This window comes from Algoriphagus sp. CAU 1675 (assembly GCF_029222925.1).
Taxonomy (GTDB): domain Bacteria; phylum Bacteroidota; class Bacteroidia; order Cytophagales; family Cyclobacteriaceae; genus Algoriphagus.
Window position 1 is genome coordinate 230,687 of the sequence record NZ_JARHUI010000002.1, and the last position, 57,671, is coordinate 288,357.

General features: G+C 43.7%; 47 protein-coding genes, 1 tRNA gene and 1 pseudogene (2 of these 49 running past the window's edge). 28 read left to right on the top strand and 21 right to left on the bottom strand.

All coding sequences use genetic code 11. The features are described from left to right. The 3 genes in view from P2G54_RS05025 to P2G54_RS05035 are tightly spaced (at most 52 nt apart) and all read left to right on the top strand, a layout consistent with a single transcriptional unit that may run on beyond the window. On the top strand, positions 1-777 hold the 3' portion of the coding sequence (locus tag P2G54_RS05025; RefSeq protein WP_275868856.1) for an outer membrane beta-barrel protein. Its footprint begins 261 nt before the window's first position; 777 of the gene's 1,038 nt are visible here — the last part of the coding sequence; its start codon lies beyond the left edge, outside the window; it ends in the stop codon at positions 775-777. 52 nt (positions 778-829) lie between these two features. Continuing rightward, positions 830-1,633, top strand: coding sequence for a hypothetical protein (locus P2G54_RS05030; protein ID WP_275868857.1), 804 nt, complete (start codon positions 830-832; stop codon positions 1,631-1,633). Positions 1,634-1,645: 12 nt separating this feature from the next. Further along, positions 1,646-2,572 (top strand): DUF4097 family beta strand repeat-containing protein, encoded by a 927-nt coding sequence (locus tag P2G54_RS05035; RefSeq protein ID WP_275868859.1) that lies wholly within the window; start codon positions 1,646-1,648, stop codon positions 2,570-2,572. Between the two features lie 51 nt (positions 2,573-2,623). Here the strand turns inward: P2G54_RS05035 and P2G54_RS05040 are convergent, their stop codons facing one another. After that, positions 2,624-3,127 carry a hypothetical protein gene (locus P2G54_RS05040; protein WP_275868860.1) on the bottom strand — a complete coding sequence of 168 codons (504 nt, stop codon included), beginning with the start codon at positions 3,125-3,127 and terminating at the stop codon, positions 2,624-2,626. Between the two features lie 11 nt (positions 3,128-3,138). After that, a complete protein-coding gene (locus P2G54_RS05045; protein WP_275868862.1) occupies positions 3,139-4,236 on the bottom strand; it encodes a ferredoxin--NADP reductase in 1,098 nt (365 codons plus the stop codon). Positions 4,237-4,464: 228 nt separating this feature from the next. On the opposite strand from P2G54_RS05045, the gene purB reads away from it, so the two are divergent. After that, the gene (gene purB / locus P2G54_RS05050) at positions 4,465-5,808 is read left to right on the top strand and encodes an adenylosuccinate lyase (RefSeq protein ID WP_275868863.1); all 1,344 of its coding nucleotides are present in this window, start codon (positions 4,465-4,467) and stop codon (positions 5,806-5,808) included. Positions 5,809-5,871: 63 nt separating this feature from the next. On the opposite strand, the gene P2G54_RS05055 is transcribed toward purB, so the two are convergent. From P2G54_RS05055 to P2G54_RS05065, 3 genes are all read right to left on the bottom strand, one after another. Continuing rightward, complete coding sequence (locus tag P2G54_RS05055) at positions 5,872-6,810, bottom strand: arginine deiminase-related protein (protein WP_275868865.1); 939 nt, start codon at positions 6,808-6,810, stop codon at positions 5,872-5,874. A 171-nt stretch (positions 6,811-6,981) separates the two neighbouring features. Beyond that, entirely contained in the window at positions 6,982-9,264 is a 2,283-nt protein-coding gene (locus P2G54_RS05060; protein ID WP_275868866.1) for a molybdopterin cofactor-binding domain-containing protein, read from the bottom strand. A gap of 21 nt (positions 9,265-9,285) precedes the next feature. Beyond that, positions 9,286-9,744 (bottom strand): (2Fe-2S)-binding protein, encoded by a 459-nt coding sequence (locus tag P2G54_RS05065; RefSeq protein WP_275868867.1) that lies wholly within the window; start codon positions 9,742-9,744, stop codon positions 9,286-9,288. A 380-nt stretch (positions 9,745-10,124) separates the two neighbouring features. Here P2G54_RS05065 and P2G54_RS05070 point away from each other — a divergent pair. Further along, positions 10,125-10,198 (top strand) — tRNA-Asn (locus P2G54_RS05070). 139 nt (positions 10,199-10,337) lie between these two features. Here P2G54_RS05070 and P2G54_RS05075 read toward each other — a convergent pair. The 7 genes from P2G54_RS05075 to P2G54_RS05105 form a co-directional block, all read right to left on the bottom strand. Continuing rightward, the gene (locus tag P2G54_RS05075) at positions 10,338-13,430 is read right to left on the bottom strand and encodes an efflux RND transporter permease subunit (RefSeq protein WP_275868868.1); all 3,093 of its coding nucleotides are present in this window, start codon (positions 13,428-13,430) and stop codon (positions 10,338-10,340) included. Beyond that, a complete protein-coding gene (locus P2G54_RS05080) occupies positions 13,427-14,488 on the bottom strand; it encodes an efflux RND transporter periplasmic adaptor subunit (RefSeq protein ID WP_275868870.1) in 1,062 nt (353 codons plus the stop codon). The genes P2G54_RS05075 and P2G54_RS05080 overlap by 4 nt, the downstream gene beginning before the upstream one ends. Before the next feature lie 7 nt (positions 14,489-14,495). Next, entirely contained in the window at positions 14,496-15,812 is a 1,317-nt protein-coding gene (locus P2G54_RS05085; protein WP_275868871.1) for a TolC family protein, read from the bottom strand. 16 nt (positions 15,813-15,828) lie between these two features. Next, positions 15,829-16,404: a TetR/AcrR family transcriptional regulator gene (locus P2G54_RS05090; RefSeq protein WP_275868872.1), complete on the bottom strand. Its 576-nt coding sequence runs from the start codon at positions 16,402-16,404 to the stop codon at positions 15,829-15,831. A 264-nt stretch (positions 16,405-16,668) separates the two neighbouring features. Continuing rightward, a complete protein-coding gene (locus P2G54_RS05095) occupies positions 16,669-17,691 on the bottom strand; it encodes a hypothetical protein (RefSeq protein ID WP_275868874.1) in 1,023 nt (340 codons plus the stop codon). A 398-nt stretch (positions 17,692-18,089) separates the two neighbouring features. Then, positions 18,090-18,779 carry a hypothetical protein gene (locus P2G54_RS05100; RefSeq protein WP_275868876.1) on the bottom strand — a complete coding sequence of 230 codons (690 nt, stop codon included), beginning with the start codon at positions 18,777-18,779 and terminating at the stop codon, positions 18,090-18,092. 387 nt (positions 18,780-19,166) lie between these two features. Next, on the bottom strand, positions 19,167-21,593 hold the full coding sequence (locus P2G54_RS05105) for a TonB-dependent receptor (RefSeq protein ID WP_275868877.1): 2,427 nt from the start codon (positions 21,591-21,593) through the stop codon (positions 19,167-19,169). A 695-nt stretch (positions 21,594-22,288) separates the two neighbouring features. Here P2G54_RS05105 and P2G54_RS05110 point away from each other — a divergent pair. The 4 genes from P2G54_RS05110 (at position 22,289) to P2G54_RS05125 (ending at position 27,995) form a co-directional block, all read left to right on the top strand. Then, positions 22,289-22,777, top strand: coding sequence for a DoxX family membrane protein (locus tag P2G54_RS05110; RefSeq protein ID WP_275868879.1), 489 nt, complete (start codon positions 22,289-22,291; stop codon positions 22,775-22,777). Positions 22,778-22,789: 12 nt separating this feature from the next. Then, positions 22,790-24,409: a Gfo/Idh/MocA family oxidoreductase gene (locus P2G54_RS05115; RefSeq protein ID WP_275868880.1), complete on the top strand. Its 1,620-nt coding sequence runs from the start codon at positions 22,790-22,792 to the stop codon at positions 24,407-24,409. A gap of 344 nt (positions 24,410-24,753) precedes the next feature. Beyond that, on the top strand, positions 24,754-27,027 hold the full coding sequence (gene katG, locus P2G54_RS05120; RefSeq protein WP_275868882.1) for a catalase/peroxidase HPI: 2,274 nt from the start codon (positions 24,754-24,756) through the stop codon (positions 27,025-27,027). Positions 27,028-27,152: 125 nt separating this feature from the next. Then, complete coding sequence (locus tag P2G54_RS05125) at positions 27,153-27,995, top strand: N-acetylmuramoyl-L-alanine amidase-like domain-containing protein (RefSeq protein WP_275868884.1); 843 nt, start codon at positions 27,153-27,155, stop codon at positions 27,993-27,995. Between the two features lie 22 nt (positions 27,996-28,017). On the opposite strand, the gene P2G54_RS05130 is transcribed toward P2G54_RS05125, so the two are convergent. The 5 genes from P2G54_RS05130 to P2G54_RS05150 form a co-directional block, all read right to left on the bottom strand. Next, on the bottom strand, positions 28,018-28,791 hold the full coding sequence (locus P2G54_RS05130; RefSeq protein ID WP_275868886.1) for a LytTR family DNA-binding domain-containing protein: 774 nt from the start codon (positions 28,789-28,791) through the stop codon (positions 28,018-28,020). Further along, on the bottom strand, positions 28,788-29,825 hold the full coding sequence (locus P2G54_RS05135; protein ID WP_275868888.1) for a sensor histidine kinase: 1,038 nt from the start codon (positions 29,823-29,825) through the stop codon (positions 28,788-28,790). Before P2G54_RS05135 ends, P2G54_RS05130 begins: the two co-directional genes overlap by 4 nt. A 153-nt stretch (positions 29,826-29,978) precedes the next feature. Next, positions 29,979-30,719 (bottom strand): hypothetical protein, encoded by a 741-nt coding sequence (locus P2G54_RS05140; RefSeq protein WP_275868889.1) that lies wholly within the window; start codon positions 30,717-30,719, stop codon positions 29,979-29,981. A 158-nt stretch (positions 30,720-30,877) separates the two neighbouring features. Next, positions 30,878-31,777: a helix-turn-helix transcriptional regulator gene (locus P2G54_RS05145; protein ID WP_275868891.1), complete on the bottom strand. Its 900-nt coding sequence runs from the start codon at positions 31,775-31,777 to the stop codon at positions 30,878-30,880. Positions 31,778-31,792: 15 nt separating this feature from the next. After that, on the bottom strand, positions 31,793-32,614 hold the full coding sequence (locus tag P2G54_RS05150) for a hypothetical protein (protein WP_275868893.1): 822 nt from the start codon (positions 32,612-32,614) through the stop codon (positions 31,793-31,795). 166 nt (positions 32,615-32,780) lie between these two features. Here P2G54_RS05150 and P2G54_RS05155 point away from each other — a divergent pair, with 166 nt between their 5' ends. The 6 genes from P2G54_RS05155 (at position 32,781) to P2G54_RS05180 (ending at position 40,713) form a co-directional block, all read left to right on the top strand. Then, positions 32,781-33,671, top strand: a complete 891-nt coding sequence (locus P2G54_RS05155) for a hypothetical protein (protein ID WP_275868895.1) — start codon at positions 32,781-32,783, stop codon at positions 33,669-33,671. Positions 33,672-33,972: 301 nt separating this feature from the next. Further along, a complete protein-coding gene (locus P2G54_RS05160; protein ID WP_275868897.1) occupies positions 33,973-34,962 on the top strand; it encodes an aldo/keto reductase in 990 nt (329 codons plus the stop codon). A gap of 17 nt (positions 34,963-34,979) precedes the next feature. Continuing rightward, positions 34,980-36,128 (top strand): aldo/keto reductase, encoded by a 1,149-nt coding sequence (locus tag P2G54_RS05165; RefSeq protein ID WP_275868899.1) that lies wholly within the window; start codon positions 34,980-34,982, stop codon positions 36,126-36,128. A 100-nt stretch (positions 36,129-36,228) separates the two neighbouring features. Beyond that, positions 36,229-36,687 (top strand): (2Fe-2S)-binding protein, encoded by a 459-nt coding sequence (locus tag P2G54_RS05170; protein WP_275868901.1) that lies wholly within the window; start codon positions 36,229-36,231, stop codon positions 36,685-36,687. An 11-nt stretch (positions 36,688-36,698) separates the two neighbouring features. Next, positions 36,699-38,960, top strand: coding sequence for a molybdopterin cofactor-binding domain-containing protein (locus P2G54_RS05175; protein WP_275868902.1), 2,262 nt, complete (start codon positions 36,699-36,701; stop codon positions 38,958-38,960). A 148-nt stretch (positions 38,961-39,108) separates the two neighbouring features. Further along, the gene (locus P2G54_RS05180; protein ID WP_275868904.1) at positions 39,109-40,713 is read left to right on the top strand and encodes a nucleoside hydrolase-like domain-containing protein; all 1,605 of its coding nucleotides are present in this window, start codon (positions 39,109-39,111) and stop codon (positions 40,711-40,713) included. Between the two features lie 95 nt (positions 40,714-40,808). On the opposite strand, the gene P2G54_RS05185 is transcribed toward P2G54_RS05180, so the two are convergent. After that, entirely contained in the window at positions 40,809-41,990 is a 1,182-nt protein-coding gene (locus P2G54_RS05185) for an alpha/beta hydrolase-fold protein (protein ID WP_275868906.1), read from the bottom strand. A 165-nt stretch (positions 41,991-42,155) separates the two neighbouring features. On the opposite strand from P2G54_RS05185, the gene P2G54_RS05190 reads away from it, so the two are divergent. The 13 genes and pseudogenes from P2G54_RS05190 (at position 42,156) to P2G54_RS05250 (ending at position 54,781) form a co-directional block, all read left to right on the top strand. After that, complete coding sequence (locus P2G54_RS05190; RefSeq protein WP_275868908.1) at positions 42,156-43,043, top strand: helix-turn-helix transcriptional regulator; 888 nt, start codon at positions 42,156-42,158, stop codon at positions 43,041-43,043. A gap of 39 nt (positions 43,044-43,082) precedes the next feature. Next, a complete protein-coding gene (locus P2G54_RS05195; protein ID WP_275868910.1) occupies positions 43,083-43,952 on the top strand; it encodes a helix-turn-helix domain-containing protein in 870 nt (289 codons plus the stop codon). A gap of 138 nt (positions 43,953-44,090) precedes the next feature. Further along, positions 44,091-44,684 (top strand): DapH/DapD/GlmU-related protein, encoded by a 594-nt coding sequence (locus tag P2G54_RS05200; RefSeq protein ID WP_275868912.1) that lies wholly within the window; start codon positions 44,091-44,093, stop codon positions 44,682-44,684. Positions 44,685-44,742: 58 nt separating this feature from the next. Beyond that, positions 44,743-45,225 (top strand): cupin domain-containing protein, encoded by a 483-nt coding sequence (locus P2G54_RS05205; RefSeq protein ID WP_275868913.1) that lies wholly within the window; start codon positions 44,743-44,745, stop codon positions 45,223-45,225. A gap of 165 nt (positions 45,226-45,390) precedes the next feature. Then, a complete protein-coding gene (locus P2G54_RS05210) occupies positions 45,391-46,455 on the top strand; it encodes an NAD(P)-dependent alcohol dehydrogenase (protein WP_275868916.1) in 1,065 nt (354 codons plus the stop codon). A 105-nt stretch (positions 46,456-46,560) separates the two neighbouring features. Further along, positions 46,561-46,929, top strand: a pseudogene (locus tag P2G54_RS05215) (cyclophilin-like fold protein). Between the two features lie 4 nt (positions 46,930-46,933). Then, entirely contained in the window at positions 46,934-47,332 is a 399-nt protein-coding gene (locus P2G54_RS05220) for a cupin domain-containing protein (RefSeq protein WP_275868917.1), read from the top strand. A gap of 189 nt (positions 47,333-47,521) precedes the next feature. After that, positions 47,522-49,147, top strand: coding sequence for a carboxylesterase family protein (locus P2G54_RS05225; RefSeq protein WP_275868919.1), 1,626 nt, complete (start codon positions 47,522-47,524; stop codon positions 49,145-49,147). A gap of 63 nt (positions 49,148-49,210) precedes the next feature. Further along, complete coding sequence (locus P2G54_RS05230) at positions 49,211-51,586, top strand: alpha-L-rhamnosidase N-terminal domain-containing protein (RefSeq protein ID WP_275868921.1); 2,376 nt, start codon at positions 49,211-49,213, stop codon at positions 51,584-51,586. 472 nt (positions 51,587-52,058) lie between these two features. After that, positions 52,059-52,454, top strand: a complete 396-nt coding sequence (locus tag P2G54_RS05235; protein WP_275868923.1) for a heme-binding domain-containing protein — start codon at positions 52,059-52,061, stop codon at positions 52,452-52,454. Continuing rightward, complete coding sequence (locus P2G54_RS05240) at positions 52,454-52,924, top strand: heme-binding domain-containing protein (protein ID WP_275868925.1); 471 nt, start codon at positions 52,454-52,456, stop codon at positions 52,922-52,924. Before P2G54_RS05235 ends, P2G54_RS05240 begins: the two co-directional genes overlap by 1 nt. Before the next feature lie 170 nt (positions 52,925-53,094). Then, complete coding sequence (locus P2G54_RS05245) at positions 53,095-53,970, top strand: PIG-L family deacetylase (RefSeq protein ID WP_275868927.1); 876 nt, start codon at positions 53,095-53,097, stop codon at positions 53,968-53,970. A 118-nt stretch (positions 53,971-54,088) separates the two neighbouring features. Continuing rightward, on the top strand, positions 54,089-54,781 hold the full coding sequence (locus P2G54_RS05250) for a GNAT family N-acetyltransferase (RefSeq protein ID WP_275868929.1): 693 nt from the start codon (positions 54,089-54,091) through the stop codon (positions 54,779-54,781). Positions 54,782-54,789: 8 nt separating this feature from the next. Here P2G54_RS05250 and P2G54_RS05255 read toward each other — a convergent pair whose 3' ends face one another. The 3 genes from P2G54_RS05255 to P2G54_RS05265 all read right to left on the bottom strand — a co-directional run. Further along, a complete protein-coding gene (locus tag P2G54_RS05255; protein WP_275868931.1) occupies positions 54,790-56,193 on the bottom strand; it encodes a sugar porter family MFS transporter in 1,404 nt (467 codons plus the stop codon). Positions 56,194-56,368: 175 nt separating this feature from the next. Next, positions 56,369-57,007, bottom strand: coding sequence for a carbonate dehydratase (can, locus tag P2G54_RS05260; protein ID WP_275868933.1), 639 nt, complete (start codon positions 57,005-57,007; stop codon positions 56,369-56,371). Between the two features lie 14 nt (positions 57,008-57,021). Next, a protein-coding gene (locus P2G54_RS05265; RefSeq protein WP_275868935.1) for a SulP family inorganic anion transporter crosses the window boundary here: on the bottom strand, positions 57,022-57,671 show its end. Its footprint extends 946 nt past the window's final position; the window shows 650 of its 1,596 coding nt (coding positions 947-1,596); the start codon falls outside the window, past its right edge; it ends in the stop codon at positions 57,022-57,024.

Here is a 57,671-nt window from a genome sequence, read left to right on the forward strand (position 1 = left end):
AAAAAAGACGGAAGTACCAAAGAACTCGTAAAAGTGCGTGAAGACGGAATGGAAACAGAGGTCCAAATTGGCCGAATGAGGGTCTATGTGGACGAAAAAGGAGAAAACACCAAAGTCAAGATTGAATCCGGAAAAGAAAAAGAACCCAATCCTTCCTTCCGAACCCTCTTCAATATCGATTTGGGAATCAACAGCTACCTCAATCCAAGCGGCGAATTTCCGGGTTCGGACAAACCCTACGCGGCAAAAGGCTGGGGAAGCTGGAATCTAGGATTGAACTGGATGGCAAAACAACGTCTTTCAAAAGGATTTTACTGGGACTTCGGCTTAGGACTACAGTTCTACAACTTCAAATTTGAAAACCGGGATTATCAAGCCACAAGGGGAGACAACAGCATTGAGTTCGTCCAAAGAAATGATGTGGATGGATTCAAAAGCAAACTCTCCGCTTCCTACCTGACTGCTATGACTCTCCTGGAACTTGATTTTGGAAAAATGAAGGACAAAGGCCGACACGGATTCAGAATAGCAGCTGGTCCCTATGCAGGCTACAGACTCGGGGGAAGATCTAAGTTTGTTTATCGTGAATTGGATGGATCCGGAAGGAAGAAAGACAAAGAGACCACAGGGTTATATCTAAATAATTTCCGCTATGGAATAAGAGGTGAAATCGGAGTAGGAAGAGTGACCTTTTTCTCAACCTATGACCTAAATCCCCTCTTTCAGGATCTCAAAGGCCCTGAGCTTAACCCTATCACTTTCGGAATAGTATTTTAATCTAAGGGGAGCTCAATACTCCCCTGCCCTTTTTGAAAACAAACCACTACAAATGAAAACGCTCTATTTATTATTGGCGGGAATCTTCTTAGCAGCCAGTCCGACTATGGCACAAGACAGTCCCGAAAACCAACCGAAAAGCAAGACCTATAAATTTCTGGGCTCTTCCTACAAGTATCAAAATGAAGATGGAAAATGGAGTCTAGAATGGAAAGAAGATTCCAAATTCAAGACTGAGACCATCCATAAAAAAAGAAAGTTTGAAACAGAGGTGGTTCCAGAAGTTGGAATCAACATTTGGGTGCCTTCCAAAAACGCCCCTGAAATCAAGCCTTGGGGATCCTGGAATGTAGGGATCAATTGGCAAGGCATCCTCAAACCCAGTAAAAACTTTCACCTGAAAACCGCTTTGGGAGTAAGTTGGTACAATTTCAAATTTGAAGACCCAAACATCCAGGCTGTGAAAACACCGGATGGTCTGGAATTTATAGACTACAATTTGATAGACCAGGAAGGATTTGATCCGATCAAATCCAAAATATCCTCCTCTTTCGCCAATTTGAGTATCGTACCTACCCTACTGACCAATGACGGAAATTTCAGACTTGGAATCGGTGCCTATGCAGGCCTTCGACTCGGAGGTAGAGGAAAATTTGTCTACGAAGATGCGGAAGGTGACAAACAGCGTATTTTCGAAAAATCAAACATGTATTTCAACAATTACCGATATGGAACCCGCCTGGAAATCGGAATTGGAGATGCCAACCTCTTTTTCAACTACGACCTCAATGAACTTTTCCATTCCGGAAAAGGTCCTGAAGTCAATGCCATCAGTTTCGGACTCATCATCATTTAAACAAATATCAGTATGAAATCTAATTTTAAATTTATCCCGGCCCTACTGGTTCTTTTTGCTTTCAGTACGCTGAGTTTTGGGCAAAAAGTCCTAGTGGACGCCAACAAAACTTACAGTGGAATCTCTTCCATTGAGGTGGAAGGAGGTTGGCTGGATGTTACTTATACTGGGGGTAGTGGCTCCGAAGTCAATGTGGAGGCTTATTTAGCATCCAATAATGAAAAACAAGACATCGTGTTTGTAACTCTGGGCGATGTACTCAAAATCTCCTATGAAAGAAACTCCAGCATTAATACCTGGAACGACAGAAGCGAAGGTTTCATCAAAATCACGGGTCCAATAGAGATGGAACTGGAAGTAAAAAACAGCTCAGGAAGTATTTATGCAAATAATGTGGCAGCTGAAGAAACCAACCTAAAGGTCAGTTCGGGAAGAATCACTGCCAACAGAATTTCTGGAAATCTGAATATCCATGCAACCTCCGGTTCCTTAATGGTAGATGGGGTAGACGGAAACGTGGAAGCTGGAGTTACTTCCGGCAAAACCGACATCAATGATGTCAACGGGAACCTAAATTATGAATCAACAAGTGGATCTTTGGAAGCAAACAAGGTTTTTGGAGAAGTCAATGTGAGCCTAACCTCAGGAAATGCCAAGCTCTATAACATTGGTTCTTTGGGCAATCTGAAATTTACTTCTGGAAATATCCGGGCTGAAAATGCAGGACTAGGTCCAAACACAAGATTTAACGGAACTTCCGGGAATTTCAGAATTCAAACTAACTCCAACCTAAGCTCTTTCAATTTTGAGCTCAAGGCTTCCTCGGGGAATCTCAAAGTCGGAAATGACAGCGGAAACAAAAGTCTTATTATAGATCAGGGTGGCTCCAGTTGGGTCAAAGGCTCCATCTCATCCGGGAACATTACCATAGAAAATTAAAACCCAGATATATTCAAAAAAGAGGACCGGAATTGATTCCGGTCCTCTTTTTTATTCTGGTCGGGATGCTGCTCTTACCAAATCCCCTTGCTCCTTACTCAGTTTCATCAGCCTTTTCATTCGATCGGGTGTGGGTTTTCCCAAAGAGAAAAAAACCAGGGTGACCGCAAACAACACCACATGAACAGGGTTTTGAAAAAACAGCAAGCCTAAAGTGGTAATAATGGAGCTTCCAAAAAGCATCCAAAACCTGCTTTTTGTGGCTTTCACGTAGATTCTAAATTTTCGGGATAATTCCTCCTCCTGAAAAGTTTTCTTCAAATCCCTGTGAAATCCCAGATACTGCGCGATCAGCAGTCCCATACTGGCACCTGCCAACAATCCATTGAACATTTCAGGAAGGGCAGGAAGATCCCAATTCAGATTTCCGGAATTATAGTACAAGTATACCCCTCCAAAAAGCGGTAAGGCAACAATCATGAGAATCAAAACCAGAAGTTCCATACCTCTGTAGAGTTTGCGAAGTTCTTCGAGTTCCAAAGCAATAAGGTTCAAAGGTTCAGGTATTATTCAACAATGACTTTCACGTCATCAGTAAGAGGCCTAGAAACACAGCAGAGGACGTAGCCCGCCTGTAGTTCCTTTTCACTCAATCCCGCATCTTCATCCATTTTCACCTTTCCACTAAGCAGCTTTCCTCTACAGGCAGTGCAAAGTCCACTTTGGCAGCTATATGGCATATTCAAACCTGCAGCCAATCCAGCTTCCAAAACGGTCTTGTCCGGGCTTACGGTTACTATTGATTCCTCTCCTTCCAGCAGAATGGTCACATCCCTACTCAAGAGACCATTTCCCTTTTCAGCAAGATCATGCGCTTTCTCAGCAGCGGCAGAGTAAAAACTCTCCTTGTGAATATTCCCTTTGGAAACTTTGGCTTTTTCCAATGCTTCCACGGTTACATCCATGATCCCCTCAGGTCCACACACGAAATATTCCTTGGTAAAGTCAGACTCAGACTCTGCCTTTTGTACCAAATCGGCAACTACTTTCTCACTCAACCTTCCTTTCATACCAGTCCAGCTACTGGATGGCTTGCTGAGGCTATGAATTACCTCAAGACGATCCGGATTTTTCTCCACCAATTGATCCAACTCCTTTTTGAAAATAATCTGCTCCTCATTTCGGCTGCCATATAGAAGAGTAATCTTGGATTGAGGCTCATTGACCAAAACCGATTTCAAGATGCTGATGATTGGAGTAATACCACTTCCTCCGGCCACCAAGACAAAATGCCTCTTGTTTTTGGAATGAAAATCTATGGTAAAATTCCCCAAAGGCTTTAGGACATTGATGGTCTTACCTGGGAAAATCTTCTCATTCAGAAAATTGGAAAAAAGGCCATTTGAAACTTTTTTTACCGAGATTCCAGGAAATGGATCCACAAAGGGTGAAGTGCAAAGGCTATAGGATCTGCGCTGTTCTTTCCCATCAAACTCCATCACCAATGTCAGGAATTGACCTGGCTTATACTCCAGATAGGGCTCTGGCTGCTCAAAGTAAATACTGACCGTATCGTTTGTTTCCCTGACTACCTCTCGCACTTTAAGTGGCAAATACGGGCTGGATTTTACTTCCTCTTTCTTACGCTTGAAAATATTGAACATTAGAAATGGTGATTCTTACTGATTCGCATGCAAAATTAACCTCCCCACCGGTTTTATTCTGATTTAGGAGAGGAAATTCCCCTTGTCAACCCAAAATATTGAAACATAGTTTAGATTAAGCCCAGAATTATCCCCTATGAAGGTCATTTTTGGACTTTATAACCTAACTTTACAGCTACCGAAAAAATCGGGTTTATTCATTTTTGCGAAGCAAAACCTAACCAAACCATGGAATTAAATGCCCTGACTGCTGTCAGTTCTATAGATGGACGTTATGCAGGTAAAACCGAGCCGCTTAGAGCCTTTTTCTCTGAATTTGCATTGATCAAATACAGAGTGCATGTGGAAGTGGAATACTTCATTGCTCTTTGTCAGCTTCCTGTCCCTCAGCTGGAAGATTTCGACCATCAACTTTTCCCTAGCCTGAGAGAAATTGTCACTGGTTTTTCACTGGAAGATGCCGAGTGGATCAAAACTACCGAGCGTACTACCAACCACGACGTAAAAGCCGTTGAATATTTCCTCAAGGAGAAATTTGACAAATTGGGGCTGGAGAACTACAAAGAATTCATTCACTTTGGACTTACTTCCCAGGACATCAACAATACCGCAACTCCATTGATGCTTAAGAATGGCCTTCAAGAGATCATTCTTCCATTTTTGGAGGAAGTCGTGGAGAGGCTTGCCGATTTGGCTGAGGAATGGAAAGACATCCCCATGCTTGCCAAAACCCATGGCCAGCCGGCTTCCCCTACTCGTTTGGGCAAGGAAATCCAGGTATTCGTAGTCCGTCTGAAGCATCAAATGGAATTGTTGGAGCAAATTCCATATTCCGCAAAATTCGGAGGAGCTACCGGAAATATGAATGCACATCAGGTGGCCTATCCGGAATTGGACTGGAATGAATTTGCCTTCTACTTCGTGGAAAACTACCTCGGACTGGAAAGAAGCTATCCTACTACCCAGATCGAGCACTATGATAATTTAGCAGCGATTTTTGACGGATTAAAGCGCATCAACACCATACTCCTAGATCTATCGAAAGACGTTTGGCAGTATGTATCTATGAACTACTTCAAGCAAAAAATCAAAGCCGGTGAGATTGGTTCTTCTGCCATGCCTCACAAGGTCAATCCAATTGATTTTGAAAATGCTGAAGGAAATCTGGGAATCGCCAACGCCCTGTTGGAGCATCTGGCAGCCAAGCTTCCGATTTCAAGATTACAGCGGGATTTAACAGACAGCACAGTCCTCAGAGTCATTGGTGTTCCTTTGGCCCATATGCTGATTTCTTTGGAATCCCTGAAAAAGGGATTGGGTAAACTGGAGTTGAACCAAGCTGCGATTGATGAAGACCTGGAAGAAAACTGGGCAGTAGTAGCTGAAGCTATTCAGACCATTTTGAGAAGAGAAGGCTTCCCAAAACCTTATGAAGCTCTGAAAGACCTTACCCGTACCAACGAAAAGATCACCCAGAAATCCATTGCCACATTCATTGATGGCTTGCCTATCTCTGATGTTTTGAAAGGAGAGTTGAAAGCTATTTCTCCATTCAACTATACAGGAATCTAAATCAAGGGAAAATTTCCCCACACAGAACTCCCGATGGCACTCCGAGCCTTCGGGAGTTTTTTTTTAACCTTTTTTCCCGTCAGGCAAAAAAATCTCAGCCATCATGCACCGAACACTTCCTCCCCCCAATTTCTCAATGGTAGGAATGGAAGGACTGATGATGGTGGAATACTTTTCTATTTGCTGAATCTGTCCCACAGTGAGAGAGTCGTATGCGGACTGGGACATCACCGTAAACTTTTCCTCCCCCTCATTTCTGAGCTCCAGCATATTGCCGGAAAAATTTAACTTCTGCTTAACGGTAATAGGTACCACCTTTTTCCCTGATCTTGTGAGGCTTTGTTGTACGCGGAGGCGGTCGGAAGATTTCGGGATACTTTCTAAGCAGACTACGGCAATATCCGTCCCCACATGCATCATCACATTGGTATGATAAATCGGACTTACCTTACCATTGATTTCCTGAGCCGCCTCAAAAGACAAAAGCTGATATCCCAGCAATTTTGCCACATATTCGAGGGGAACGGGATGGGTTCTTTCTGACAGGCAGGCATAGATCACTTTTGCACCATGGTCCATCACCATACTTCCCGTACCCTCCAAAAATTGTCCATCCTCCTCAAAGAAGCTGAGATCGATGATCTCAGAAACCATAAATCCTGAATGAATCAGTTGTTCAAGGATATCCTTTCTCCTCTCCAAGCGTCGGTTGGGAGAACTCATGGGATACAAGATCAATTTGCCGTCAGGATGGGTGCTGAACCAATTATTGGGAAAAACGGCATCGGTTTTTACAGGAAAAACCGAATCCTCTACAACTATCACCCTAATCCCCTGATCACGAAGCAAAGCCACAAAACCATCAAATTCCCTTTTGGCCAAGTCGTGGATAAGTTCCGGAGCACGGTCATCCTCCCTCTGATAGAAGTTACTTGTAGCAGTTTCGGGATTGAATCCAAAATTGCTCGGGCGAACCATCAATATCGTCGAAGTTGTCTGCATGGGATCATCAAATAGTAGGAAAGCTACTAATTCCAGTACCTGGACTTATTTGCTTAACGGTCTTTTGGCCAGAATTGGTTGCAGCATGAGCCAAGAAAAAATCCGGGCTTGGAAAGCGATTCCCCAAACCCGGATAAATTTCTGCTGTCAATGAATCAATAAGATTTTACCTCACAGCTTGAAAGGCAATTCGTAAATCCTTTTCCCGGTCAATTTGTATACCGCATTGGCCAATGCAGGAATGTACGGGGGAACAGGAGGCTCTCCTACTCCGGTAGGCTTTACTTGGCTTTCCACGATATGTACCTCGGTTTTCTTAGGAGACTGGGGCATGCGGATAATCTGATAGGTATCAAAATTATTTTGCTGCACCCTTCCATCTTCGAAAGTGATCGCAGAAGTCATTGCCAGGGAAGTGGCAAACTGAGCCCCTCCCTCGAATTGGGAGCGAATCCGGTCGGTATTCACGGCTACCCCGCAATCCACAGCGTAATGTACCTCAGGGATCATCAGGTTTCCATTGGCATCTTTCTCCACCATCACGATACAGGCCACATAGGTCAAAAAGCTCTTATGAGCCGCAAATCCCATTGCCTTTCCCTGGCCCAGATTGGAAGACCAATTTGCCTTCTCTGCGACTGTTTGGATCACTTTTTTCATTCTGCCTGTATTCCATGGATACTCCTCGATTTTTTCCCCATAGTTTTCATAGGCATTGTTGGTCTCTGCCGCAAATTCCAGATCACGGTCATCACCCAATAACTCCAAAGCCTGCTGAACCGGATCAATTCCTCTTGTTTCGGCAATCTCATCCATCATACAATTGATGGCAAAGGAATGGTGGATATTACTCACAGAGCGAAGCCAGCCGATTCGGGTATGGCCCTTGGACTCATGAGATTCAATTCGGATGTTGGGAACATCATAGGGGTAGTCAATACAGCCCAGCCCCATTTCTCCATTAGAAGGATGCAGTTCATCCGGATTACCAGTCGAGCCAATAGCCGGAAAAACCGTATGGTGATTCCAACCGCTTAGTTTATTGCTTTTGTCCAAGGTTGCCACGATTCTCTGGGCACTTTGGGCATGGTAAAAATCATGGTGAATATCATCTTCACGGGTCCATTGCACCCTTACCGGGGTTTTGGCTGCTTTGGAAAGCAATGCTGCCTCGGCAACAAAATCCGGCTTGGATTTACGGCCAAAACCTCCACCCAAGAGGGTGATATTCATTTTGACCTTATCGATCTCAATTCCCAAAGCATTGGCGACTGCACCTCTTGCCCACTGGGGATGCTGGGTTGGAGCCCACACTTCCACAGAACCATCTCCTTTATATTCAGCAATAGCTGCCAAGGGTTCCATGGTGGCATGTGCATAATATGGAGCCTTATAAACTCTGTCCACAACCTTACCAGCGGAAGACTTAGCTGCATTGAAACTGCCACGCTCCCTTCTGACTTTCCCATTTTGTTGAGTACTTGCGGCCATCTCCTCCATTTGAGCCGCAGAACTGTAATTCTGGTTGGGACCAAGATCCCATTCGATCTCCAGCGCTTCCCTACCTTTTTTGGCTGCCCAGGTATTGGAGGCGATCACTGCCAAACCTTCCAGAGGCTTATCCAAACCTGCCGGGATTCCCGCTCCTTCTATTTTGACTACTTGACTCACACCCGGTACTGCCAAAGCTTTCTCATCATTCCAGGAAACAATTTTGGCTCCCACTACGGGGCTTCTGGCGATCATCGCAATTTGCATATTAGGCAGATCTATGTCTGCTCCGAATTTCGCTTTACCGCTCACTATATCCTTGGCATCATAGATTGCCACATCGGTACCGACCAATTTGTATTCGGAAAAATCCTTGACCTGCACACTTGCCGGGTCCGGCATTTCCATTACCAATAAATCTTCAACCAATTCGCCGAATTTGAACTGCTTGTGAGTACCTGTCAGTAAGACATGGCTGTTTTCAGTACTACATTCAGAAGGGTCTACTCCCCAGCGATTGGCCGCTGCAGTGATCAGCATGTGACGGGCAGTGGCCCCGGCCTTTCTCATAGGCTCATAAAACATCCGAACCGAGAATGATCCATCCGTATTTTGGTTGCCGTATTTATCCTCATCCCCTTCAGCTTGCACGATTTTCACTTGGCTCCAGTCGGCTCCCAGTTCATCTGCCACAATCATCGGCAGGGATGTGCGGATACCTGTTCCCATCTCGGAACGGTGGGCAATAATGGTCACCCCATTGTCGGTATCCAATTGAATGAAAACATTGGGAGCAAAGGTCATGGGTTCACCCTTGGGTCCAGTACATTGGAAGTTGACCCCCAACAAAAATCCTCCCGTTGCCAGAGAGCTGATTTTCAAAAAATCACGACGGGAAGGCACAAACACCTTTGACCGGTCTTCCGGGTATTTATTTTTCAGAAATGGAATAAAATTCTTCATAAAGGAAAAGAGTTAAGGTGATCAACTGGACTTGGATGCAGTAAGAATAGCTTCCTTGATTCGGTTATAAGTTCCGCAACGACAGAGGTTACCCTGCATTGCAGATTCAATTTCGGCCTCAGAAGGGTTAGGAACCCGCTTGAGCAATGCAGCTGCATTCATAATCTGTCCTCCCTGGCAATAGCCACACTGAGGAACCACATGCTCCACCCAAGCCTCCTGAAGAGGATGGTTCCCATTTTCGGAAAGTCCCTCGATCGTGGTGATTTTACCATCCCCAACTTCAGAAATAGGAAGAGAACAAGACCTAACAGCCACATCGTCCAAGTGGACAGTACAGGCACCGCAAAGGGCCTGCCCGCAACCAAACTTAGTGCCTTTCATGGATAATAAATCCCTAAGCACCCAAAGCAGGGGCATATCAGCAGGGGCATCCACCTCATGTTTTTTACCGTTTACGGTTATTGTATAGTGTTCCATAGTGTAATTATTTTCAGGAATTGACCTTAAAAGTTACTCAAAATGCCAGAAATATTGAGTTTTAAGTGTCCATTTTTAGAGGAATCCTGGAATTGTAGATCCTATAGTACTGGCATCAAAAAGAAAGGTCTTCAAAAAATCCAGGAACAGCAGAGGATTCAATTTGAGGATAAGATAAAATCCAAAAAAATGTTCCAAATAAAGCTTCAAATCTAATCAGGCAAAAAAACTGCTCTTTTGATCTAAAAATAAGTCGCTGATTTAGAAGCATGAAACCAAAAACAGGTTCAAAAGCCTAAGATTTTTTAGGAAACCTGTTTGGAAAAAAATACTGATCCCCCTACATTTGCATCACGTTATCGGAAAACGGTACGAAACACTCCTCCTTAGCTCAGCTGGTTAGAGCACATGACTGTTAATCATGGGGTCCTTGGTTCGAGCCCAAGAGGGGGAGCAAAACAAAAAAGAGGTCAAAATTGACCTCTTTTTTTGTTTTAAACCCAGAAGAATGGGATTTTAATAGATTTAAGAAAAGACTATATTCTTTTAATCTAAAATTCCTATTCAAGTTCGAAGACTTCGCCCTTTCGATTTTACCCATATTTCAGAAACCTTGCCTTCAACCTATCCACTGCCTCATAGACTACCGGCACCAGATACACCGTCAATATCAAAGAAGAAAGCAGCCCTCCTATAATCACCCAAGCCAGGCCATTTTTCCATTCGCTGGCTGTGCCGCTTGCCAAGGCAATGGGTAGCATTCCGATCACCATAGAGAGTGTAGTCATCAAAATGGGTCGCATCCTACCTTTTCCGGCTTCGAGGAGTGCTTCGCGAGTTCCCATTCCTCTTTCTTTCAGCTGATTGGTGAAATCCACGATCAAAATCGCATTTTTGGCCACCAAGCCCATCAGCATGATCAAGCCCAAGAGGGCAAACAAACTCAGGTTGTTCATCGACAGATTGAGAGCCAAAAAGGCTCCAATCACCGCAACAGGAATGGAAAACAGTACCACAAATGGATAGACAAAGCTATCGTACAGTGCTACCATGATCAGGTAAATCAACAGAAAGGAAATCAACAAAACCTGTCCCAAAGCCCCAAAACTGTCATTTTGCCGCTTGATATCCGAACCCCAAACCATGCTGATTCCTTCGGGAAGTGGATTGTCCTTCAAGTAGGCCACTACCTCATCAGCCACCGTACCGGAAGGTCGGCCCAAAGCATCAGCGGTAATGGTTAAAGCTGACTGTCTGTCTTTTCGCTCGAGCATGGAAGGAGAATTTGCCTGAATTACTTCTGCAACTTGTGACAAGACAATCGGCATTCCCTTGGGATTGATTAACTGGAAGTTTTTGACATCTTCGTAAGATTCTCGGTTGAAATTATCCAATTGAATCCGAACGGGATACTCTGTTCCGGCCTCAGTCAAGGTCGCATCCTCATTTCCAGCAAATGCATTTCGAAGCGTCAAGCCTAGTACGGCATTGGACAAGCCCAATCGCTGCAATTTGTCTGAATCTGGGATCACCTGATATTCAGGACTCCCTTCCTCGACTGATAATTTGACATCATCCGCTCCGGGGATTTTTTCGAGAACCAAAGCCAATTCTTTCCCCACTTTCATCACCTGCTCTTGATCTGGGCCGCTGAGCGTCATCTCGATCGGAGCCGAACGGGGAATCAATCCCAAGGCAGTCATCGAGAAACTGATTCCAGGAAAAGTCCGCTTAAGCTCTTCCCGCACGTCTTTCATGAATTTTTCAGTAGAAAGTCCTCCGATTTCATTCTTGTCCAATAGCTGTATGGTCAGTTCAGATTTATAAGGCAATCCCACTCCCAAACTTCCGATCCCCGAGGTAGGTCCGGCCACATTGCTGAACAGCGTAGAGACTTCTGGCTGCTGCAAGAGAAACTGCTCCACTTGTTGGGTACGGAGATTATTTTCCTTCACACTTGTAGACTTGTCGTATTCCAGATAAAGTCGAAACCTTCCCTGATCACCCGTTGCAATTAGTTCTTTGCCAATAATCCCCTGCTTCATAATGGCCCCTGTCATTGCGAAAAGCAAAATCACAATCCCGGTAAAAGCTAACTTATGACTCAAAACCCAAGTTAACTGCCTGCCATACCAAGCGATAAAGCCATCCAACCAATGCTCAAAGCCAAGCAAAAACCGATTAAATGCATGGGCCGGCTTGAGGTCCTCGGCTTTACCGATTCGGGAAGCCATCCAGGGTGTAAGCGTAAACCCAACCAACAAACTGGTCAGCGTAGAAGTAATCACCACGACCGAAAACTGCTTCAGCATATCGGCCACAAAAACCTGAAGGAATAGAATAGGAAGGAATACCACTACGTCAACCAACGTGATGGAAAGCGCCGAAAAACCGATTTCCATTCGTCCATCCATAGCCGCAGACTTTTTGTCTTTCCCCATATCCAAGTGGCGTTGGATATTTTCCAAAACCACCGTCGCATCATCCACTAATATCCCAATGATCAGCGACATGGCCAGCAAAGTCATCAGATTGAGCGTATAACCCAAGAGCCACATCACCGCAAAGGCTGTTACCAGCGAAGTCGGGATCGCTACCAAGACGATCAATGAATTTCGGAAGCTGCGCAAAAAGAGCAGCATCACCAATGCCACCAAGATCACGGCAAGGATCAAATCAAAAACTACCGAATTTACCGCTGCGATGGTATTGTCTGTGCTGTCATCCGCGATGATAAAGGTCACTCCATCCGAAGCATACTGAGCTTCAATTTGGGAAAGTTTTTCTCGGACTGCCTTCGATACATCGACCGCATTGGCATCGCCCTGCTTTTTGAGCAAGAGCCCGATTCCTTCCTTGCCGTTGAATCGGCTTACAGAAGTGATTTCTTTAGTTCCGTCCCTGACTATTGCCAAATCCCGAACATAAATCGGTGCTCCCGGCATCGGCATGGCCACCTGGACATTTTCGATTTCGGATAACTCATTGAATTTACCGCTTAATCGAACAGAACTTTGAACTTGATCTGTCTGCACATTTCCGGCGGGAATATCCAAGCCAGCCCGATTGATGGACTCAACCACCTGCTGAAGTGGAATCTGATAAAAGCGCAACTTCTCAGGATCGACTTTCACCTGAATCTCCCGCTGCTCTCCACCCAAAACCGTGATTTCCGCCACCCCTTTCAATTGCTGGATTTGGGGCAAAAACTCATCCGCCATTTTCTGGTAAAAAGCCCTGGACTCCAATTGACTGGTCGCGGTAATGGACATAATGGGGAGGTCGTTTGGTGAAACTTTCGTCATCACCGGCGAAAGCACATCCTCTGGCAGGTCCTTGGAAATATTGTCAATGTAACGCTGTGCATCCTGCATGGCCTGATCGAGGTCCACACCATAATTCATGTTGGCGATGACCACCGATGCATTGGGCATGGACTTCGTAATCAAATAGTCAATCCCTTCCAGATTGGAAAGCGCATCTTCAACTTTCTCCGAAACCGAAGACTGTACCTCATCCGGAGACGCTCCAGGATAGCCCGTCTTGATCACCAAAACAGGTTGATTGAAATCCGGCATCAGTTCGTAGGACAAATTGGTAAAGCCGATGTATCCGAGGAGGATCAACAAGCTGAACAAGACAATGATCAGCGAGGGTCGGTTGATGGAAATGGAGGTGATATTCATCGCTCAGAAGAAAAATTGGGTTCCACATTCGCACCTTCAAATACATTGACTAAGCCTCCGGTGATGACTAGGTCTCCGGACTTGACCCCGCTTTTCAAAATGAGGTGATCACCGATTCGTTGAGCGATGGCAATAGACTGAAGTTTTGCCTTGCCTTCTTGAATCACATAGACCTTGGGATCCAAGTCCGAACCTACCAAAGCAGAGGCTGGTAAAATCACTCCTTCAGAATTTGCTTCGCCTTTCACCAAGACTTCCCCAAACATTCCGGCTTTGACAGAAAGGTTTGCTGTATTTTCAAAAGTCAGTTCCACCGGAAAATTATTTCCGACAGAGCCTCGACTGCCCACCAAGCTTACTCTGGCGGGAAATTCGGTAGAAAGAGAGGCGATTTTCACAAGCTGGGCACTCCCGTTTTGAAAAAAGCCCAAATCATTTTCCGGAACCTGAATAGTCAATTTCACTCGACTGAGATCAGTTACCTGGATCAGGGGTTTTCCCGGAGCGGCAAAATCTCCCACTTCGGTCATTTTTGCGGTAACAATTCCCGAAAATGGAGCTTTGATGGATGACTTTGCCAACTGCTCTTTTAGCGTAGCAATTTGCACTTCCAAACCTGCCAAAGCAAGTTCGGTCTTTTCCAACTGAATCCCCTGAATCGCTTCATTTTCCACCAACACCCGATACCGCTTCAGGTCGGCTTCCAACCCGCCTTTCTGAACCTCAGCCGCTTTGAGCTGAAGCTGAAGTAAGGCCACATCCTGCTGCACCAGCAGTTGATTGGCACCGACACGCTGACCGACTTCCACGGCAATACTTGTGACTTTCCCCTGTACTTCTGCGCTGATTTTGCCTTCCCGAATGGGTTCGATCACACCAGAAAAGCTGCGCCGATTGTCCAAATGACCTTCTGTCACTTTTACTGCAAAAACAGGTACTGCTTGATCTTTGTCATAAACATAGACTCGCTCTTCGGCTGCCTTTTTATTGAGTACCAACCTGACCGCGACGATCGCGATCAAGGCCAAAGGAATAATATAGATGAGGATCTTTTTCATGGTAAGATCAATTGAGAAGTGTGGATGATGATTTTTTGAGTTCGAGGGTGGCTTTGAGGTATTCGACCATCGCATCGAGATAGGCTTGTTGGGAAGTTCTTAGCGATTGATCGGCAAGCAGGATATCGGTCAAAGTAGCCAATCCCTCCTGCTGCAAAAGGAGAGATTTAGTGTATATGGACTCGGCTAGTTGGATCTGAGAGGCAGTAGTCAGGATTTGGTTTTTTGCTGTAGCCTGCTGACGCAAAGCTGTCTGATATTGGACCTGATTCTGATCGGCAAGCAGTGATTTTTGCAAGGTGGCATTTTCCAGTTCCAGTTCTTTCTGGCGGATTTTTTTGGTTGTTGCTGTCCCGTTGAAAATCGGAAAACTGATCTGCGCTCCGATAAAACTCTGGGGATAAAAATTCAAAAAAGACTCAGGAGCACCGCTATATCCAAAACCGGTCATTCCATAGTTGGCGATCAAATTGACGCTGGGAATCCGAGAATTCTTGATGGTGGTCAGTTCCTGATTGATCACTTTTTCGCGGAGTTCCTGAATTCTGATCTCTGAGGTCAATCCTGCAATAGGCACTTCTTCTTCACCCATTTGCACTTCCGAAACCACATCCATTTCTTGGTCCAGCGGTATGCCTATTGCCAATTTAAGCTGCTGTAGCACCGTCATATATTGATTTCTCAGTCGGATAATCTGGGATTGCAAGTGCTGATTTTGAAGGATTACCTTATCCAGATCCGTTCTGCTGGCCAATTTCTGCTCATACAGCAAGCGAACGTTTCGCTCGAGTTTCTCGCCGTTGACTTGGTTGGCTTCGAAAAAAGCAACCTGATTTTTCAAAATCTGTGCATTGTAATACAGATTAGAAACCTCCAGATAAACCTGCTCCTCAGTTTTGACCCGCTGCCACTCGGCCAACTCCTGATACGATTCAGAAATCTGAATTCCTGCCATCACCTGGGGATCGTAGATTGGCATTCGCAGGTTAATATTCCCCATAATGGTATGAGGAACACCAAATTGCACCGCCCGATACACTCCCTCCGGTCCACCAAAAGCAACCTGGGGAAGCATTTGGTAGGGAAGTTGGCTGAAGTACTTGTAATCAGCAGTCGCTAGGATCTTGGGCAAAAGCTGACTTCGCGACTCCTGATTTTTCAAGTCCGCAGCAGCCAGCTGATTGGTGGCCATCTTCAAGGCCTTATTGCGTAGCAAGGCCGTATCCAGACTTTGCTTCAGCGTCCATTCCTGTGCCTGTACCTTCGCTCCGATTAGGAAAGCCAGAAGGAATAAAACAGAAAGTTTGTGAATATTTACTAACATCTAGAGGTAAATTTTTTTAGCGTTTAATCAGGGTTAAAATCGATTGGATCAGTTCCATTCCGGAGGTATTCAAGTCAAAATTGAATCCGGAAACTCGCCATTTGAACATCTGAAGGCGAAAGGCCCCCAAGACCAAATGCACCAATTGCTCTGCTGAAAGGTCAGATCTAACTATCCCATGAGCCTGCCCCTCTTGGATCAAAGGCATCAAGAAACCCATTTTCGTCTGCATCAAGGCCAAAATTGCCTGATTGATTTGATCGCTTTCTTCCCAAAGTCCATCAGAAAACACGGCTACCACAAAGTGTGGATGCTGGGAAAAAAAGGCAAACTGACTGGAAAAAATAGCCTTGAACCGATCTTCTACCGCTAAATTAGGGTCTAGAGAAGAAAGTCTCGAGACCATATTTTCCCGAAGGAATTCGAGTAAGGTCAGGATTATTGCTTCTTTACTTGAAAAGTGCCGATAGATAGCCGCTTCTGAAAATCCCATTTCCAAAGCCAGCTTTTTGGTAGTCAAGCCTCCAATCCCTGATTTGGTCAGAATTCTGCCTGCTGCATCGATCAGTTCTTTTTGTCTTTCGGAGATCATTTTTAGTTAGTTAGTATTTACTAACAAAGGTAATCCACATTTTTTAAAATGCAAACTTTTGAGCTTTTGAATAGGCAGAGGCTATTTGATAATGAAAAAATTCAGACTTATTGTCTTTTTCCTGTTTGTCCTTTCTCTTAAAAAATCTACAAACTATTTAGCCCCAGCTACAGCTTTTGCCAAGAGGGGGAGCAAAACAAGAAAGAGGTTAGTATTGACCTCTTTTTTTTGTTTTTAGACTTTACAAATGGAGGTGGTCTCCAGCTATTTTTTCATTATCTGGATCATATTTGCTGAATTTCGATCCGAAATAAAAACCAATCCGGATCGGATTTCTTGTTCTCTTCGGAGAATATTATCAAATGAAATGCCCAGGTGCTTTTCCCAGGTTACTCCTCCATCCTTGGAACTCATCAACCAATTTTTGCAGGGAGTGTAAGGCAGGCATCCCTCGTCCAATAAGAATCCGATCACATCCTGACCTGTCTGAGATAGAATGTAGATCGGCTGATCCAAACGAGTCTCGGTTCGGTTGGCCCAATTCCCTTGGATTGTTTCAGTTAACCTCATTTCATAGTATCGATCAGCATCTACAGGGTAAAAAAAGGATTCTCCCCCAGAAGGATTGCTCCGAAATGGAGTCCAGGTCTCTCCCCCATCAATCGTGCGATAATGTGCCCCATCCAATCCTATAATAAATCCTAAATCTTCGGTTTTCCAGAGGAATTGAATCAGGTTGACCCGGCTGAAATCTACACTCGTCGGATTCCACGTTTCCCCTCCGTCTATCGTTTCGAAAAGCTGAAATTGGTCATTTAGAGAGCCAGTATATTCCACAGCATAAGCAAAGCCACGGGTTGGGCTCGAAAAGGAAATCCTTTCAAAAAAAGTGTTTTTCCGCTCAAAAACTTCCCATGTTTCCCCTCCATCCTTACTTCGATAAACAATTCCTTGGGGACTCTTATTATCTTCCTCCAATCGGGTACTCGTCAACCACAGCTGCTGCTCATCCAATGCAAAAAAAGCTGGTGGATTGGGAGAATAAGGCATTTCGAAAATGCCAGTGAAGTTTCTTCCCCCATCGGTAGTCTTGTAAAGAAAAGGTCCGGTACGAAACCCTACCCATTCATTGACAAATTGTGTCTTATCAGAGAAGTTAAAGAGCCAGGGAGAAATTGTCTCTTTTATCTCCCAATTTTCCAGTAGGGTAGTTTCACGGGGAGGAAGTTCATCTTTTCCGCAAGCCAAACAAAAAACTAAAACAATCCAGTAAAACCGCTTAATCATAAGTCCAAATGATAAAGATTTAGGGAAAATATAAACCAATTATTTAATAGATAAAACCCTTTTGCTCGAAACCCCAAAAATGAGATCCTCTATAAATTTTAAGGAACGCGAATGATAAAACAGTTTGAAATTATTTCTTCTTGAATTTTTCTAAAAAGGAAGAAGGTCTAATTTCGGATGCAACAATTATTGACGGGGAGAGCAAAACAAAAAAGAGGTCTAAAACGACCTCTTTTTTGTTTAAATCTATCTCAGTTTAATTCAAATAAAATTAGTAAAAGCTGCAATTTTCTTAAACCCCAAAAGTCAAGCTAATGATCAGAAATACATCCAAATTATTCCAGACATTTGATAGTGATTTGCTTTAAAAATCCATTTTTAAATTGAACAATAGATTTTTATTCAAACACTGCTTGAGTCGCAACATCCAACCTATTGGCAACTTGGTCGAAAATATCAGCGTTTGAAGTTTCACTTATAATTATTTTTCCATTAGTAAGTTGCGCATTATCCAACTCTTCAGCTGAGACTACACTAAACCAGTCTAAAGCATCAAATTTTATTTTACCTACAATATTGGAACCCGCTGGAATACTAACCACACTTGCATTCGCCTCAAAAACTTCACCACTATTAAATTCTAATCTTATTGGAATTGAAGTTCCCTCTGAATTGATATAAGTTCCTTCAATTACAATGGATGGATCACTATTTTCGTCCTGAATTTCGATTCCCAAATTTACATTCGTATACTCACCGGCCGGTACATCAATATTTACGGCAGGTGTAATCATTCCCGTGGCATAATCAATTTCCGAAATTTGTTCATGGGTTATACTCACAGAACGATTTTGAGTATCTCCATCAAAAACAACCTCTCTGAACTTGATTTTGCCACTTGTAAAGACCAGAGAGTTCTCATTGTTCACTCTCGCATTTATTAGTTTTGAGTCTGAACTCGTGGTTGTTACCGCAAGAGTTATACGTGCAGTATCAGGAGACAAATCCTTTTCATCACTACAGGCAAACTGTACTAAACCGATAATAAGAGCAACAACCGCTAATTTCATGGACTTTCTCTTCTTCATTATTTTCATCGTTTCTATATAATTTTAATTATTAAAACTCACATCAACAACAGCATCAATTAAACAAGATACATCTACGAATAAATAACAAAATTGATTCCAACACAACATATAAATAGATAAAATTAATTTATAAATATTATTAAAAATCAAAGAATTTAAATTTTCATTATTGAATAGATAAAACAATTTAATATTTAATAAAAAATCATAAATCTAATGTATTTCAAAACAAAAATACTGAACCTAAAAAGCTGTAAAAACTTTAATTAATAATAGTTATAGTAGTATAAAATATTTTTTAATCCATCCTAATTGACATAAATCAAAACAAAAAAATAAAGCCATCCTGTTTTCAGGATGGCTTTCATGGCTTGGGCTTGCAAATTAGAATTTAAAGCCCAATGTCGTATAAAAGGTTCTTCCGTCTGCCGGCATCAATCCAGGCCCGGGATATCCTCCAGCTCTACGCGTGAAATACCGCTCATCAGTCAGATTATTGACACCTGCCTTGAGACTATACTTTTTCCGGAAAGTATAGCTTGCAGAAAGGTCCTGCACCTGGTAGGAAGGAATCAAACCGGCTGTAGCAGTAGCATTCGGAGCAAGGGTATTGGATGCGTCTGCAAAAGCCTCTCCGATGTCACTCAACTGCCAGGTCAAAGAGAAGTCTTTGAAACGGTAAGTAGCTCCAAATCGGTTGATCTTCTTAGGTGCATTTTCCACTTGATTCCCCTTAAGATTTCTTTCGGCCAACTGTCCATCTACCAAGCTTGTGATCACAAAATCCTGATATTTTGCATCGACAAAGGCCAAGGAAGCAAATACGTGCAAATATCCATATCTGGAGGATTTGAAGATTGCCGTTACCGGGTCAAATTCAAAATAAGCTTCCATCCCTCGGCTGACAGATTCTCCCAAATTGGTTCGGAACTGATAGGATTGGCCCTCTGAATTCAGTTGGGTCACTGTACCGATTCGGTTGGCATAATTGAGATAGAAATAGCTCACATCAAAGTTGAACACTGTACCTATATTTCCCCTATAACCCAAGTCAAAATTGTAACCACGGGCATCTTCCAAGTTGGGATCAATCACGTCCGTAGTAGCAGGTGGGGTCAAATCCGAGATCAAAACAGGACGATAAGCCTGGGAAAGGTTGGAGTAAAACTCTGTAGTGGAAGTCACATGGTATTCTGCACCCACTCCACCGAGGACAAAGGATCTTGATCTTGATACCGGTTCCAAAATCACAGGCACTCCATCGTTTATACCAAACTGCCCTTGGTTTTCAGATTGGATACGCTCCAATCTCAATCCAGCGGTCAGGAGAAACTTATCGGAAAACCGAAATACATTTTCCGCAAAGGCAGCAAAGTTAGTGTTTCGGAAATCCAGATCCCTAGGGAAATTCTCTTCAGCCGCCAGTTCAAAATTCATCTCTGTTCCGGCATCCCCTACTCCTCTTTGCTTCCTGTCAATATGACCATTGAAATATCGAAGCCCTGATGCCAAGTTGTTGTTGAGTCCAAAAAGGGAATATTCAGTGGTCATTCTCAATTCAGAACCATAAGTAGTATAGAAATCCCGGTCAACCTGACGGTTACCCAGATCATCCTCCAGATTGATCGCCTTCATAAAACCCACACTGTTTCGTTCGGCAATGGTTCCAAAAACTTTCCAATTCAGTTGGCTTTTGGGAGAAAGGATGTATTGGGCCGAAAAAGAGGGAACAAACCAAGGAGTACTAAACCAGTTTCTGCTTCTGCTGCTTTGACGGGCGTCCTGATTAAATAACTCATCTGTCAAACCTCCGGGCTGCTGACTTTCTGTGGTCATATAGGTAGCCTCAAAGCCTAATTTCAGGCGGTTACTTGCCGCATAGCTAACTTCAGCATGTGCATGATCTGTATTGAAATAGCCATTTTCTCTCCATCCTTGACCGACCCTTTTTTGGTAATAGGCAGTATAACTCCATTTACCTTCCGTACCGCCAACGTAATTGAAGGTGCTAAAAAGTCCATTGCTCCCAAAAGTATTCAAAGATTCTGCAGTAAATCGGGTGGATTGATCTGGTTTTCTGAGGACAAAATTCAGAAGTCCTCCAAATTGAGGCCCATACTGCAAAGAGGATGCTCCTCGGATAATTTCAATTTTTTCCACCACTTCCATGGGAGGGGAAAAATAAGCTTCTGGATATCCCATTGGATCTGGAGTGATATCATATCCATTCATACGGACATTGAATTCCCAGGAGCGGTTGGGACTCAATCCTCTAGAAGCCACACCCAATTGAATTCCGGAACCGTCATTTTCCCAAATGGAAATCCCGGGCGTACGGCCAAAAATCTGACGGCTGTTGTTCATTGCCAAATTCGCATCCAGATCTCTGATGCGGATCACTTCATTCTTTTTGCCTGCATTTATTCTAAAATCCTCGACTTCAGGAAGTTTTTCCTGTCCTAAAATCCCTCTGCTACTCAACAATTCAAAAGAATCTATCCAAAGAGGCTCTTCCGAAAGGACAAAATCCACCTCTTCAGTTTCGCCGGGAAGCAGAACTACAGTCCTTGTTTCTTCCTCATAACCCAACATAGTGACCTTAATCGTGTAGGTTCCACTTGGAATATCACTCATGGAAAAATCCCCATCAAGGTTACTCTGAACTCCTCTTACAGTTCGCTCCAACAATACCGAAGCATAGGCTAAAGGGTTTTTATTTTTATCGGTAATCCTTCCCTGAAGCACACTTTTCTGAGCAAATCCCAGAAAAGAAAACAGGGAAAACAATAGGGTTAGGTAAAATGCTTTCATTGTGTTTATCTAGACTGTTTTTAAATAACAGCACAAACATATTATCTGAAATCATTCTAAACAAGGTTTATCTAGAAAAAATCTAAATAAAAATAGAATAGGAAATTACCTGGGGTTAGACCAAGTGTTGAAGGCCGCATTCAAGGGATTAATTGACAGTGGATTGGGAGGTTTTAATTATCTCGATAAGCCCAGAAAGACTTGATTATAGATGAGCTGAGTTTTTCACCCAATTACCTCCAGACAACTGACAGGCGTGGTTACGATAGGTGGGCGAAGTTGCAATTTCATCCAATTGAAGACCTTTTCTCCTTTTCAAGCCACAATTGTAATTCTTTGAAAAAAGACTCTGGAAGAGTCAAACCATCAATAGCCCTGGGGTTCAACCCTGGGTTCAAAGATTGCCTGTATTACCAGCAAGATGAAAATAGAATGGTTGAAGGGAGTCCAAAAACACTAATCTCAAATGGCAGCAGGAAGTCAGAGATGACTCGACCCTGAGTCGAGGAAGAAAAAGAGGATTACTGCCTGAAATGAATGAATCTTTCCGGCTGCTTTGCAAGGGAAAAGAAGTCGGATAAATCCCCTAAAAACATCTTTCTAAAAGCAAACTTCATCTAATTAACTGATTTTCATCATGTAATCAGCAGATTTCTATGGGTATTATCGTGAATTAAAATCAAAATATCTACGATATGCCTCAATCAACCCAATTAACGTCTATGCAGACCACAGCCTTGGTCATCATGCGACTTTTGATCGGATGGCATTTTCTTTATGAAGGTGTCCTCAAATTGTATACTCCATCCTGGACCTCAAAGGGCTATTTACTGAGCGCCACTTACCTGGAATCCTTTTTCCAATCACTGGCAGGAGAATCCCTTATCTCCACAGTGGATACGCTCAACATTGTTGCCTTGCTCCTTGTAGGAGCTACCTTGATTTTAGGCTTTAAAACCCAACTGGGAAGCTTAATCGGAATCGGGCTTTTGCTGCTGTATTTTCTGGCTCATCCTCCCTTCCCTGGATATCCCCAGGGTCCGACTGAAGGCAGTTACTGGATCGTCAATAAAAACCTGATCGAAGCCGCTGCCTTGTTGGTGATCTTTCTTTTCCCCACTTCTCTCTCCTTCGGTTTGGAGCGAATATTTTCTAAAAAACAAATCCAAACCCAAGCCCACTAAACCCAAGAAATCATGGCAACAGATAAAAAATTATTCACCGGATTTTCCAGAAGAGATTTGCTCAAAAGCCTGGCCGGGATTCCCTTGGTCGGAGTAGTGTGGGCAGCAGGACTGGATACCACCAAAAAATCCAAACTTGAAAAAGATTTTCTCCTTGAAAAATTAAATATCAAGGCGAGCCCTCCCCCAGCATCCGGTCCAATGAGCGGAGATCCCCTTCGGATTGGGCTGATTGGTTTTGGCATTAGAGGAGAGCAACTCATGCGTGCTTTGGGATTTGCTACTCAGGAATGGATGGAGTCCATGGCTCAATCCAGCTTAGAAAACCCAAATGACAAGAGACTGGAAGATTTTAAAGCCCAGGAAAATCTAAATGTAAAACTCACTGCTATTTGCGACATTTTTGATGTTAGAGCCGAAAAAGCCTTACAGTCCTTCAATTCTGAAAACAACAGCTGCAAGAGATACGAGAATTACCTTGACCTGATCCACAGTGGAGAAGTTGATGCCGTCATTATCGCCACACCGGATCATTGGCATGCACCGATGGCGCAGGCTGCCATTGAAGCAGGTGTGCATGTCTATGTGGAGAAACCCATGACCCATACGGTGGAAGAAACTTACAGACTGAGGGATGCTGTCCGGAGAAATCCCGGAGCCATATTGGCTGTAGGCCACCAGCACCGACAAACCCTAAGTTTTCTGACTGCACAAGATGCCATTGCAAAAAATACTCTTGGACATGTTTCACTGGTCACTACCAATACCAACCGAAACGATGACAATGGGGCTTGGCAGTATGAAATCCATCCCGACGCATCCCCTGAAACTATTGACTGGAATGCATTTCTGGGCAATGCCCCTTATGTTCCTTTCAATAAAGAACATTTTTTCCGATGGAGAAAATGGTGGGCTTATGGATCAGGCCTTTCTGGGGACTTATTGACCCATGATTATGACCGGATCAATTGTGTATTGAATATGGGGATCCCCAAATATGTGACAGCCTCTGGCGGAATTTACACCCACAGAGATGGAAGAAATGTCCCAGATGTCATGCAAGTCAACATGGACTTCCCGGATTTCAGCACAGGATCCTCCCAGGAAGAAGGCAAAGAAAAAGGCATGACTTTAGTCTACAGTGCAACCCTCGGCAACCAATTTGACCGGGGAACCGTCCTCATGGGCCATGATGCCAGTATGGAACTTGGTAATATACTGACCATCTATGCAGATCCCAGATCTACCCAATACAAAGACATGATTGCCGAAGGCCGCATTGACCCAAGTGTTCCTATTTACCAATACGATCCATCTGCTGATGGAGTGGATGCTGTCACCTCAGCCACCGCTAAGTATTTCGCCAACAAGGGATTGCTATGGACATACCGGGACGGCAAACGAGTCGATTCTACCTTTTTACATATTCGGGAATGGCTGAGCTGTATCCGGAATGGAGGTAATCCAAGCTGTGGGATCGATGAGGGATTTGAGGAAGCCATCACAGCCCATATGGCAGGACTTTCCTATAAAATCGGCAGACGAATCGAATGGGATGCAGAAAACGAACAGATCATCACCTTGCCAGGTGAAGATTTGGATGCTATTCTTTTGACTAGCCCATCGGTTTAAAATCAATAGATCCAAGAATTTTGCCTATAAACCCGGCAAATTCCCTAATCTGTCGGGTTTATCTTTTAAAAATTATCTTACGATATTTCTTCAGTTCAAGAAAGTCTGAAAACATGAGTAATTAACACGCAATTTTGCCAAAATTACAAGGCAACATTGACTGTCAATTAACCTGCTGTACCTCCTAGTTATTGGTTACCGAAACTTGATTGGGACTCAGTGTGAATTAATAGCCCTCTGATAGTTTTGAGAAAAACTCTTCTCCTATGAGGCATAGAAATTATCGATTTCCGACCCGGTTCCGGATGACCTAATTTTGTAACCAGAAACCAAATATCCCAAATATGAATAAGTTAATTCTTGTCTGTGCATTGTTCTTAGGAAGCATCCTACAGGTCGGCGCACAGGAGAAAACCTATGAAAAACCTTCAGTTGATGGAATGAGTGGAGCGACCAAAAAGAGCCGCTCCAGCATGAAGGCGACCAAAAACACAGACTGGTGGCCCAACCAGTTGAATCTTTCCATCCTTCGTCAAAACTCCTCCCTTTCCGACCCAATGGGCGAGGACTTCAACTACATTGAGGAGTTCAACAGCTTGGATTACCAAGCCTTGAAAAATGATATCCGTGCCTTGATGACCGATTCCCAGGACTGGTGGCCGGCAGATTTCGGACATTATGGAGGCCTATTTATCCGTATGGCTTGGCACAGTGCCGGTACTTATCGTACAGGTGACGGCCGTGGAGGATCCCGCTCCGGACAGCAGCGTTTTGCTCCTCTCAACAGCTGGCCTGACAATGCCAACTTGGACAAGGCTAGACGACTTCTTTGGCCTATCAAGCAAAAGTATGGCAACAAAATTTCCTGGGCTGATTTGATGGTATTGACCGGAAATGTGGCTCTGGAATCCATGGGCTTCGAAACCTACGGTTTTGCTGGGGGTAGAGAAGATGTATTCGAGCCGGAACTGGACGTATACAGGGGAGCTGAAGGCAAATGGTTGGACGATTCCAAACGCTATGCCGACGGCAGAAAACTCGAAAATCCATTGGCTGCCGTGCAAATGGGTTTGATCTATGTAAACCCTGAAGGCCCTAACGGAAATCCTGATCCGGTATTGGCAGGACATGACATCCGCGAAACCTTTGGCCGAATGGGAATGAACGATGAAGAAACCGTAGCCCTGATTGCAGGTGGACATACTTTGGGGAAAACCCACGGTGCCGGACCCGCTTCTCATGTAGGACCTGAGCCAGAAGCTGCTCCTATTGAAGAGCAGGGATTTGGCTGGAAAAGCTCCTACAAATCCGGGAAAGGTGCTGATGCCATCACTTCCGGTTTGGAAGTAATCTGGACCGCCACTCCAACTGAGTGGAGCCAGGGATTCTTCAAAAGTTTGTTTGAAAACGAGTGGGAATTGACCAAAAGCCCTGCAGGTGCTCACCAGTGGGTAGCCAAAGATCCCAAGATCATGTATCCGGATGCTTTTGACCCAGAGAAGAAGCACAAGCCTACCATGCTGACTACGGATTTGTCCATGCGATATGATCCTATCTATGAAAAGATTTCTAGAAGGTTCTATGAAAATCCTGAGGAATTTAACAAGGCTTTTGCCAAGGCTTGGTTCAAGCTGACCCACAGAGATATGGGACCAAAAACCACTTATTTGGGTCCGGAAGCTCCGACTGAAGACCTGATTTGGCAGGATCCAATCCCAGCAGTGGACCATGAATTGGTAAATGATCAGGACATCATCGATCTGAAAGCAGCAATTTTGAATTCAGGACTTTCTGTAAGTGAATTGGTAGAAACCGCTTGGGCTTCTGCTTCCACCTACAGAAACTCAGACCGAAGAGGTGGTGCCAATGGTGCAAGAATCCGTTTGGCTCCTCAGAGAAACTGGGAAGTAAACAACCCAGAGCAATTGAACAAAGTATTGGCTGTACTGGAAAAAATCCAGTCCGATTTCAATGCCAAGTCCTCCGCAAAGAAGGTTTCCTTAGCTGACCTGATCGTCCTCTCAGGTACCGTAGGTGTTGAAAAAGCAGTTACCAATGCAGGATTCCAAGTGGAAGTTCCTTTCACACCTGGTCGAATGGATGCACTTCAGGAACAAACCGATGTAAATTCCTTCGAATTGTTGGAACCTATGGCTGACGGTTTCAGAAACTACCTGAAAACCAAATACACCATTTCCACTGAGGAACTATTGGTGGACAAGGCTCAATTACTCACCTTGACCGCTCCTGAAATGACTGTTTTGGTGGGTGGAATGAGAGCACTAAATACCAATTATGACGATTCAAAGCATGGTATTTTTACCGATAAAAAAGACATGCTGACCAATGATTTCTTTGTCAATCTATTGGATATGAGCACAGAGTGGAAACCTATGGACGCGGATCAGGAAATCTTCGAAGGAAGAGACCGTAAGACCGGAGAATTGAAGTATACCGCTACCCGTGCAGACCTGATCTTTGGTTCCAATTCTGAATTGAGAGCCTTGGCAGAAGTTTACGGAAGCTCTGATAACCAGGAGAAATTTGTAAAGGACTTCGTTGCCGCTTGGACCAAAGTAATGAATCTGGACAGATTTGATCTGATCTATAAAAAATAAGAATAGCAAAATCCTCAGTACAAAAGCCAGTCTTCGAAGACTGGCTTTTTTTTATTTCTCCGTCTTCAGTTGGAGAATTTTAGGAGAAAAAACTAAATTCCATCGCATTTTAAAAACTCCCAATCTTGCGTTACCTAGCCCTTTTCCTTCTTTTCTTCCCCCTCATTTCTAAAGCCCAAACAGTCTGCACATTGGAAAGTCGGGAAAAACTGGAAGCAGTACTCCAGCAGCTTTCCCAGGAAGATCATTCCAAAAAAACGGTTCAGAACTTGACGCTGGAAATCGGCAAGATCTTTCTCCAAACTCCCTATGTGGAAAAAACACTGGAACTTCCCGGAGAAGAAAAACTGGTGATCAACCTGATGGGATTGGATTGCACCACTTATGTGGAATCCGTGCTGGCTTTGGCCCGAATTTCAAAAAAGAAGCTATTCAGCTTTGAGGATTTTGAACGGGAACTGGAACTGATTCGCTACCGGCAAGGCAAAAATGCAGGCTATCCATCCCGGCTTCATTATTTTTCAGACTGGATGTATCAAAACCAGAAAAAACGCATACTCAAGGATATAACCCAAGAAATCGGAGGTATATCTTACCCCAATCATCCCAGCTTTATGTCTGAAAACCCTCAGTTTTATCCCCAGTTGGCAAATGCAGCCTATGTGGAGCAACTGAAAAAGACCGAGAAGGAAATTTCCAAGCGCGCCTACTACTTCATCCCAAAAGCAGAAATCAATGCATTGGAGTCCAAAATTGAATCCGGCGACCTCATTGCCATCACCACTTCGATCTCCAACCTGGACATGGTTCATGTGGGAATAGCGATTAAAAAAGACGGAAGGATCCACCTCATGCATGCAAGTTCGAAAAACGGAGAAGTGGAAATCTCAGCCATGCCTCTTCATGATTACCTAGCTGGAAACCGCAGTCAATCCGGGATCATGGTAAGCCGTCTTTCTGATGATTAAAAAATGGAATTCTTCTTTCCATTTACTGCTGAATCCACTTCATAAACGCAGGAGTCTGGCTTTGGCTGCAAACCAGAAGTTGATCCACACTTTTGAGTTTAATCGCAACTGAATTTTTGGAATAGCGCTCTGTAGCCACCACGAATTTTTTATGGACCAAATGGCTTCTGCTAATTCTAAAAAATTGCTCCTGATCCAAATCTACTTCCAACTCTTTGAGCGTAGCTTCCTGTAAGAGATGCTTTTTCCCATTTTCATCAAGAGCCCAAATCAAGGCGTTTTCAGCAAAGAAACAAACTATCTGTTCCAAGTCTAGAAAGTAACTGCCTCTTGAAGTCGGAACGGAAATCCTTTGCTTGAAAGAGACAGTAGGATTTGCCTGTTGCTGCATCAAATTTTGCAATTGTGAAAGAAGGCTAGCCTGAGCGGAATCGCTTTGGGTCAGACGCAAAAACTTGTCCCAAGCTTTCTGAAAGCGCTCGAAAGTAAAAGGCTTGAGCAGGTATTCAATCCCGTTGCCCTCAAAGGCCTGCATCCAAAACTGATTATAGGCAGTAGTGAATATCACAGGGCATGGAAGATCAATCTCCTGAAAAAGTTGAAATGCATTTCCATCCAGTAATTCTATATCGGAAATCAACAAATCCACCTTTGGGGAATCCTTGAAAAAGGCAAGCCCTGACTCTATGGAATCCAGTTCCCCAACCAATTGGACGGAAGGGCTAACCTGCTCCAAAAAACGTTTGATTTTATTTCTGGAAGGCACTTCATCCTCTAAAATCACTACTCGGATCATTTTTCAATATTTGTAAGTAAAGGTAAGTCTACCACAAACAAATCTTCCCTTTTCTCAATCTTTATCGGGGTATCAGCCAAGAGCGCATATTGCTTCTGAAGATTTTTTAAACCAATTCCTCCACTGTGTTTTTGGAATTTATAGGGTTTGAGTGAATTAGTGATACAGATCGAATCACCAATCTCTATCTGGATTTTCACCGGCTCTTGATCAGTTCCATGATTGTGAAAAACCACATTTTCCAGCAATACCTGCAGAGTCATTGGGGGGATCAGACTTTCCTCTTTGGAGTGATCGAGAATCTGGAGCTCATAGCCTTTCCCAAATTTATGCAGGATCAACCGGAAGTAATTCTCAGCGAAGGCTACTTCTTCTTTCAAGGGAACCAACTTTAGTTCAGATTTCTCCAGAGCATATCTATAGAGCTCTGAAAAATCATTCAAAAAGACAGAAGCCGACTTGGGATTTTCCTCGATCAACTGATCCAGCACGTTGAGGTTGTTAAATAAAAAATGGGGATTGAGCTGTTGTTTCAGCTGCTTGATTTTGGACTCCGCCAAAGCCAATTCGTAGGAAGCCAGCACATTCTGGTGTTCCTTGAATTTTTGGAATAGCAAAAAGGCAAAGTAAAAGCCCCCATAAACTACGAAGTCAAGAATCCTTGAGAAATTGACTCGAATCAGGATTTCCCGGACAAAATTTCGATCCACCGTCCCAAAAACCGTAGAAAGCCCGAATGAAAGCAAATTGGACAGGAGAAAAAATGCCAGCATTGCCATAAAAAAACTTAAGATGGCCTTTGACTTGATCATGGGATAATGCTCCCCATGCACCCAAATAAAGACATAGCGGATCAGCACAATGGTCAACAAGACAGTTGGGATGGCTGCCAGTGCAGATTCAGGAGTGAAGGTTAGGGCATTCACCACCTGTCCGGGTGCGATACGGCTCCGGATGGAGTCCAGATAGGCAAATAGCACGGTAAAGAGAAGAAAGCCCGGGGTTACCTGCAATCGGGCCAAAAATTTATTCATGAAGATGAGATGCTTTTTAATATTTCCTGATCCAAAAAACCTTGAAGGCTTCAAAATATAAATTTACCTCCATTCCAAAGCCTTCATTTTTTCAAAAACCATAAATACACAAAAAAGCAGGAGGCTTCCCTCCTACTTCTTGTTCGTTAAATTTTACTGCTGAGGCCAGGAGTGAGTCACATTTCCCTGCTCGTCATAGGCCTCCAATTTGGGCTGATTGTCCTTGTCCAGATAAAACATGGCCCTTGGCATTCCCTGGTCGTCAAACAAAAACAGTCCGTTGTTTTGGCTTCGGGACTTGCCCAACATGATCCTTGGTGCACCACCGATAAGTTGCTGTTCCTTATACTCTTGGTATTTTGCTTTGAATGCCTCCGGATCATTTTTTCTCAAAACAGCCAGTTCCTCCATGATTGCTATGGTCCTTTCCTGGGATTCCTTGACAGGTCTATCGTTGAATACCAAGCTCGAACTCACAAAGCGCTGATCCCCTTTTTGGGTATCTGTAGTGAGCAGCTGCATCACCTGATCTCCGTCGTATTGGTCAAATGTCAGGGAAAGACCAGAACTGTGCCCATTTTCCTTTTTCTCTCCATCGTAGATCAAGCCCCCGCATTCCTGTCCGTCTTCATTAAAAAACAGCATCCCTGCTCTTTTCTTCCTGTCAGGATTGGTGAGTCTGCCATTGATTTTTTCGGAACCATTCGGAAAAAGCCCGGCATTGGTCACGATGAGTTTGACGGTTCCGTCAGCCTCTACAATATTGATTCGCTGCACATCTATGGTTTCAAATTTTTGATGCCCAGAATCCCGAAAAGAAGAGAAAAAAAGAAAGCTTGAGCTGATAGCGGCGGTGATGGCAAAAGTTCTTAGAAAGATTAGTTCTTTGGTCATGAGTACATTTTTTAAATGATTGATGACCAAAACTACGGGCATTGCCCATGGGAGTGAAACAGATTCCTATGAGCTAAGGAATATTTCAAATGAGCCAGGAATTCGGGAAATGAAGGCATTAAAAAAGTACCTTCAATCCTAGTAAGTTATTGATCCATTCAGCCCTTCCGGTATTGCGTAGGACTCAGGTTGACTTTCTTTTTGAAGAAATTATTGAAATGGGTCACCTCGGAAAACCCGAGTGAGTAGGCGATTTCTGTCACGTTCCAAGAACTGTGTTTCAACAGGACCTTGGCTTCCTGCAGGATGCGGTCTCCTATCATCTGTGAAGTCGTCTTCTGGGTCATCTCTTTGACCGCCCGGTTGAGATGATTTACGTGGACATTAAGCTGATCGGCAAACTCTGCCGGAGTCCTCAACTGGATTTTGCTGTGGTTTTCATCCACGGGAAACTGACGCTCCAGAAGTTCCAAAAATATGGAAGCTATCCTCAGGGAAGCGTTTCCCTGTCTGCTAACCTGCAATTCGGCAGGCCTCAGCTTCAGACCAAAATGCACCAATTCCATGACTAGGTTTCGGATCCTGTCAAATTTGTACTTGTAATCCGAATTGAACTCCTTTTCAATTTTGCTAAAAATGAACTCCACTTCTTCCACTTCCTCGTCGTTCAGTTCAAAAATATGTGTACCCTGAGGCTGGAAGACCTCATACTTTTGGATATCTCCAAAGTTGACAAAGAAATGCGGATCGAAAATGCAGTAAACTCCCGATAGTTCCGCGTGTCGATGATCCCACTTATAGGGAACCATGGGATTGGAAAAAGAAAGGGCCTGTTTCTTCACCTCATAGACCCGGTCCGCATAGTGCACCTGGCTCTGCCCTTTGGCAAGCATGATCTTATAAAAATCCCTTCTTCTGTAGGGAATGCTTTTTAGCTTGGCATCCGGATTGGGTTCAATATGAAAAATATTGAAATGACCCATGTCCTTTTTCAGGGCTTCCGGTAGCCAATTGAATTTTCGCTTGTAAAACTCCTCTAAGCTTTCTGAATTTTCCATAGGTCTTTCTTTCAATTAATCTTTTCTTTCAAACTTCTTATCAATTGAATACACCAAACCTATATTCCAAACCAAATCTTCCCCGGCAACTTCAGATTTGATTTTCTGGTTGATCACAGACTGAAAGGCCAAAGGAAAATCTTTCTTCTTTAGGGTAAATGTAGAGGTCACATAAGTCCCACGGTCATTATCCACTTTCAAAAAGTAGAATTGGGGATTCATATTTATACTGAGATCCCTGAAAAGAGGAAGGTTGGTGATTGAGGTATTGACCCCCACAAAATCGGAACTTTTGGGTGAATCAGGATCAAATCCATTCCCATGAAGGTAGTATAGCCCCAGGCTTACTCTGGAAGAAAGCTTAAAGGTTGGGACAATTTCCCTTGCAATAAATCTTCTGGTCGTAAGCATGGTTTCGGTCCCATTTCCTATGATCACATCCTTTTCAGCAAACATAAAAGCCGGGTGAATCCCGGCACTCAACGTAAATTTTTCTTTTTTGATGACTTTATACCTCCACCAAAAAACAAAGGTCCAAGGCTTGCCATCCATGGCAAAACGGAACATGGGATCAAAGGAAAGTCTCTCTCCTCCAAAACTCATGTCAAAAAAGACGGCAGGTCTACCCAAGGTAAATGAGGGGATCAGGGAAATCCCGTTATTAGTAGCGGTGACGCTTCCTTTTAGATATCTATAAGTGGGGGCTGGGCTTTCCTGAGCCATTACATATTGATCCAAACCTAGACTTACGAAAATCAACAGGACAACACAAAGCCGAAGGTTCAATTCCCTCAATTGGGATTTTGAGGAGATAAATAGCTTGTAAATAAGTTTCATAGACTTAATAGGTGATAATATTTTGCAAAAGTGAAGAAATTCATCGGAAGTTGGATGATATTTTTCAAATGGAAACTTATATTATTCAAACAACTCACTCTTCTTAGCAGCAGTTGATAGGGTTCATTATAAATTAAATTATTAATTTCAATCAATGGTTTATTTAATGAAATTCTTTACTACTTCCATTCTTTTTTTAATTGGAAATCTTCTTTTTGCCCAAGTCCAAATAGTCGCCGAACAGGATCAGGACAGAAACCTAAGCCTGATGGCTTTCAACAAGAGTGTTATCCCCTACACCATTCAAATTGAATTTCTGAAGCTTGAAAATCTGGAGTCCCTGGAGGGAAGATTTGTTTTTGCCGTAGCGATGACGGGAAAAACAAATTTGATAAAGCTTCAGTCGATTTATACAAACGAAAAGGTCGGTTTCCAATACAATACAAAGTTGTACAAAGGGAATTATCAGGCAGGAGACCTTCCCAGCCCACCGTATTTGGTACCTGTGAAAGAAGGTAAAGTCATCAGCATGCGGCCTTTAACCGTACAATTGCCTGAAAATCCAAAAAACTCCGAAAGCCATGCCTATACCGGTGCGGGATTTTTCTTTGAAAAACCCACTATCATCTGTGCTCCAAGGAAAGGAATCATCTCAGAAATCAAGATGGATGGAGAAAACGCTTCCTCTGGCCCTTCGGATTTTAACTCAGAAAACTTCATAGAAATCTATCATCAAGACGGGACATTTAGCCGTTTGACGGGACTCAAGGCAAATTCAGCAAAAGTGACAGTGGGGGAAACTGTTTTTCCAGGTCAGGAAATTGCCGAATCGTCCTCTGCGCCAAACCAAGAAACTCATCATGTCAAAATGGTTCAAAGCCGTTGGGAAATGGGAGATTTTGGAATGACATGGGTCAATTTTCCTGTAAGTGTTTTTACGGATCAGAGAGAAGTTTTAAGTTCTGAGACTATCTCAGGCATTGAATCCCTTCATCCCCGCGATATTATTTCAATGGAAATGGACAAAAAGGAACTCAAAAAGTACGCTGGTAAGTAAATGAATTTAGATGGATCAGGTTCCATTGATTCACTCACCTAAACCACCTACTGCTGACATCAAAGGGATCTTTTCTATACTTAAATCAATCCTACCCAAATAAGAAACAGTCCTGGTCCATTCAGGTCGTGAAGTCAGCTATTTCAACCTATTCACTCAGACTAGCGTCCTATACTCTTGAGGTTTTGAGGTTTCCACACCCTTATTTGATTTTAATAAGGATTGGTTTGAATAAAGTTACTTTTCGTCATTATTCTATACGAATTTTGTAAAGTAGGTTAGTCTTAAAAACCCGATCAAAATGAAAACTAGAAACCTTGGAAATAGCGGTTTGGAAGTATCCGCCTTGGGGCTGGGTTGCATGGGAATGAGCTTTGGCTACGGTCCAGCCGCCGACAAAACCGACATGGTTATCCTGATCCGAAAGGCCGTGGAAATGGGTGTTACTTTTTTTGACACCGCTGAAGTTTATGGTCCTTTTGCCAACGAAGAACTGTTGGGCGAAGCCCTGGAACCATTCAAAAATCAAGTAGTCATTGCTACCAAATTCGGCTTTGCACCAGATCAAGAGGGTCGGTGGAGCCAATTGAACAGCCATCCCGATCATATAAAAAAGGCAGTGGAAGGATCTCTCAAAAGATTGAGAGTCGATTCAATTGACCTCCTTTACCAGCATCGGGTCGATCCAAAAGTTCCAATAGAAGAAGTTGCCGGTGCAGTGAAAGAACTGATTCAAGAAGGAAAAGTCAAATACTTTGGTTTGTCAGAAGCCGGGGTAAAGACCATCCGAAGAGCTCATGCAATCCAACCGGTAGCTGCTTTGCAAAGTGAATATTCCCTTTGGTGGAGAGAACCTGAGGATGAAATATTCCCAACCTTGGAAGAATTGGGGATAGGCTTTGTTCCGTTTAGTCCTTTGGGGAAAGGATTTTTGACCGGAAAAATGGATGAAAAGACTGCTTTTGCCCCCGGAGATTTTCGGAATGTGGTTCCACGCTTCTCCGAGGAAGCCCGAAAAGCCAATCTGGCCTTGGTTCATCAATTGCAAATTATCGCAGATGCCCATCAATCCACTCCTTCTCAAATTGCCTTGGCTTGGCTCTTGGCCCAAAAACCTTGGATTGTTCCGATTCCCGGCACGACTAAATTGCATCGATTGGAAGAAAATCTAGAAAGTGTCAATCTTAGGCTAAGCCCGGAGGACTTGGACACCATTCATCGAGTATTGGATCAAATCAAACTTGTTGGTGAACGATACCCAATAGCTTCTCAAAAAATGATTGACAGATAAACCACAAACACATGCCCATGAAAAATCCAAATGAATCCAAACGCAGGAGTTTTTTAAAAGCCGGTGCCACATTAGGCGCTGCTTTTCTAGCATCCCCGATCATTTCTGCCCCTGTTTCAGGCGATTTTCCAAAAAACAATGAAGCTAATTCGAGTCCGTCAAAACTCATCAAAAAGAGAGTCCTTGGTTCCGGGAAACACAGCCTCCAAGTCTCTGCACTGGGTTTGGGCTGTATGGGACTAAGTTATCATCGGGGTAAAATTCCCGATCGAAAAGTTGCCATTGCCCTGATTCGTAAAGCCTATGAAGCAGGTGTGAATTTCTTTGACACCGCTGAGGTTTACGGCCCTTACACCAACGAGGATCTAGTTGGAGAAGCGCTACAACCTTTTAGAAAAGAGATTTTGGTTTCAACCAAGTTCGGGTTCAATATTCAGAACAACCAAATGGCCGGACTAAATGGGCGTCCTGAACAAATTCGAAAAGTGGCCGAAGAATCCCTTAAACGATTGAGAACCGATGTTTTAGATTTGTTTTACCAGCATCGACAGGACCCCAATGTCCCAATTGAAGATGTGGCGGGAACAGTAAAGGATCTCATCGCAGAAGGAAAGGTCAGGAATTTTGGGTTGAGTGAGGTTTCCGTAGAAACCATCCGACGAGCCCATGCTGTTCAGCCGGTCACTGCCATACAAAGCGAATTTCACCTAATGTGGAATCGGGTCATTGAAAATGGTGTTCTGGCAACCTGTGAAGAATTGGAAATCGGTTTTGTACCCTACAGCCCAATTAATCGCGGATTTCTCTCCGGTATGCTCAATTCTCAGACGAAGTTTTTTGCGGAAAACGACAACCGGGCAGGATTGCCCCGCTTCCAGCCGGATGCCATGGCTGCCAACCGACCGATTGTCGAGGCCTTGATTGACTTTGGACATCAGCGTGGATTAACCCCAACCCAGGTAGCCTTGGCTTGGCTGATGCATCAAAAGCCCTTTATCGTCCCCATTCCAGGCACCACCAAGGAAGCGCATCTGATGGAGAATTTGGCCGTGGCAGAAATCCAGTGGTCAGAAGCAGAAATTAAGGAACTCACAGAATCCGTCTCCAAACTCCAGATATATGGAGACCGATACACACCCGTGGAGCAAAGTCGGATTCAGAATTGATCAAATTAACCAGCTACATGAAGATAAGTGGCTTTTATTTGATTTCTGTAAGTAAATCCACTTCTAAATTGGTAAATTTTATTCCTAATTTGAACATACTATGGCCCTATTTACACTGAATATCAACGGAAAAACCCAAGAAGTGGACGTGGATTCCAACACGCCCATCCTGTGGGTATTGAGAGACCACCTGGATCTGGTAGGCACCAAATTCGGATGCGGGATCGCCCAATGCGGAGCTTGCACCATTCATCTGGACGGCAATGCGGTCCGATCTTGCCAATTGCCTGTTTCAGCGGTAGGCAGCTCGGTAATTACCACCATAGAAGGACTTTCCGAAAATGGGAACCACCCTGTACAGGAAGCCTGGTTGGAGCATGATGTGCCTCAGTGCGGGTATTGTCAGGCCGGTCAGATCATGACCGCAGCGGCATTTTTGAAAAACAACCCCAACCCAACTGAGGAGGAAATTGAAAATGCCATGAATGGCAATATCTGTAGATGCGGAACCTACACCCGAATCAAAGCCGCAGTACAAACCGCTTCCCAAAAACTCTAAACTTTTAAAGCATGACTACTGTAAACACAAAACTGGATAGAAGATCATTTTTAAAAGTATCTGCCCTGGCAGGAGGCGGCATGATGCTCAGCTTTAGCTGGCTGGCTGGTTGCAAACCTACCCCTGAAGAGGAATTGGGATTGCCCAAAGAATGGTTTGAACTCAACAGCTATATCAAAATCGGAGAAAACGGAGCGGTAACCCTCTACTCTCCCAACCCTGAATTCGGTTCTAATGTCAAAACCTCCATGCCGATGATCTTGGCAGAGGAACTCGACACAGACTGGAAAAACGTATTTGTGGAGCAAGCAGACTTTTATCCCGAGCGTTTTGACCGACAGTTTACCGGAGGAAGCCAGGGAATACGCATGGGCTGGAGACCTATGCGAACAGCGGGTGCGACAGCAAGGGCCCTATTGGTAAACGCCGCCGCACAAACCTGGAATGTCCCCTCTACTGAAATAACTACCTCAGCCGGGATTTTGGAACATAAAGCAAGTGGCAAAAAAGCCCATTACGGAGAAATGGCCAGCTTGGCAGCTACTTTGGAAGTTCCAGAAGAAGTACAGTTAAAAGACGTCAATGATTTCAAGATCATCGGGAATTCAAAAAAGAATGTAGACGGTGAAAATATAGTAACCGGAAAGCCTCTTTTCGCTTTGGATCACAGGGTAGAAGGCATGAAATACGCTGCCATAGTCCATCCCCCTGCATTTGGGATGAGATTAAAGTCTTTTGACAAAAACTCCGTAAGTGGCATGCACGGTATATTGGATGTATTTCCGATTTCTGTTTTTAAGGACGATTACACAAGAAATAGTTTTGATACCACTACTTTCCCCGAAATAGTCGCCATCGTGGGCAATTCGACCTGGGAGGTCATGCAAGCCAAAAAATCTTTGAAAGTTGAATGGGAAAATGCTCCTGAAACCAGCTTTCAAATGGCAGGATGGGGAGGAAACACTTCCTCAGTCTCCATTCCGGCAGGATTGGAAAACTCCTCCGTCCACAAGGCAAGAATGGCCGAATACAGTCAAAAACCCGGGACTATTTTACGCCGCGACGGAGATCCGGAAGGGGCTTTCAAAAAAGCAGCAAAGGTGATCGAAAGAACCTATTCTGCCCCTTTCTTAGCCCATAATACCATGGAACCCATGAATTGCTTCGCAGATGTCAAAGGTGACAAAGCAGTGATTTATGGACCTACCCAAGCTCCTGAATTTATCATGGGCACCTTGGTTCAGGCTCTGGGAATCCCCAGAGAAAACATACAGATCAACCTGGCCCGAATGGGAGGTGGATTTGGGCGTAGAGCCTATAGCCACCACTTGGTAGAAGCTGCCCTGATTTCCCAAAAAATTCAAGCCCCGGTATCCATGGTCTATACCCGTGAGGATGATATGTCTGCGGGGGTTTACAGACCGGCTTATTCCGCTACCTATAGAGCTGCCATGGATGAGAACAACAACCTTTTGGCCTTGCATGTGAAGGCCGGGGGAATTCCTGAAAGCCCTATCCATGCCAATAGATTCCCTGCGGGAGCCATTGATAATTACCTCGCGGAAAGCTGGGACATTCCTTCCAACATTACCATCGGAGCCTTTAGGGCCCCGAGATCCAACTTTATCGCCGGGGCAGAGCAAAGCTTCCTGGATGAGTTGGCAGAAGCCATGGGGAAAGATCCTATAGAGTTCCGCCTGGAATTGCTTAAAAGAGCAGAAACCAATCCAGTTGGAGAAAACAACGACTACCTTCCTCAGCGCTATGCCAGTGTTTTGGAATTAGTTCGGGAAAAATCGAATTGGAATAGCCCACAACCCAACGTCAGCCGGGGAGTATCTGCTTATTTCTGTCATAATTCCTATGTGGCTGAAGTTGTCGACACAGTAATCAAAAACAATCAACCCGTGGTGGAATCAGTCTATGCCGCTGTGGATTGCGGGATTGTGGTCAACCCGGATGCCGCCAGAAATATGGGTGAAGGGGCAATTGTGGACGGAATCGGAAATGCCTTCTTTGGAGAATTAGCCTTTGAAAACGGGACGCCTACCAAGACCAATTTCGACAAATATCGAATGATCCGACACAAGGAAGCTCCAAAGAAAATCGAAGTGCATTTTGTGGACAACGGAGAAGAACCGACCGGATTGGGAGAGCCTCTCTTCCCTCCTGTTTTTGCCGCTTTGGCAAACTCACTGTATAAAGCTACCGGTAAGCGCTACTACGAGCAACCCTTTGCTCCACAATTGGAGATGCAAAATTTGAAGATGTAATTAATCACTTCCCATTTCAATCGCCTGAAGAGAAATCTTCGGGCGTTTTTTTTTACAATCCTTTAAAAAAAGCTAACCTAGATAATTATATTGTTTCAATTTGAAAAAATATAAATTTATCAATTTAAAACTCTAAACCTGTAGACCTATGTCCAATTTGTTTCAAGCCAAAAGACTTTGGAGTTTTATAAGGTTGTTAACTTTCTCAAGTCTCATTTTTTTTATTCACCAAGTTTCCTCCCAAACCACCTCACCTTCGGCCAAACCCCGAATCATCATCACCGCCGACCCGGAACTAGACGACAACAACTCCCTAATCCGCTTGATTCTGTACAGCTCGGATATGCAGATCGAAGGACTGATCTATGCCAGTAGTCAGTTCCATTGGAAAGGGGACGGAAAAGGCACCAAGTGGTTTGTACCTGGCAGAGAATACGACCGATTTGGCATGAATGAATGTCCCTGTACTTCCTGGAGATGGGCCGAAGGCGAACGCTTTATCCATGACATCGTGGTAGCTTACGAAAAATCCTACCCCAATCTCAAAACCCATAATCCTGGCTACCCAAGTCCCGAATACTTGAAATCGGTGATTCGATATGGAAACATTGATTTTGACGGGGATTTCAGTAAAGATACACCCGGATCGGACCTTATCCGAAGGAAAATCTTAGACGATCATCCAGGCAAACTTTTCATCACTGCTTGGGGAGGTGCCAGCACCATTGCCAGAGCTCTATACACTATCCAAAGAGACTTTGAGTTGACTGAGGATTGGAAAAAAATCCAGGCCAAGATCAACCGAAAGGTGGTCCTTTTGCCATCTGGAGACCAAGACGACACCTTTGCAAGTTATATCCGTCCCAACTGGCCCGACATCGAATACCGGCAATTCAGGCAAGTCCCCAGCTATGGGTATGGTGCCCAAATCCGTGCCTCAGCTGAAAACGCTCCATACCTAACCTCAACATGGATGAAAACGAATATCTCTGACCAAGGTCCCTTGGGTGAACTGTATCGGGTTTGGGGTGACGGAAAACAAATGGTTGAAGGTGATAAAGTGGATTATTTTGGCATCGCAGGAAAAACGAATGAGGAGCTAAAGGCAATGGGCTATTTAGTCTGGTTACCCGTACAGGAAAAAGGTTCTTGGCTGGGAGAAGGAGATAATCACACGGTCATGAATATGTTGGGAAATGGACTCCGCGCATATGAAAAAGGAACTTACGGTGGCTGGGGAGGAAGAACAATTTTGACTGCTCAGCCAACTGCTGTCTCGGGAATGAGTTCATCGGGTTCGGCGGATGACATGGCTGCCCTTCTGTCCAATCAAAACCGAGCGCAGACGGATTTGGAACCCTTCCCTAACTATTTTCCAGAAGCCCAAAAGGATTTTGCAGCCCGAATGAAATGGGCGGTCACACCCAATTTTAAAGATGCCAACCATGCCCCCAGCCTGAGAATTGAAGGTCCACTGATTTTGATGGGTTCCCCTGGGCAAAAAACGAAAGTGCATGCCTCGGTGAGTGATCCGGATGGAGATGAAGTATCCATACGATGGTTTCAGACTCCGGTAAGTGGCTTTGAAGCAAAAGCGGAAATTTCCAGACCTGAAGGAAAATCTATAGAGCTGATTTTACCCAAAGATACAAAACCGGGTCAGGAAATCCATTTAATTGTAGCAGCAACGGATTCTGGAAGTCCAGCCTTGACCAGCTATCAACGGGTGATTATTCGAGTTAAAGGACTATAATCCAAGAGACTGAAAATAGACCAATCATGCATTTTTTTTTGCAAAAAGAAGGCCTTTCCAAATTTGGAAAGGCCTTCTTTTTGAATTCAGCGATTTTATTTAAACAGCTTTTGGGAAAACACCACCAAGTAATCCCGCCAGTTATTCCAAGTATGGCCTCCTTCAGTTTCCAGGTATTCATACTTCATCCCAAAGTCATCCATCTTTTTTCTAAAGTCTTTATTACCATTAAATATCATCGGCATATCGTCTACACCCATACCCATCCAGTATAATTTATAGCCATTATCCCGCTGCAGTTTCAACTTTTCATCCTGATTCTGATAGACAGCTGAGTTGGGAGTCTCCCCGCCAGGCCTAACCCCCAGTGCCGAGGAAAACAGCCCGATATAATCAAAGGTATTAGGATAGTACATGGAGATATTGGCGGTATGAAATCCACCCATAGAAAGTCCGGCAATGGCTCTCCCCTCTTTGGTGGCTTGGGTCCGGTAATTACCCTCCACAAAAGTCATCACGTCCACAAAGGTTTCTTCAAATTTCCCATCCATCGTATGTGGGAGCATAAAGGTTGGCTTCACAAATCCATCACTGCCTTTGCCTGGTGCAGCTTCCTGAGAAACATTCCCATTGGTCATTACTACGATCATCGGTTTAATTTTCCCTTCTGCCAGCAAATTGTCGAAAATCTCCGCTGCCCGTCCCGATCCTGTCCAGGCCTCTTCGTCTCCACCAATCCCGTGCAAAAGGTATAGAACCGGATAGTTCTCGCCGCTAGTTTCATAGCCTGGAGGGGTATAAACACCCAACCGGCGCATTTTGCCATTTCCAGGAGAATCATACCAACGGAAGGCTACTGTACCATGAGCAACTTGCTGAACTTTATAATGATCTGCTTTGCCTCCCTCGATGATAAAGATGCTGGAAAGATTCCCCACATCACGGATCGCATAGGCATTTCCAGGATCAGTAGACCTTGCCCCGTCAATGATAAAATGATATCTATACAATTCTGAGGGTAAAACCGGTGTGGTAAAACTCCAAACACCTTCTTCATTTTTCACCATTTCATAGGTGATGGGAGCAAAGGCTTTTTCCCCATCCAAACTTCCTGAAACACTGACTTGACTAGCGGCAGGGGCCTTTACCTGAAAGGTGACCGAATGGTCAGGATTGATCTTGGGAGAAACAATAGGATTTTCATTGAAGAGATCCTGTTGCGCAAAGGCGGAGAAGGTAACCAGGCCTAAAAAAACCTGAAGGAATAATCGTCTCATGATTGAATTTTATTTTACACCAAACAAAATTGATCAGTCATGATCAATTTCTCTTACCTCAATTACTTGAATAATTACCATTATTCCTGATCTGGGAAAGGTTTGAAATTTCTTCTTTTTCAAAGACTTATATTTGATCATTGTCTAAACAAGATCAAGTAATACATGGCTTCTCAAGCAAACACAATCGCTCAATTTAATGCCTACGTTGGCCAGGAAACCCTGCACCCCTTGATCAGTGTGGTGGATTTCTCTAAGCTAAAACCCTTCAAATTCAGAAGAGGACAATTGGGCGTTTATGCGATTTTTCTGAAAGAAGTCAAATGCGGAGATATCATTTACGGCTGCCACCATTACGACTATGAGGAAGGATCACTACTTTTTGTATCTCCAGATCAAGTGTATGGAATAGAAAGTGACGATGCACAGCAGGCAAAAGGTAAAGCCATTATTTTTCATCCAGATCTTCTATTGGGGACTGCTCTTGGGAGAAATATGGATTCTTACACCTTTTTCTCTTATGAGGTAAATGAGGCATTACACCTTTCTGAACGAGAAAGGGCTACTGTCAACGATTGCTTTGAAAAAATCAAACATGAATTAGAACAGACCATCGATAAGCACAGTAAAACCTTAATCACCTCCAATCTGGAGCTTTTGCTTCAATACAGCATGCGTTTCTATGACCGACAATTTATCACCCGGCATCATGTAAATACGGATGTTTTGGCAAGGTTTGAACAAGTCTTATCCAACTACTTTCAATCTGAAAAGCCTCTGGAAATCGGTTTGCCGTCAGTGGCTTTTTGCGCGGCACAGATCAATCTTTCTCCAAATTATTTGGGGGACTTGATCAAAAAAGAAACCGGGAAATCAGCCCAGGAACATATACAATCCAAACTGATCGAATATGCCAAGCGAAAAATCCAAGATTCAAGCAAAAACATTTCGGAAGTAGCCTATGAGTTGGGGTTCAAATATCCACAACACTTCACCCGAATGTTCAAGCGGGCTACCGGCTATACTCCACAGGAGTTTAAATTGTTGAATTAATTTCTACACTAGTTACATTTGAATTTCTTAACTTAAAGCATGACTCAAGTAGCAGAACGCTCCCTCTCTGAATTTAATACTTCACTCAAATTAAAAGGCTTTAATGCCTTCCAGATTGAGAGTGATGAAAATGCTACCCGAGTCTATAGCCGGAAAGACTTTTTTAAAATATGCCTGACCACAGGGAAAAGCATCATCAATTATTCTGATAAAAGCTATAAGGAAGAAGGCACCATTCTTTTCTTTGGCAACCCTCATATCCCCTATTCCTGGGAAACCCTCTCGAGTACCTATATCGGATATACCTGCCTTTTTTCAGAGGAGTTTTTGGGTCAAAGTGAACGGAAAGAAAGCTTGTTACAATCACCTTTATTCAAAATAGACGGGACACCGATTTTAAGAATAACCGAAGACAAGCGCCTTTATTTGAATAGTATATTCGAAAAAATGATCGAAGAGCAAGAGTCAGACTATGCTTTCAAAGATGATTTGATTCGAAATTACATCCATCTGATTTTTCATGAAGCGCTGAAAATGAAGCCTTCAGAGAATTTTGTACAGCATAAAAGTGGATCATCTCGTCTAACTGCTGTTTTTCTGGAACTCCTGGAAAGGCAATTTCCAATTGAAACACCTGAGTCTCCACTCGAACTAAAGACTCCACAAGACTATGCCCAAGTTTTGGCTGTCCATGTCAATTCGCTAAATCGAGCAGTAAAGGAAGTTACAGGGAAACCCACTTCTGCTCACATCGCCGAAAGAATCATAATTGAAGCCAAAGCTTTGCTACAGCACACCAACTGGAATATCAGTGAAATTGCTTATGCCTTAGGCTTTGAATACCCGACTTATTTCAACAATTTTTTTAAAAAGCATACCGGTACTAATCCTAAATCTCTGAGGGAATAGGCTATCTCTTAGCGTGTGATAGGAACTAGTTTAGAAAAGTATTTTCATGTTTGAAAATCTTAATTCCTCATTTGATTAGTATTAACTAGAGATTGTTTAAGGTTGGTACTTTTGTGAAAGATTTAAAACCCAATTGGAATGAAAAATCCTTCCAGTAAAATAAGCTTAGCGGAAATCCATCAACGGTTAATTTCTGGGGACGTGGTCCCAATTACAGATCCCGTTTTCCAGGTAATTAACGAGGAATGCGCCAAAACCTTAAAGTTGATAGCTCAAATAAATGCTACAGGTGATATCGGCTTGGCACATGAGCTTTTATCCAAAATCACAGGCCAGGACTTGGACCCTACGGTCACTCTTTTTCCTCCCTTTATGACCAACTTCGGAAAATTCACCAAAATCGGGAAGCATGTATTTATCAATCATGGCTGTTCCTTTTTGGATCTGGGAGGAATCACGATAGAAGACCATGTATTGATTGGTCCGCAGGTGAAACTGGTTACCGAAAATCACCCCTTGAATCCAGAAAATAGAAGAGGAATGCTGGCAAAACCCATCGTCATTCAAAAAAATGCATGGATCGGAGCTGGAGTCACCATCCTTCCCGGAGTAACCATAGGTGAAAATGCCGTGGTAGCAGCCGGAGCAGTCGTTTCCAAGGATGTGCCATCCAATACCATGGTGGCAGGGATTCCTGCCAAGATTATTAAATCAATTGAAATAAACTCTTGATCAACTAGTCAAATAAATTAGAAATAGGAATCTATTATTAACACTAATCCCTAAATCCATGAAAGTGACCAAAATCTTATGTAGTGTACTTCTAACCATTCTTTTCTTCCAAAGCCAATGGATTTTGGCACAGGAAGTATCTCAAAAAGAGGCGATTGAAGCCATTTTTCCTCAAGGACAAAAGGGCTCTGAAAATTTCTTTACGGGCAACGCTTACAACTATGGACTTGTCGCCAGCGACACTTCTTTAACCACCTTAGTTGGTAATGTTTTCTTTGAACCAGGAGCGAGAAGTAACTGGCACACCCATCCTGCGGGTCAGATTCTCATCATTACCTCAGGCAATGGATATCATCAAATCGAAGGACAGCCCAAGCAAGAGCTTAAAAAAGGAGATGTGGTGACTTGCCCTCCCAATACCCGGCATTGGCATGGTGCCAGTCCGGATACGGGCATGCAACAGCTGTATATCATTCCCAACACAGAGAAAGGAATTGTGGTCTGGATGGAGGCTGTCACCGATAAAGACTATTTGAAATAGAGTCTCAAGCCTAAAATACTATTAAACCAACTAACTCAATCCATGAAGCCTTAGAACCCAAGGAGAAAATTTCTCCAACAATCAGCCTTGGCCAGTGCAACCCTAGCTCTGACCAATCCCCTTGATTTGATTTCTAAACCAACTAAAGACCAAACTAATATTCCAATGAACCAAGCAATTAAAACCAGAGGCTATGCCGCAACCGATGAATCCGGAAAACTTAGCCCATTCGAATTTGAGAGAAGACCTATGGGGGATGATGATGTCTTGATCGACATCAAATTTGCCAGCATTTGCCATTCGGATATTCATCAGGAAAAAGGACACTGGGGCAAGCAAATTTACTCTCAGGTTCCTGGACATGAAATTGTCGGTGTTGTTGCGGCAGTGGGAAAAAACGTGACCAAGTTCAAAGTCGGAGACCGGGCAGGAGTAGGCTGTATGGTGGACAGCTGCATGGAATGTGAAAGCTGTACCCACGGAGAGGAGCAATTCTGCGAAAGAGGCCAAACTTTATTCACTTATGGATTCCCTACTAAGGAGGAACCAACTGGTATTACCCAGGGAGGATATTCCGACAAAATCGTGGTAAGAGACCATTTTGCGGTCCACATCCCTGAAGACATCAGTTTTGAAGAGGCGGCCCCATTGCTATGTGCAGGAATCACCACCTATTCTCCCCTGATGAAGGCAAACTTCAAGGCTGGCGATAAAATTGGTGTGGCAGGTATTGGTGGATTAGGCCATTTGGCTTTGAAAATTGCCGTTTCTAAAGGTGCTGAAGTTTATGCGTTTACCACTACCGCCGACAAAGTAGATGACATCAAATCCTGGGGTGCTAAGGAAGTAATTGTAGTGGACGAAACTTTCCAGTCCATGCAGGCTTTCAACAAGAAACTGGACTACATGATTTGTACCATCCCCTATGAATTCAATGTGACTCCCTACATCATGTGTGTGAAGCCTTATGGCTCTTTTACCCTAGTCGGTATGCCAATTAATTCTGAAATCACCATCAACAACCTGATGCTTTCCTTTGCTCGGGTTAATTTCAATGCGTCTCTGATCGGAGGGATTCCAGAAACCCAGGAGGTAATCGATTACTGTGCTAAGAATGACATTCGCCCCAATATTGAAATCATCTCAGCAGAGCAAATCAACGAAGCTTGGGAAAAAGTAGTCAACAAAGAGGCTCGATATCGATATGTAATCGACGCTGCTACCTTTTAAACGCAGAAAATGAAAATACTTCTGTCATTCTGTTTGTTCCTTGGTTTCCTAATTTCCGATGCAAACCGACAGAATACAGGAGTATTTTTTCCTAACTTAAATTCCATGGAAAATAATTTCAGGATTAGCATAAAGATTGGTAATCAGGAATTTGCTGCAACGCTTTATTCTAATCCGACTTCAGAAAGCTTAATTACGCAGATGCCTTTTCAGGTGGAATTGGAGGACTATGCAGGTATGGAAAAAATCTTCTAGCCTCCCGCTTCACTTTCAAAAATTGGAGCTCCTGACAGTGCAAAACCTTCAGCAGGCGATATCATGTACTATGCTCCATGGGGCGATGTTGCAATATTTTATGAAGACTTCAGGAACTCTCCGGGATTAATTCCCATGGGAAAAATTGAAAATGTCGTGGCTTTTGCAAATGCGGTAAACAAGGGTACAACAGCCACTTTCACACACCATAAAAACTAAAACATTGGAAATTAAAAAGAACGGAACTCACGGATTCTACAAAGGCCCCGAAGATTGGTTTACAGGACAGGTTCGAATACAGCCTCTATTTTCCAAACAGCCCAAAACACTGGCTGCAGGGGCTTTGGTCACTTTTGAGGCAGGCGCAAGAACTGCCTGGCATACCCATCCTGCCGGACAAACCTTGATTGTCCAGTCGGGCTTGGGTTTGGTACAAAAAGAAGGGGGCCCAATCGTAGAAATCGGTCCGGGAGATGTAGTCTATTTTGAGCCGGAAGAAAAACATTGGCATGGCGCATCCCCAAAGTCTCCCATGAGTCACATTGCCATTCAGGAGGAAGTAGACGGAAAGGTGGTTACCTGGATGGAGAAAGTTACCGACGAGGATTACGAAAGAAAATAAGCCTTTTGAAATTTGAAATTGGCGCCCAATGAATGCATAGGATTGAGCTCTCCCTAAAGTGCAGGATAGTTTACTTGTTCAAATCCCATTACTTTTCAAAATTTCCAAATTCAATCTTTTCCTACCCTTTAACCTCTGAAAATGCCACCAATCTTCCATTCTCGAAGAAGTTTTCTAACTAAAATTTCTGTGGCTACAGCAATTGCTACCATTCCTCTATCTGGTTGGACCTATTCAAAAAGAGAGGAAGAATACATCACTTCCGATACGCTTTATGGAAAAATCAGAGGTCAGCGAGTGGAAGGGGTAAATATCTTCAAAGGAGTTCCCTATGGGGGAAAGATTTCCGGTACCAACCGATTTAAAAAAGCGGGACCGCCTGAATCCTGGACTGGAGTTCGGGACACCTTGGAATTGGGAGCACCTGCCATTCAAAATCCAAGAAGAGGAGAACCTGAACCATCCGAAGATTGTCTCTTCCTCAATGTTTGGACCCCAGCCAATGACGGCAAGAAAAGAGCGGTCATGTTTTACAGTCATGGTGGCGGGTATGTGAATGGTTCTGGAGGATCAGGTGGACAGGATGGAGCCAATCTAGCCCGAAACTTCGATGTGGTGGTCGTTCAGACCAATCACCGATTGGGATTACTAGGATTCCTTTACCTAGATGAAATCGCCGGAGAGGAATATCAGGGTTCCGGGAACCGGGGAGTTCAGGACATCGCTTTGGGCTTGAAGTGGGTTCATGAAAACATTGCCAACTTCGGAGGTGATCCGGACAATGTGATGATTTTTGGAGAATCTGGAGGAGGTGGAAAAACGGCCTGTCTCTACGCTATGCCTGAAGCAGCTCCCTATTTCAACAAAACCTCTATTGAAAGTGGCCCGGGAGTTCGAATGCTCAGTAAAGAGCAGGCCAAAAAAACTACGGATGCAGTATTGAAGGCCTTGAATATTGCTCCTGAAAACTGGAAAGAACTCTTGGAGGTCCCGGCGAGCAAACTATTTGAAATTCAGAACAGCATACCGAATGTACCTCCCTTTCAACCTCAGTTTTTGGGAAATCCTCAGGACAATCCCATTTGGGGATTTGGACCCGTAATCGACGGGAAGGTCTTGCCTCATCATCCATTTGATCCGAAAGCTGTAGAGATTTCCAAAAACAAGCCGCTTCTGGTAGGCTGGAATGAGGACGAGTACAATTTCTTCGCCTGGCAGCGACGAGATACAGCTCCTTATTCCATGAACTTTGAACAAATCACGGAGCGACTCGCCGAGTCTTTTGGGGAAGATGCCACCAAACTGGTAGAAACCTATCGAAAGGTAAATCCTCAAGCTTCAGCCCCGGATATTTTTGTAGCCATTTCTTCCATCAATATGATGGGCTTGGGGTCCATTGAAATTGCTGAAAAGAAAGCGATCCAAGGAGGCGCGCCGGTGTATCTCTACAATTTTGGCTACAAATCCGACATGAAAATTCCGGGAACGGACTATGAAATGGGAACTCCTCATGCCATGGATATTTCCTTCAAATTCAACAATGAAGTGCCTCCGAAAGAAGGAGAAGCACCGAGAATGGGTTTTGGGGGTAGCAAACCGGACCGATTCCATGCCTCGCACAATTTTGCTGAGCTTTGGACAAATTTTGCCAAGACAGGAATCCCATCCGCCAAAGATGCTCCAGCCTGGCCTGCCTACAACCTAGAGACGAGACCCACCCTACGAATTGACGTAAAATGCGAAGTGATCGAAGACCGATTTCATGAAGAACTCCAAACCTGGAGAGAAATCGGAAAACTTGTGAGCACAAATTGATAACCAATCTGAAAAAATCTTAAACAAGAAAATCTAGATATGGAAATGATAACCTACAACGCTATGAAAAGGCTTTTAAAAGAATTTCCTCTATTCCTCTTTCTATTTCTTGCCTCTATTTCATCTTATTCACAGCAGATTAGCACTGATTTCTTAACCAAAAACTGGAACGCAAGATGGATTACTGCTGCAGAAAGCAATCCTACGGATTACGGAGTGTATGTTTTCCGAAAGAATTTTGACCTCGCTACCAAACCCGATAAATACATCATTCACGTCTCTGCTGACAATAAGTATAGGCTGTTTGTAAATGGAGAATTTATCGGTGTTGGTCCGGCTCGAAATGATATCGAGCACTGGTTTTTTGACACGTATGATATCGCGAAATATTTAAAATCAGGAAAGAATACCATTGCGGCAAAAGTATGGAATGAAGGCCCAAGAAAAGCCGAAGCCCAGATTTCCTTGCGAACCGGCTTTATTCTCGATGGTGAAGGGGAAGCATCCGCAATTGCAACGGGCGATACCTGGAAGGCCCTAAAGGACGAATCTTATTCTCCAATCCAAGTGCGAGTTTATGGGTATTATGCCGCTGGTCCAGGGGAAAATATTGAAATGGGAAAGTACCTCAAAGATTGGCAATCCCCAGATTTGGATGATCAAAATTGGCCAGCTGCCCAGGCCTCCACTCCGGGAGTTCCTAAAACTAAAGTGGGTGCCTTTGGAGCACCGATGGGCTGGATGTTGATTCCTTCAGGAATCCCTCCTTTCGAATTTTCTCCTGAAAAAACCCCTATGATCCGAAAAGCAGAGGGACTTTCTGTCAACGCTCAATCTTTTGGTGAATCCCCTATTCAAGTTCCAGCCAATTCCAAAGTGAGCTTGCTCTTGGATCAACAGTACCTTACCAATGCTTACCCTACTTTCAAATTTGGACAGGGGAAAAATGCGACGGTGAAAATCACCTATGCTGAAGCCCTTTATGGTGAAGAACGATCCAAAGGAAACAGAAACGAAATTGAAGGGAAAAGCATAGTGGGAAGATATGACCAAATCCTGACTGATGGCAGTGCCAATCAGGAATTCACTTCACTGAACTACAGAACCTACCGTTACATTCAGATGGATATCGAAACCAAGGAAGAACCACTGGTTTTGAAAGGCATGGAGGCCATGTTTACAGGGTTCCCATTTGAGCTGAAAGCAGAATTCGGTTCGGACGATCCTGAGCATCAGAAAATTTTGGAAATAGGTTGGAGAACTGCCCGACTTTGTGCGGTGGATTCCTATATGGACTGCCCATATTATGAACAGCTACAATACATCGGAGACGGAAGAATTCAGGCCATCATCTCCTATTTCAACACCGGAGATGACCGATTGGCAAAAAATTCACTCAACCAGATCTCTTATTCCCAACAGCCAGAAGGGGTAACCTTTAGCCGATACCCTTCTGCTAGCCCACAGTACATCCCTCCATTTTCGATGTGGTACGTAGGCATGCTTCATGACTACCTGATGTATGGATCTGATCTTGAGTTCTTAAAGACTAAGCTCAACTCCTCCAGATCAGTCATCCAATATTTCCAGAGTGTTCAGGGTGAGGATGGCTCTTTAGGAACATTACCTTTCTGGGCATTTGTGGACTGGGCGGTTGGTACCGAATGGAAGCAAGGAATTCCACCAATCGGTCAAGATGGAAACTCAGCCATCTTAGACCTGCAAATGGTCCTAGCGCTACAATATGCAGCTGATTTGGAAATGCATTTGGGAATCAAAGAACTGGGTGAAACCTATCTCAAAGAGGCAGATAGATTAAAAGCTACCATCCGCAAAAAATACTGGGATGCTTCCAAAGGTCTCTTTGCAGACCGATCCGAAAAAGATGTGTTTTCTCAACATGCCAATGCCTTGGCAATTCTTTCCGGCTTAGTGTCTGGAGACGAAGCCAAATCTATTGGGGAGAAAATCCATGCGATGGAAAACGGAATGGTTGAAGCCACCATTTACTTCAAGTATTACATCCATCAGGCCTTGGTTCAGGTAGGTAAAGGAGATGAATATCTTTCTTTCTTGGATGTTTGGAGAAAAGCAATCGATTTGGGCTTGACCACTTGGGCGGAAACTTCAGGTTTGGACAAAACCCGTTCAGACAGTCATGCTTGGGGATCCAGTCCAAATATTGAATTTTACAGAACCATCTTGGGTATCGACAGTGATGGCCCGGGATTCAGCAAGGTCATTATCAAACCACATCTTGGAGAGTTCAAAAAGCTCTCTGGCAAAATGCCGCATTCTAAAGGAGAAATATCGGTTTCTTACGATTTAACCAGTCAGCCGGTTGCAAAAATTAGTTTGCCTGATGGCATCAGTGGAATCTTGATTTTCAATGGAAAAAGGCATCCATTGAAAGGGGGGATGAATACCTTACCCCTTTGAAAGAAAATAAAAACAGCCTATTTCAATCGCCTGAGGAGAAATCTTCAGGCGATTTTTTCTCAGTCCCCCTGATTAAAACCGGCAATTATGATTACTAATAATAAAACTATAATTTGACTTGGATGAATGGATTTATGGCTTCAGTGAGAATAGACGCTTTGATACAGGTGGCCTAAGAATTTATGGTTTAAAAAACAAAGAGTTCAGCCCAAACCAAAAAGTTAATTCCTACCAAAAAACGAAACTTAATTTTAACATCAGGCCTTTGCAAAACTTTATTTTAAACAATCATTACTTAAAACAAAATATTCCATACAAAACAAATACTAAGCAAAACCCGTTTTTTGAAGAAATGTGTCTTTCCAAAAATCAACCATTACTGATAACCTGAAAAATAAACTTTGATCTAGGGCAAATTTGTCAGTTTAAAATCTTACTCATATTATTATTTTAACCCTTTATTCAACCAATTATGAAAAAACTATTATTTCTCCCTGTTGCGGGAATGATTGGCCTGTTATTCTTTCAGGCTACTCAAAAGCCTGAAGTGGAAACTTATCCCGAGTTACATTCCCTAGCTCCGGATATGCCCGCCAATGTAAAGGCTGTTGTGGATCAGAAATGTTATGGTTGCCATAATGCAGAGTCCAAAAACGAAAAAGGAAAAGCCAAACTGGATTGGGATGCTTTTGAATCATCAAAAAAATCAAAGCAGCTGGCTGCAAAAGGCAAAATCAGGGAAGTCCTGGAAAAAGGAGAAATGCCTCCTAAAAAATTCCTGGAAAACAAACCTGAAGGCAAGCTTTCAGAGGAAGAACTTTCGACCCTCCTGGAGTGGAGTGGCGGTAAAAAGAAATCTACGGATTGATGAAGCGATGGCATTACCTATTGGGGATTCCTGTTGTTTTGATTCTTGTCTTACAATTGGTGCCCAATGAACTCCCAACTGTGGAAAACAACAACCCCGGAGATTTGATTGGAAGCGGGATTGTCTCTGACGAGGTCGCTAATTTGCTAAAAACCGCCTGTTACGACTGCCACAGCAATGAACCTTCTTATCCCTGGTATGCCCATGTGGCCCCTTCTTCCTGGTTAGTAGCCAAGGATGTGAGAGAAGCCCGGCAAGAACTTAATTTTTCCAATTGGGAAGATTATGACATGTTGGACCAACTGGGAAAGTTGGACGACATTTATTCAGAAGTTGAGGAAGGGAAAATGCCTTTGGGGATCTATACCATCATGCATCCCTCTGCCAAACTGAGTGAGGAACAAAAGCAGGCCATAGTATCTTGGGCAGAAGAAGCAATGGATATCATTGCAGAGTCGGAAGACGAATAATGATGCATCCTAATTATTTAAGAAAGTGCAGCCGAAACGCTTGCACTTTTTTTATGGGCAATTTGAATTAGATCAATCACATTTTAAAAGTTCAGATTTACCTATTGTCCTCCCAGCTTTTGCATTTCCCCTCCTATTTCCCTAGCTTTTTCCAACCAAACAATAACCCTATGAAAATCTATCTAAGCCTATTGATCCTATTTGTTTTCAGTTTTCACCCACAGGCATTTTCCCAGGAAAAACCCCTTAGAATCATGATGATCGGAGCCCACCCGGATGATTGTGATATCAAATCCGGAGGTACTGCAGCTCTTTTCGCAGCCATGGGACATGAAGTCAAATTTCTATCTGTCACCAACGGGGATGCAGGCCATATGGAAATGGGTGGAGGAATGCTCGCAAAAAGAAGATATCAGGAGACTCAAGAGGTAGCTAAAAGATTGGGAATCACATACGATGTTCTTGACAACCACGATGGAGAACTTACCCCAACCTTGGAAATTCGATTGGACATCATCCGCAAAATCAGGGAATGGGGAGCAGATGTAGTGATTTCCCACCGATCTAATGATTACCATCCCGACCATCGCTATACTGGGATTTTGGTTCAAGATGCAGCCTTTATGGTAGGAGTTCCCAATATTGCCGCTGACACTCCTCCCCTTCGCAAAAACCCGGTATTTCTGTATTACCAGGATCATTTTCAAAAACCCAACCCCTTCGAAGCTGATATCGCCATTGACATCACTCCAGTCATTGACCAAAAGATCTATGCGCTGGATGCCCATGTATCCCAGTTTTACGAGTGGTTGCCCTGGATTGGAAATGACCCTGATGAAATCCCCGAAGGAAAGGAAGAGCGCTTAGCTTGGCTAAAATCAAAGCGGGCCACAGCTCCAAATGCCGTTGTAAGAAAAGGTCTTGAGGAATGGTATGGAAAGGAAAAAGCTGCCCAGATACAATTTGCCGAAGCATTCGAAATCTGCGAGTACGGAACCCAACCCAACAAGGAGGAACTCAAACGCCTCTTTCCCATGCTGAAATAAGGTCTTTCTGCACCATCGAAATCAACATACAAGCTCCATATCCGGAGCCTGTATCGGTTTAGGGAAACAGGCGAAGTCTCTCTTTTTCCTCTACATTTGCCCGAAATGCCTTAAAAAAATGAATTCCCCTCTAGACAATCCCATTTGGAATGCCCTGAATACTTCAGAAATCGACAAAAACATTGGTACTGATAAAATCGCTTTTTTTGATCCTGAAATAGCCCCCTTTATAGGCTTAGCCAAATGGGATGAGGCACATCAGCAACACTTGTTGGAATGCGGCCCGGAGAATCGGAATTGGTTTCTTTTGATAGCAGAGCGGGTTGATTTTTTGGACAAGTTTGAAATTGGATTTACTACTCCGACTTTTCAGCTGACCTGTCAACCTTCCGATTTCAAACAGGTCAAGAGTGAGGAAATTGAAATTCAGGCTCTGAACCCCTCCCATGTGGATGAAATGATTGAGTTGACGGCATTAACAAAACCCGGTCCCTTTACCAAACGGACGATTGAGTTTGGCAACTACCACGGGATATTTGAAGGAGGCAAACTGGTTGCTATGGGAGGGGAAAGAATGCATTTGGATGAATTTACCGAAGTGAGTGCCATCTGCACCCATCCGGATTATCTAGGAAAAGGATACGGAGCCCACATAGTCAGCCATCTGACGGAATCCATTCTTCAGAAAGGAAAAATTCCTTTTTTACATGCAAGGCAAACCAACCTCCGGGCCATCAATGTCTACAAGCGGATTGGCTATGAGATCAGGTCCGAGATTATCTTTTATATGTTCAGGAAAAAAACAGATTAGAAAGGCTTCTATCCTATCAACTCCTTTTCCAGTTGCTCCAGGGATTTTCCTTTGGTTTCGGGCAACAGGAAATACAGAACCACAAATCCAAAGGCACAAATCCCACCATACAGCCAAAAATTATTGGCCCATCCCAAATTTTCCTGAATTGCGGGAAAGAAATAAGTCAGGGTAAAATTACCCAACCAATGAGCAAGAGCTCCAATAGATATGGCTGCTCCTCGGATCCGGGTCGGAAAAATCTCTGCCAATACCACCCACAGCAGGGGAGCCAAGGTAAAGGAATAAAACATCACATTGCTCAAAACCAAGCCCACAACCAGATTACCGCCCTGCTCAATATAAAAAGTATAGCCAATCAATCCATACAGTACAGCCATCGCCGAGGTCCCGACAAGCAAAAGCTTTTTTCTACCAAATCTGTCCACTGTAAATAGAGTGATAAAGACCGAAAGAACCATCACACCTCCGATCACCACGATATTGAGCATCATCTGCTTGAGATTGTAGCCTGCAGCTTGGAAAATATCCGCCGCGTAATAAATCACCACGTTGATCCCGCTCCACTGCTGAAGAAAGGCCAGAAAAATCCCGATTCCCAAAAGTTTCAATACATTCTTATGCAGGAGATCCTTGAAATCCACACGGGCAAGATCCTTTTCCTTCAACGTGGTTTTTATCTCAGAAATCGTATCCTTCGCATAGTTCTGCCCACCTATTTTTTCCAAAATCCTACTGGCCCGGTCTTCCTCCTTGTTTTTGATCAACCAAGGAACGGATTCCGGCACAAAAAACATCAGCAGGAAAAACAAAAGAGCAGGAATCACTTCTGCTCCAAACATCCATCTCCAGCCCGACTGTCCACTCCAACTGGAAGCAATCATTTCAAAACTTGCATCTTCAGCCAACTGGGTATCCAGCAGCGAAATCTGCCAATTGGCCAACTGAGCCAACAATACCCCAATCATGATCAAAAGCTGATTGATGGTCACCATCCTGCCTCTTTTCTCAGGAGGCGAAAGCTCTGCTATGTACAGGGGAGATAAATTCAGCGCTATTCCCATGGCTACTCCTCCTACAATTCTATAAAAATTGAACCACCAAAAAGTGTCCGACAAAGCCGTACCTACTGCAGAAAGTGAAAACAGAAACCCAGAAAAGATCAAAAGCCTCTTTCGGCCCAACTTATCCGAAATCAAAATACAAAGAGTCGCCCCGATCATACAGCCTACCAAAGCCGAACTCGTGCCCCAACCTTGGTCTGAAACAGAAGTAATATTGAAAAAGGGCTCATAAAAAGGCTTGGCACCACCGATCACCACCCAATCATATCCAAACAAAAAGCCACCTAACGCGGCTGTTAAACTGATCAACCAAATATAGGATTGGTTATAGCTGTAGTTTTGAGTCATGGGATAGGATTTTGGGCTTTATTATTTTCAAGCCAGAAAATAAAAGAAATATCCAATCCATCAATCCTGCTCCTACCCTAAACTCTGTTTTTTACCAGAAAGACCTTCAAAAACAAAACTCCGGCAATCAGTTTACCGGAGTTTTGAGCTTGTGGAAAACAGGCAATTCTAATGCTTAGATTTTCAACCTATACACCTCTTCCAAACTGGAATTGGATGCTATATTCACCTCTAGGTCCTTGATCACACCGGAGCCGACTCCGTATACCCATCCATGAATAGAAAGTGTCTTTGCTGATTTCCAGGCATTTTGCACGATGGAAGTTTTGGCTAGATCATACACCTGCTCAATTACATTCAGCTCCACAAATCGGTCAAATCGTTGCTTCTCATCCTGAATGGAATCAAGTTCCCTATGATGAAAACGGTACACATCCTTGATGTGTCTGATCCAGTTGTCGATAAGGCCAAAGGTATTCGAACTCATAGCGGCATTGACCCCTCCGCAACCGTAGTGTCCACAAACGATGATGTGCTTTACCTCCAAAACATTGACAGCGTAATCCAGCACGCTGAGCATATTCATATCCGAATGCACCACCATATTGGCAATGTTTCGGTGTACGAATACTTCTCCCGGTTGGGCACCGATGATTTCATTGGCCGGCACCCTACTGTCCGCACAGCCAATCCAAAGTAAAGGAGGCTGCTGTCCATTTGCCAATTTTTCAAAATAGGTGGAGTCAGCATTCAATTTGGTAGACACCCATTCCTTATTATTCTGAAGTAATTGATTGTAATAATTCTGATTCATGTTTTATGAAATATTTAATGTGAGTTTAGGGGTTCGGTCAGGCCAAAAAATGCACTGAAACTATTGAGGTTTTCCACTACTCCCTTGTTGGAAATCAGTTTGATCCGGATATTTCTTTCTTTCGCTTTGGAGGAAAAATCCTCCAGAATCTCTATCACATCGTAATTCATGCGTATGGTTTTTCGCACATCCAGTTCGAGATGGGTTCCTTCCGGAATCCGGCTTAATTCCTTAAGGATGGCCCCTTTATTCAGGAATGACAATTCCTCAGCAAGAGTCATGGTCATATGACTCCCTTTGTCAGCGTCTTTCTCAATGTGGAGAAAATGGGAATTCCTGTAGTTCTCTATGAGGATAAACATCATAGCTACGAGCATTCCAAGACCTATTCCGACCAGGATATCGGTAAAAACCACCCCTATCACCGTCACGATAAAAGGAATAAACTGGGATTTACCTAATCGAAACATAGTTTTGAAAAGGGCTGGTTTGGCGAGTTTGTATCCTACCACCAACAAAATCGCAGCAAGCACCGCTAAAGGAATTTTATTCAACAAAGTGGGGATCAAAATCACGGCAATCAGCAAAAAGAACCCATGTAAAATGGCAGACAATTTGGTTTTCCCTCCAGATTGGACATTAGCAGAGGAGCGGACAATGACCT

Bases quoted from the DNA above. Each gene is read 5' to 3' on its own strand.
- P2G54_RS05030 (WP_275868857.1), top strand. From the start codon at position 830: ATGAAAACGCTCTATTTATTATTGGCGGGAATCTTCTTAGCAGCCAGT.
- P2G54_RS05035 (WP_275868859.1), top strand. From the start codon at position 1,646: ATGAAATCTAATTTTAAATTTATCCCGGCCCTACTGGTTCTTTTTGCT.
- P2G54_RS05045 (WP_275868862.1), bottom strand. From the start codon at position 4,236: ATGTTCAATATTTTCAAGCGTAAGAAAGAGGAAGTAAAATCCAGCCCG.
- purB (WP_275868863.1), top strand. From the start codon at position 4,465: ATGGAATTAAATGCCCTGACTGCTGTCAGTTCTATAGATGGACGTTAT.
- P2G54_RS05055 (WP_275868865.1), bottom strand. From the start codon at position 6,810: ATGCAGACAACTTCGACGATATTGATGGTTCGCCCGAGCAATTTTGGA.
- P2G54_RS05060 (WP_275868866.1), bottom strand. From the start codon at position 9,264: ATGAAGAATTTTATTCCATTTCTGAAAAATAAATACCCGGAAGACCGG.
- P2G54_RS05065 (WP_275868867.1), bottom strand. From the start codon at position 9,744: ATGGAACACTATACAATAACCGTAAACGGTAAAAAACATGAGGTGGAT.
- P2G54_RS05075 (WP_275868868.1), bottom strand. From the start codon at position 13,430: ATGAATATCACCTCCATTTCCATCAACCGACCCTCGCTGATCATTGTC.
- P2G54_RS05080 (WP_275868870.1), bottom strand. From the start codon at position 14,488: ATGAAAAAGATCCTCATCTATATTATTCCTTTGGCCTTGATCGCGATC.
- P2G54_RS05085 (WP_275868871.1), bottom strand. From the start codon at position 15,812: ATGTTAGTAAATATTCACAAACTTTCTGTTTTATTCCTTCTGGCTTTC.
- P2G54_RS05090 (WP_275868872.1), bottom strand. From the start codon at position 16,404: ATGATCTCCGAAAGACAAAAAGAACTGATCGATGCAGCAGGCAGAATT.
- P2G54_RS05095 (WP_275868874.1), bottom strand. From the start codon at position 17,691: ATGATTAAGCGGTTTTACTGGATTGTTTTAGTTTTTTGTTTGGCTTGC.
- P2G54_RS05100 (WP_275868876.1), bottom strand. From the start codon at position 18,779: ATGAAGAAGAGAAAGTCCATGAAATTAGCGGTTGTTGCTCTTATTATC.
- P2G54_RS05105 (WP_275868877.1), bottom strand. From the start codon at position 21,593: ATGAAAGCATTTTACCTAACCCTATTGTTTTCCCTGTTTTCTTTTCTG.
- P2G54_RS05110 (WP_275868879.1), top strand. From the start codon at position 22,289: ATGCCTCAATCAACCCAATTAACGTCTATGCAGACCACAGCCTTGGTC.
- P2G54_RS05115 (WP_275868880.1), top strand. From the start codon at position 22,790: ATGGCAACAGATAAAAAATTATTCACCGGATTTTCCAGAAGAGATTTG.
- katG (WP_275868882.1), top strand. From the start codon at position 24,754: ATGAATAAGTTAATTCTTGTCTGTGCATTGTTCTTAGGAAGCATCCTA.
- P2G54_RS05130 (WP_275868886.1), bottom strand. From the start codon at position 28,791: ATGATCCGAGTAGTGATTTTAGAGGATGAAGTGCCTTCCAGAAATAAA.
- P2G54_RS05135 (WP_275868888.1), bottom strand. From the start codon at position 29,825: ATGAATAAATTTTTGGCCCGATTGCAGGTAACCCCGGGCTTTCTTCTC.
- P2G54_RS05140 (WP_275868889.1), bottom strand. From the start codon at position 30,719: ATGACCAAAGAACTAATCTTTCTAAGAACTTTTGCCATCACCGCCGCT.
- P2G54_RS05145 (WP_275868891.1), bottom strand. From the start codon at position 31,777: ATGGAAAATTCAGAAAGCTTAGAGGAGTTTTACAAGCGAAAATTCAAT.
- P2G54_RS05150 (WP_275868893.1), bottom strand. From the start codon at position 32,614: ATGAAACTTATTTACAAGCTATTTATCTCCTCAAAATCCCAATTGAGG.
- P2G54_RS05155 (WP_275868895.1), top strand. From the start codon at position 32,781: ATGAAATTCTTTACTACTTCCATTCTTTTTTTAATTGGAAATCTTCTT.
- P2G54_RS05160 (WP_275868897.1), top strand. From the start codon at position 33,973: ATGAAAACTAGAAACCTTGGAAATAGCGGTTTGGAAGTATCCGCCTTG.
- P2G54_RS05165 (WP_275868899.1), top strand. From the start codon at position 34,980: ATGAAAAATCCAAATGAATCCAAACGCAGGAGTTTTTTAAAAGCCGGT.
- P2G54_RS05170 (WP_275868901.1), top strand. From the start codon at position 36,229: ATGGCCCTATTTACACTGAATATCAACGGAAAAACCCAAGAAGTGGAC.
- P2G54_RS05175 (WP_275868902.1), top strand. From the start codon at position 36,699: ATGACTACTGTAAACACAAAACTGGATAGAAGATCATTTTTAAAAGTA.
- P2G54_RS05180 (WP_275868904.1), top strand. From the start codon at position 39,109: ATGTCCAATTTGTTTCAAGCCAAAAGACTTTGGAGTTTTATAAGGTTG.
- P2G54_RS05185 (WP_275868906.1), bottom strand. From the start codon at position 41,990: ATGAGACGATTATTCCTTCAGGTTTTTTTAGGCCTGGTTACCTTCTCC.
- P2G54_RS05190 (WP_275868908.1), top strand. From the start codon at position 42,156: ATGGCTTCTCAAGCAAACACAATCGCTCAATTTAATGCCTACGTTGGC.
- P2G54_RS05195 (WP_275868910.1), top strand. From the start codon at position 43,083: ATGACTCAAGTAGCAGAACGCTCCCTCTCTGAATTTAATACTTCACTC.
- P2G54_RS05200 (WP_275868912.1), top strand. From the start codon at position 44,091: ATGAAAAATCCTTCCAGTAAAATAAGCTTAGCGGAAATCCATCAACGG.
- P2G54_RS05205 (WP_275868913.1), top strand. From the start codon at position 44,743: ATGAAAGTGACCAAAATCTTATGTAGTGTACTTCTAACCATTCTTTTC.
- P2G54_RS05210 (WP_275868916.1), top strand. From the start codon at position 45,391: ATGAACCAAGCAATTAAAACCAGAGGCTATGCCGCAACCGATGAATCC.
- P2G54_RS05230 (WP_275868921.1), top strand. From the start codon at position 49,211: ATGAAAAGGCTTTTAAAAGAATTTCCTCTATTCCTCTTTCTATTTCTT.
- P2G54_RS05235 (WP_275868923.1), top strand. From the start codon at position 52,059: ATGAAAAAACTATTATTTCTCCCTGTTGCGGGAATGATTGGCCTGTTA.
- P2G54_RS05240 (WP_275868925.1), top strand. From the start codon at position 52,454: ATGAAGCGATGGCATTACCTATTGGGGATTCCTGTTGTTTTGATTCTT.
- P2G54_RS05245 (WP_275868927.1), top strand. From the start codon at position 53,095: ATGAAAATCTATCTAAGCCTATTGATCCTATTTGTTTTCAGTTTTCAC.
- P2G54_RS05250 (WP_275868929.1), top strand. From the start codon at position 54,089: ATGAATTCCCCTCTAGACAATCCCATTTGGAATGCCCTGAATACTTCA.
- P2G54_RS05255 (WP_275868931.1), bottom strand. From the start codon at position 56,193: ATGACTCAAAACTACAGCTATAACCAATCCTATATTTGGTTGATCAGT.
- can (WP_275868933.1), bottom strand. From the start codon at position 57,007: ATGAATCAGAATTATTACAATCAATTACTTCAGAATAATAAGGAATGG.